Below are 57671 nucleotides of genomic sequence, written 5' to 3'. Positions count from 1 at the left end.
ATATTGGCTTCGGTTTTAAAATCCATGGTCAGATACGGGTGCGACCAGTCGCCCAGCACGCCGAGACGGATAAAGTCTTTGCGCTGACCGTCAACCTGCGTTGCGGCATATTCACGGCATTTGGCACGGAACTCCGCAGCGGTGAATTTCTCACCCGGCTTACCGAACTCCTGCTCCACTTTCAACTCAATGGGCAGACCATGGCAATCCCAACCCGGGACATAGGGAGAGTCATAACCTGCGAGTCCTTTGGACTTCACAATAATGTCTTTCAGAATCTTGTTAACCGAGTGACCAATATGAATGCTGCCATTCGCATATGGAGGGCCATCATGCAGAATGAAGGTTTTTTTGCCTTTTTTCGCTGCACGGATGATGCCGTACAGGTCATCATCAGTCCAACGCGCCAGCATTCCCGGCTCACGCTTGGCGAGATCGCCGCGCATCGGGAACCCTGTTTCCGGCAAATTCAGGGTAGATTTATAGTCACTCATCAGATTCTCGGTTCCGTATTTCGGTTTGATTAATACCACCAGGCCTTAAGCCGGTTTAGATAGCCCAAAAAACTCGCGGGCCGCTACCTCATCGCGGGCGATTTGCGCTTTCAGCTCATCGAGCGAAGCAAATCGCTGTTCATCGCGTAATTTTTTACGCAACACAACATCTATATGACGTCCGTAGAGGTCTATTACAACATCCAAAAGATGTACTTCCAGCTGCTGGCGCACGCCTGCAACCGTCGGGCGAGTGCCGATATTGGCTACGCCCGGGTAAAGCGTATCGCCCAGTCCAGCCACTTCCACCGCATAGACCCCTTTTACCGGGGAGACCTGACGGCGCAGCGGTAAATTCGCCGTCGGGAAACCAATGGTACGCCCCAGTTCATCACCGTGTACTACGCGCCCGGAGATGCTGAACGGATGGCCAAGCAACTGTTCAGCCAACTGAAGGTTGTCGTCAGCCAATGCCTGACGCACAGCCGTGCTGCTCACGCGAACACCGCCATCAAAGAAAGTTTGCGTACTGGTGACGTCAAAGCCATATTTTTGACCAGCCTTCTGTAATAACAAGAAATCCCCTTGGCGACCAGCGCCAAAACGGAAATCGTCACCCACTGCGAGAAATTTCACACCAAGGCGGTCAACCAGCAGTTCACTGACAAAGGTTTGTGCGGTGAATGCCGCAAAACGGCGGTCAAAACGAACGCACAGAACATAATCCACGCCACACGCTGCCAGCCAGCGCAGCTTTTCACGTAGCCGGGTAAGACGCGCAGGGGCTTTCTGCCCGGCGAACAGTTCCAGCGGCTGTGGTTCAAAAATCATCACCACCACCGGCAAACTACGCGCCCGGCCTTCTGCGCCAAGCCCTTGTAAAAGCGCCTGATGGCCACGATGCACGCCATCGAAATTACCAATCGTCAGCACGCACCCGAAGGGTGCCTGGCTGAGGTTATGTATGCCGCGTATCAGCTTCATGTCTGGCTCAAAACAGTGAAAATCGTCGGATTATACCTTGTACAACGGGCAACGTTAACCGACGATTGCTTTCACACAGCAGAAAGGAGAAGGATTTCATCAGGCTGCCCGCCGCTGGCATGAAAATCTGACCTCGTGAGCGATTTTTCTGGTGGAAAAGCTGTATTCGCGACAAGCAAGCTGTTAGAATCTTGCGCCATCACTACGTAACGAGCGTTGTATTTTAACGGCGCTTATTTGCACAAATCCATTGACAAAAGAAGGCTAAAAGGGCATATTCCCCGGCCTTTGAATTGTCCATAAAGATCATATTTGGGAGTTGGACCTTGGCTAATATCAAATCAGCTAAGAAGCGTGCCGTTCAGTCTGAAAAGGCCCGCAAGCACAACGCAAGCCGTCGCTCAATGATGCGTACTTTCATCAAGAAAGTATACGCAGCAATTGAAACTGGCGACAAAGCGGCTGCACAGAAAGCATTTAACGACATGCAACCGATCGTGGATCGTCAGGCCGCTAAAGGTCTGATCCACAAAAACAAAGCAGCGCGCCATAAGGCTAATCTGACCGCGCAGATCAACAAACTGGCTTAATCGCTACGTTTTCTGGCTTTGTGAAAAAACCCGCTTCGGCGGGTTTTTTATTTTTGAGGCAGATCGAAAAGTGCCGAGTAATCCTGATTGCAAATGCGCTGCACAGCAGGATGCTGAATCATCCGTTCTGCAAAAATTGCGTGATACTCCTCCATCACATTATCCACCCGACCGATTTCAACCATGCTTTCATCGGCAAAAAGATCGTGAGCGTAGCGCGTCGGGGCAACAAAAATAGCATTGTGCGCGACACCAAACGCCTTCATCAGCGCAGCATCATCAAACTCCCCAAGAATCTCCACTTGCAAATCTTGCGTATTAAACCAGTTCAGCAGCCTGCGCCCCAGCATTGAACGTCGTCCTGGAATTAATAAGCGCCGCTCCTGCAAACAAAGCGGAAAAGGCGTTTTCGGCAACGGATTACTGCCCCAGAAACTGACGCTGCATTCGCCAATTTTCACCGAAAAAAGCCCCTCTTGCTGGGTGGAATCGATTGGGCAGTCAGAGATAATCATGTCGAGCTTATGCTGGCTTAGCTGCTCCAGCAGGAGTTCATGCGTCGATTCAAAACAACGTAAATGGATTGGTTCTCCCTCACTTATCGCCACGCTGAGGATAGTGCTAACCAGCCGCTTGGAGAGCGCATCCGCCACGCCGACATCAAATAACAGGCTGGACTCTTTGCGATAATTGATAATATCGAGCATCTCCTGACTGAGCGTGAACATCTTATCTGCGTAACGAAACACCAGTTCGCCCAGTTCTGTCGGTTCCAGCCCACGACCCTTACGTTTGAAGAGCTTGCCTTGTAGACGCTCCTCAAGGGATTTTATTTGCCCGGTGATGGTCTGCGGAGTCAGAAAGAGCGACTCCGCTGCTCCAACGACGGAGCCTTCACGGTAGACGTGCCAGAAATAATACAAATGGTTGTAATTGATATACGACATAGCCCTCTACTCACTTCCACTGCTAAGTGCGAACGATACGAGTACGCAGCAAGCAATACCCCGCCACTGCCGAGATAATTGAGCCGGTGAGGATCCCCAGTTTACTCCAGGCAATCATCTCCTCATGGGCATCGCCAAAGGCCAGCGAGGCGATAAAAATTGACATAGTAAAGCCAATGCCGCACAGCAAGCCTACCGACATAATCTGTTTAAATGCAGCGCCCTGTGGTAACTTCGCCAGCTTTAAACGTAACGCCAGCCAGCAGAAGATTGTGATACCCAGCGGCTTACCAAGAACCAGCCCGGCAATAATGCCTAACGGCAGCACATCTCCCAGCCCGGATACAGACATTCCGCTCAGCGATACGCCGGCATTCGCAAAAGCAAATAACGGCAGAATCAGCCATGCAACCCACGGATGAATTGCATCGACCAGTTGACGAGCCGGAGAAACACCGCTCTGCTCGCGCAGCGGAACAAAGAAACCGACAACCACTCCGGCGAGCGTCGCGTGGACGCCGGATTTTAGCACCGCCGTCCACAGCACTATCCCAACCAGCATATAAATACCGATGCGCCGAACATTACAGGCATTCAGTATCGCCAGTACGGCAATGGATGCCGCCGCCACACCCAGCGCAGTGGTTGAGAGATCGCTGGTGTAGAACAAGGCAATAATGATTATCGCACCCAGATCGTCAATGATCGCCAGCGCCATCAGGAACACTTTCAGCGCCACAGGCACGCGATTACCCAGCAAAGCAAGGACACCGAGAGCAAAGGCAATATCCGTCGCGGTTGGAATAGCCCAACCGTGTCGCGCCAGTGGATCGTGGAAATTGAACAGCAGGAAGATTAATGCGGGCGCAACCATACCGCCAAAGGCGGCAATCACCGGGAATACGGCCTGCTGGCGGCTGGCAAGTGCGCCCTGCACCAGTTCATATTTCACTTCCAGGCCGATCATCAAGAAAAATACGGCCATCAACGCATCGTTGATCCATAGCAGCATGTTTTTGTTGATTTCCAGCGAACCGAACTTGAATTCGACGGGCGTCGACAGGAAGTTGTGGTAAAGATCCTGTGTCACTCCAAGATTGGCACACAGCATTGCGAGCGCTGCCGCAATGATAAGTACGATGCCCCCGGCGGCATCGCTGCTAAAGAAACGCTGTAAAAGCTTCATGTTATTCTCTCGGTCACTGTTCCATTGTGCGGACTATCTTACCCCTCACGAATCCTCGGTAAAACCAGATTATAATTGGGCATATATTCTCTTTTTCCGAATAGTGCCATAAACGATAAAAAAGGCCCGGCATAAAGCCGGGCCTGATATAGGCGGTGCGGGAGACTTAGCGCGTCAAATCGTCGAAAAATTTTTTCACGCCGTCGAAGAAGCTCTTGGAACGCGGGCTGTTGTGCTCGCCCGTCGGGCCACCAAAGCTGTCCTGCAGATCTTTAAGCAGTTGCTTCTGCTTTTCGTTCAGACCAACCGGCGTTTCAACAACGACACGGCACAACAGATCGCCCTGCGCGCCGCCACGGACAGACTTCACGCCCTTGCCGCGCATGCGGAACAGTTTGCCGGTCTGGGTTTCAGTGGGTACTTTCAGCTTCACGCGGCCATCCAGCGTCGGCACTTCGATTTCACCACCCAACGCCGCCATAGCAAAGTTGATCGGCACTTCGCAGTACAGGTTATTGCCTTCACGCTCGAAGATAGGGTGCTGTTTCACCTGCACCTGAACGTACAGATCGCCTGCTGGTGCACCATGCTCACCCGCTTCGCCTTCGCCGCTCAGGCGGATGCGATCGCCGGTGTCCACCCCTGCCGGGATTTTCACGGACAGGGTTTTGGATTTCTCCACGCGGCCATGACCGTGACATTTGTTGCACGGATCTTTAATCAGCGTACCTCGCCCCTGACAGTGCGGACAGGTCTGCTGTACTGCGAAGAATCCCTGGCGCATCTGCACCTGGCCGGAACCGTGACAGGTCGGACAGGTTTGCGGCTGAGTGCCAGGTTTAGCGCCGCTGCCGTGGCAAACGTCACACTCTTCCAGCGTTGGAATGCGAATCTCTTTGGTCACGCCGCGTACCGCTTCTTCCAGCGTCAGATCCATGTTGTAGCGCAGGTCAGCACCACGTGCTGCGCGCTGGCGACCACGCCCACCGCCGAAGATATCGCCGAACACGTCGCCGAAAATGTCACTGAAGTCTGCGCCGCCGCCAAAGCCGCCTCCGCCGCCGAATCCACCACCACCCATTCCGCCCTGCTCAAATGCTGCATGTCCGTACTGATCGTAAGCCGCACGTTTCTGGGCATCGGTCAGGACTTCATAGGCTTCTTTTATCTCTTTAAATTTGGCTTCGGCCTCTTTATCGCCCTGGTTGCGGTCCGGGTGATATTTCATGGCCAGGCGTTTATACGCCTTTTTGATTTCACGCTCTTCCGCTGTTTTCGGAACGCCTAAAATCTCGTAATAATCTTGCTTCGCCATCGGTTTATCTGCCCCTTAACATACGAGCACGGGCGTGGAGAAAACTCCGACGCCCGTGCTGGTTATCTACCCTGCATCAGGGCGATTATTTTTTGTCTTTGACTTCTTCGAACTCGGCGTCGACAACATCGTCATCTTTCGCGTTGTTCGCGGAAGCATCAGCGCCCGCTTGCTGCTGCGCATGCTGCTGTTGTGCTATTTCCAACAGTTTCTGGGAAACCTGTGCCAGCGCCTGCATTTTCGCTTCGATTTCGGCTTTGTCTTCGCCTTTCAGCGCAACTTCCAGCTCACTCAGTGCAGACTCGATAGCCGTTTTGTCTTCTGCTGGCAGTTTATCGCCTGCTTCTTGAACCTGCTTACGCGTGCTGTGCAGCAGATGGTCGCCCTGGTTACGGGTTTGCACCAGTTCTTCGAACTTACGGTCAGATTCAGCATTCGCTTCTGCGTCACGAACCATTTTCGCGATTTCATCTTCATTCAGACCAGAAGAAGCCTTGATGGTGATCTTCTGCTCTTTACCACTGTTTTTATCTTTCGCGGAAACGTGCAGAATACCGTCAGCGTCGATATCGAAGGTAACTTCAATCTGCGGCATGCCGCGCGGTGCCGGGTTGATTCCATCCAGGTTGAACTGACCCAGAGATTTGTTATCGGACGCACGTTTACGTTCACCCTGCAGCACATGGATGGTTACTGCGGACTGGTTATCTTCCGCAGTAGAGAATACCTGGCTGTGCTTAGTCGGGATGGTGGTGTTTTTGTTGATCAGCGCAGTCATCACGCCGCCCATGGTTTCGATACCCAGCGACAGCGGGGTAACATCCAGCAGCAGAACGTCTTTAACTTCACCCGTCAGAACACCGCCCTGAACCGCAGCACCAATAGCAACGGCTTCATCCGGGTTAACGTCTTTACGCGGCTCTTTACCGAAGAACTCAGCCACTTTTTTCTGCACCATCGGCATACGAGTCTGACCACCGACCAGGATCACGTCGTTGATGTCGGATACGGACAGGCCAGCATCCTGCAGTGCAACTTTCAGCGGCTCAATAGAACGGTTAACCAGATCTTCCACCAGGCTTTCCAGTTTCGCACGAGTCACTTTAATATTCATGTGTTTCGGACCGGTCGCGTCTGCAGTGATGTACGGCAGGTTCACGTCGGTCTGCTGCGCGGAAGAGAGCTCGATTTTCGCTTTTTCTGCCGCTTCTTTCAGACGCTGCATCGCCAGCGGATCGTTGCGCAGATCGATACCTTGCTCTTTTCTGAACTCTTCCACCAGATAGTTGATCAGGCGGCTGTCGAAGTCTTCACCACCCAGATGGGTGTCCCCGTTGGTAGCCAGTACTTCGAAGGTTTTTTCGCCGTCGACTTCATCGATTTCGATGATTGAGATATCGAACGTACCACCACCCAGGTCGTAAACCGCGATGGTGCGGTTACCGGTTTCTTTATCCAGACCGTAGGCCAGCGCTGCCGCTGTCGGTTCGTTAATGATACGTTTTACTTCCAGACCTGCGATACGGCCAGCGTCTTTAGTTGCCTGACGCTGAGCATCGTTAAAGTAAGCAGGTACGGTGATAACCGCTTCAGTTACCGGCTCACCCAGGTAATCTTCAGCAGTTTTTTTCATTTTTTTCAGCACTTCGGCAGAGATCTGCGGCGGTGCCATTTTGGTGCCTTTTACATCAAGCCATGCATCGCCGTTATCAGCAGCAATGATTTTGTAAGGCATGATAGCTTCGTCACGCTGGACTTCTTCATCCTGGAAGCGGCGGCCGATCAGGCGTTTGATCGCAAACAGGGTGTTTTGCGGGTTCGTCACGGCCTGACGTTTAGCCGGCTGACCTACCAGAGTTTCACCATCCTGTGTGTAAGCAATGATAGAAGGAGTGGTGCGATCGCCTTCAGCATTTTCCAGCACACGAGCCTGAGAGCCATCCATAATGGCTACACAAGAGTTGGTTGTCCCAAGGTCGATACCAATAATTTTACCCATCTAAACGTCTCCACTAAAAATTCGTCATCATGTGGTTGTGAACCTGTAATAAGGGCGAAACGTGCTGTTTCAACCACCCTGTATCGTTTTTTTTCAGGCCCACACACTGCGGTTGACTACAAGATGGGGTCGCTAAGCGGCTCATCAAGGGGCAAACGATAAAAAATTTTTTAATTTACACCAGTTCAGATCATAGACAGGCCCATTAGCGCTAATTATGATGCCGCACCCCGCCAGTTCAACAGGGTGCGGGGGCTTTCATTTCTCCCTTTCCATATTGATTTATTTTGAGGAATTATGGGCAACACTAAGTTGGCTAATCCGGCTCCGCTGGGCTTAATGGGTTTCGGCATGACCACTATTCTGCTTAACCTGCATAATATTGGTTTATTCCCAATGGACGGCATTATTCTGGCGATGGGCATTTTCTATGGTGGTATCGCACAAATTCTCGCGGGCCTGCTTGAATATAAAAAGGGCAACACCTTTGGTTTAACTGCGTTCACCTCTTATGGTTCTTTCTGGTTAACGCTGGTCGCGATTCTGCTGTTTCCGAAAATGGGTCTTGCGGATGCAACAAACGGCCATTTCCTCGGCGTTTATCTGGGGATTTGGGGCGTATTCACCCTGTTTATGTTCTTTGGTACGCTGAAAGGCGCGCGTGCGCTGCAGTTCGTTTTCCTGAGCCTGACCATATTGTTCGCCTTGCTGGCGGTAGGTCATCTGGCTGATAACGAAAGCATCGTACATGTCGCGGGTTGGATCGGTCTGGTTTGTGGCGCGAGCGCCATCTACCTTGCAATGGGCGAAGTGCTGAATGAACAGTTCGAACGCACAATACTGCCAATTGGTGAAAAGCATTAATTCCTGCGCTGAATGCTAAAATGCGAAGCCTGGCTTCGCATTTCTTCTCATATCACTCTTCCTGACATGCTCCCGCCCTCAGCCGTTACAGGCTTTTAGTAACCTGGTGCACATTAATTACCCTCGGCCCACTCAAGATGAAAACGGAGCCTGAGGTTCCGTTTGTTTATGCTTGCTCTACCGGCCGCTCCGCTACGCTATCCTGGTGATGGAGATCCTGACGCAGCCAGATCCCCAGCGCTAAACCAATAAGTGATAACACCAGTACATACCAGGCAGGTGCCATCGGCGAAACCCCCATTAGCAGGGTCACCGCAATCGGAGTCAGGCCGCCGAAAATAGCGTATGAGACGTTATACGAGAAAGAGATACCCGTGAAGCGAACCTCTGCCGGAAACGCCCGCACCATTACGTAAGGAACCGCGCCGACCACGCCAACGCACAGCCCCACCAAACCATACAGGACAAAGAGCTGCTCAGGGTGTGCTCCCACAAGGTGGTAGAAAAACCAACTGGAACAGGCAAGTAGCACGCTGCCAATAATAAAGGTGCGACTGGCGCCAAATTTATCGATCAGCAACCCGGCGGTCAGACAACCAAAGCAAAGCATAATGGTCGCAATGCTATTGGCCTGCAACGTCAGGGCCGGAGCAAAACCATACTGTTTTTGCAGCCAGACCGGTGACATCAGAATCACCACCACAATCCCGGCGGAAAGCAGCCAGGTCAGCAGCATGGAAATCATCACTGCTTTTTTATGTTTCAACACGACTGATTTAACAGGTAATTCCTTCGCCAGCGCTTTACGTTGCTGCATCTCAAGAAAGACGGGTGTTTCTTGTAACCAGCGGCGCAGATACATCGCCACCAGGCCAAATGCGCCGCCCAGCAGGAACGGAATACGCCAGCCGCCATCATGAATAGATTGTTGCGTCATGCTGGTATTAACCAGTGTCGCCACCACCGAACCGAGCAAAATCCCCACGGTCAGGCCCGCTGTTAAGGTACCACAAGCAATACCGATGCGACGCGCCGGAACATGCTCCGCCACAAACACCCACGCGCCAGGCACTTCACCACCGATGGCCGCCCCCTGTAAAACACGCATCGAGAGCAGCAACAGCGGCGCCACAATACCTGTTGAGGCATACGTTGGCAGCAAACCAATCGCCAGCGTCGGTAACGCCATCAGCAGAATACTCAGGGTAAACATCTTCTTGCGCCCGACCAGATCGCCGAAGTGCGCCATGACAATGCCACCAAGCGGACGCGCCAGATAACCGGCGGCAAAAATGCCAAAGGTTTGCACCTGGCGCAGCCATTCCGGAATATCCTCCGGGAAGAAAAGCTTGCCAACCACGGCGGCGAAGAAGACGAAAATGATGAAATCGTAAAACTCCAGCGCACCGCCGAGGGCAGCAAGCGTCAGCGTTTTATAATCCTGTCTGTTCAGAGGACGAGTGGCATTTGACATAGCGAACCATTTGTAAATAGAGAGGGCTTATTTAATTATTACGAATTATGTAAATTAAAAATTACTATACCGTAAATAAATCAACACGCCATGGTTCGCCGTTTTTATTTCAGAAAAGATTAACTTTTAGGATAATATTTCCCGCCTTGCATTTTTAGGCCGGAAAGATGCTACAACTTGCGGATTGGTTTCAACATAAGGTCCGTCAAGCAGCTGTACACAATACGGAACACTGGCAAAAATACCGGGCACTTTCACTTCGCCGTCAGCGCTTTTTAGGCCTTCCAGCGTCTCTTTGATCGATTTGGGCTGGCCGGGCAAATTCAGGATCAATGCCTGTTTGCGGATCACGCCGACCTGGCGAGAGAGGATCGCCGTCGGTACAAAATTGAGGCTGATTTGCCGCATCTGCTCACCAAACCCCGGCATTTCGCGATCGGCGACCGCCAGCGTCGCGTCCGGCGTTACGTCGCGTCGCGCAGGCCCGGTGCCGCCAGTCGTCAGCACCAGATGGCAACTCATTTCGTCCACCAGCTCGCACAGCGTTTGTTCAATGATGCTTTGCTCGTCCGGGATCAATCGGGTCTCAATCTGAAACGGCGTTGTCAGCGCGCTCGCCAGCCACTCCTCAAGCGCAGGAATACCCTTATCCTGGTAAATACCGCTGGATGCGCGATCGGAAACCGAAACTAAACCAATGCGTAATGTGTCCATATTCATTCCGTTCAAAAAACTATTTAACGAAATGATACACGCTGAAGGGAAAGGCAGACAGTAGGGAGAGAAGAAGCGTGACCGGAAAACCGGCCACGCCTGAGGGTTACAGCAGATCGCCGATCATTTTTTCCAGTTTTTCCTGGTCAACGGCAAACTTACGGATACCATCCGCCAGTTTGTCTACTGCCATCGGATCCTGGTTATGCTGCCACAGGAATTCCGCTTCGGTGATACGTTCCGGACGCGCTTTCACTTCACCGGTATACGCCAGTTTGCGCTCGATGGTGCCAGCGCTTTCAGACAGCTCTTTCAGCAGCGCCGGAGCAATGGTCAGACGGTCGCAGCCAGCCAGTTCGATGATTTCACCGGTATTACGGAAGCTGGCGCCCATCACCACGGTTTCATAACCGTGCTGTTTGTAGTACTGGTAAATTTCGGTTACGGAAACCACACCTGGATCTTCTGCAGGTGCGTACTCTTTCTTGTCAGTGTTGGCTTTGTACCAGTCCAGGATACGACCAACAAACGGGGAGATCAGGAATACGCCCGCTTCGGCACATGCACGCGCCTGCGCGAAGGAGAACAGCAGCGTCAGGTTACAGTTGATGCCCTCTTTCTCCAGTTGTTCAGCCGCACGAATACCCTGCCAGGTAGAGGCCAGTTTGATCAGGATACGATCGTTGCTGATACCTGCATCGTTGTACATCTTGATCAGTCGTTTTGCTTTGGCGATCGAGGCTTCGGTGTCGTAAGAGAGACGAGCATCAACCTCAGTTGAGATACGGCCAGGGATCAGTTTGAGGATTTCCAGACCAATGTTCACCGCCAGGCGATCTGTCGCGTCAACAACTTGCTGCGCACGATCGCCGCTCTGAGCACGAGCCCATGTTACGGCGTCGTCGATCAGCTTACGGTATTCCGGGATTTGGGCAGCGCCAAGGATCAGAGAAGGGTTCGTTGTTGCATCCTGCGGCTGGTACAGTTTCATTGCCGCGATATCTCCGGTATCAGCCACGACTGTTGTGTACTGACGCAGGGAGGTCAATTTATCCGTCATGATAATGTTTCTCTTTAAACGATACCCTGAATAATTCATGTTTGGCCCACGACACATTTGCACCCCTGGAGCACAAACGCGGCCAGCGCACCTGAACGTGAAGTATGACGAGTATACTTGTTAGGGGGATGTAACCGGTCTGCCCTGATGATAACACGACGCCCTGCCAGCGCAACCGCAGACAATGCTTTGTCAATAGTATGGTAAACTCTGCTAATTAATTGCCTGCGAAGTGATGTGCCTCCACCGACAGCCTCGCCTCAGGTTATAACCCGGCATCAACAAGAGGAATGTTAATGCCAGAATTTTTCTCATTTATCAGTGAAATACTTTGGGGCTCATTCATGGTGTACTTGCTGGCAGCGGCAGGTATCTGGTTTGCTGTACGCAGTCAGTTTGTCCCCTTTCGTTTTCTGTGCGACTTTGGGAAAAACCTTCAAAGTCGCCGCACACAACAACCCAACACGATCACCGCTTACCAGGCACTCTGTCTGAGCCTGGCAACACGGCTGGGCAGCGGGAATCTGGCGGGCGTGGTTTTTGCCTTAACCGCCGGCGGTCCAGGCGCTATTTTCTGGATGTGGATCGCCGCACTCATCGGCATGATAATCAGCTTTGCCGAATGCTCTCTGGCACAGCTGTATAAAGAGCGCGATACGGAAAATCAGTTTCGCGGTGGACCGGCATGGTATATGGCGCGCGGTTTAGGTATGCGCTGGATGGGGGTGCTTTTCTCAGTGTTCCTGCTGCTCACGTATGGCCTGGTTTTTAATACCGTTCAGTCCAGCGCCGTCGCACGGGCCATGCACTTTGTGTGGGGCGTGCCGGGAATCGCGAGCGGCATGGCACTGGCACTCTGCGTTCTCTTTTTCATCGTTCGGGGATTAAAACCTGCCGCCCGGCTGATGCAGTGGTTGGTGCCAGTGATAGGGCTTGCCTGGATTCTGGTCAGTCTGGGTCTTAGTCTTTGGCATGCCAACTTACTGCCAGGAATTTTTAACACCATCATTAAAAGCGCTTTCGGCTGGCAGGAAGCGGCGACAGGCACGATGGCATACACATTGAGTCAGGCAATGACCAGCGGTTTTCAGCGCAGTATGTTTGCCAACGAAGCCGGGCTGGGATCTTCGCCTAACGCCGCCGCGATGGCTGCCTCGTGGCCACCGCACCCGGTAGCACAGGGAATTGTACAAATGATCGGCGTACTGGTAGATACCTTCCTGGTCTGCACCGCCAGCGCCGTGGTGCTATTGCTGGCGGGTACGATTCCGCTAAGCGATGCATTTGGTGGCATCCAACAATTGCAGCAAGCCATGAACTCATTGACCAGTGGCTGGGGCGCGGGATTTGTCGCCTGTATCGTCCTGTTCTTCGCATTTACCTCGATCGTCACCAATTACATTTATGCGGAAAATAATCTGATCTTTTTACACTGCCACAGTAATCGAAACCTCTGGCTGCTGCGCATCGGTGTTTTATCGATGGTAGTGGCAGGTCCCCTATTCAGCGTACCGCTTATCTGGCACATTGCCGATGTCGTGATGGCGCTGATGGCGATGATCAACCTGACCGCCATTTTGCTACTTTCTCCGGTAGTCAGATTGCTGGCTCGTGACTATCTGCGCCAGCGCAAACTGGGAGTCATGCCGCTTTTCGACCCGCAGCGTTATCCGGAAATAAAGCGCCAACTGGCACCAGGCAGCTGGGATGATATTCCCCGCTCGTAGCGCTAATCGCAACTATCGATCAAGTCTGCCATTTTTTTTGCTAAAGTCAGCGGAAATTTCTCGCACAGCAAGGACTGAGTATGCTGATTCTTATTTCACCTGCCAAAACCCTCGATTACCAGAGCCCGCTGGCGACCACGCGTTTTACCCAGCCGGAACTGTTGGATCACTCACAGCAACTGATTAACAGCGCGCGTAAGCTCTCCGCGCCGCAAATCAAAGCGCTAATGGGGATCAGCGACAAGCTGGCCGATCTGAACGCCACGCGTTTTCACGACTGGCAACCTGATTTCACCCCGGAAAATGCGCGCCAGGCCATCCTGGCATTTAAAGGGGATGTCTATACCGGCTTACAGGCAGAAACCTTTAGCGATGCGGATTTCGATTTCGCGCAGCAACATCTGCGTATGCTTTCCGGTTTATACGGCGTGCTGCGTCCACTGGATCTGATGCAACCGTACCGCCTGGAGATGGGTATTCGCCTGGAAAATGCCAAAGGGAAAGATCTCTACCAATTCTGGGGCGACGTGATCACGCACAAACTCAACGAAGCCATTGCGGCACAAGGCGATGAGATCGTTATCAATCTGGCCTCTGATGAGTATTTCAAATCGGTCAAAATGCAAAAGCTGAACGCCCGGATCATTAAACCGGTGTTTCTTGACGAGAAAAACGGCAAGTTCAAAGTTATCAGCTTCTACGCCAAAAAAGCACGCGGTCTGATGAGTCGTTTTATTATTGAGAATCGCCTGACGAAACCGGAGCAATTAACCGGGTTTAACAGTGAAGGCTATGTCTTTGATCGGGAAGTTTCATCGCAGGAAGAGTGGGTGTTTAAGCGGCACGAACAATAAGAAAAACCCTCTCCTGTTCGAGAGAGGGTTAGAAAGTTATGGATGGCGATGCCAGTCATCATCTGGCCCGCCATGATGATCGTCATGGCGATAATCATGGTGATCGTCAAAGTGGCCGTGCGGCTGCCAGCGGTTCTCACGCCATTCGTAGTGTTTCTGCCACCAACCATGATCGCGCCAGTGGCCGCCATCCCAGTAGTTTCCAGCGCGGTCGCGATCGCCGATTTGCAGTTTCACTGCTGGCACAAGGGTGATTTCTGCGGCCTGCACAGCCAGAGGAGCCACCAACATCATGGAAAGCGCTAACATCATAGGTTTCAACATAGGTTACTCCTTTGCATCATCTTGCCCGTTATGGGCCGATGTCAGGAGATTATGCGACGCCAGAGGATGTTGTTATTGTCCGCAATCCTAATCTTCTAACCCCCGCATTTATTGGGAATTCATCCATTTTCACTGTCATTTCTCTACATAATTTCTCCCTGATTCCCCCGCTTGCAGGCAGGGGAAGCAGAGAAATTACGCGTTACGCATCATCAACTGACGTAATGCAGAAAAATCCGCAGGCAAATGATGGGAAAGTAGCGGCATATCCGCGCGATCCGCCAGCTCTTTCGGCAGCGGCAACGATTCGCCCAAAATCTCCTCCACGCTCTCTTTGAATTTCGCAGGATGGGCCGTACCGAGGAACAGGCCGTACTCACCCGGATTAAGCTGATCGCGCAGGGCGCGATATGCAATCGCGGCATGCGGCTCGGAAACATAGCCTTTATCCTTCAGCTCGCGCATGGCCGCTTTCGTCGTTTCATCGTCCACAGCAGCATAAGCCAGCTCATTCAGACGCCAAATTTTACGGCGGAACAGCTCCTCAACGCGCGGCCAGTTGTTCGGCTGGCTAACATCCATGGCATTTGAGAGCGTCGCTTGTGTCGCTTTTGGCTGCCATTGCCCCTCTTTGAGGAAACGTGGCACGGTATCGTTGGCATTGGTCGCTGCGATAAAGCGTTTGATTGGCAGCCCCAGTGATTTCGCCAGCAAACCGGCGGTCAGATCGCCGAAGTTACCGCTCGGTACGGAAACCACCAGTTGGTTACGCGCTTCCTGCGGCAGCTGCGCGACCGCTTCGAAGTAGTAACAAATCTGTGCCAGCAATCGGCTGATATTGATCGAGTTCGCCGAGTTCAGCCCCAGCGCGGCTTTCAGTTCTTCATCGTCGAAAGCCTGTTTCACCAGCGCCTGGCAGGCATCGAAGTCGGCATCAATCGCCACAGTTTCGATATTACCACCCAGTGTACAGAACAGTTTTTCCTGCAACGGGCTGATTTTACCTTGCGGATAGAGGATAACCACGCGCACATTTTTCATGCCATAGAAGGCATGTGCTACCGCAGCGCCGGTATCACCCGAGGTAGCAGTCAGAATAGTCACCGGTTTGTCGCCGCTGATGGCGCTTAGCATCTGCGCCATAAAACGTCCGCCAAAATCTTTAAACGCCAGCGTTGGCCCATGGAACAGCTCCAGACAGCCGATATCGCTCTCTACTGGTTTAACCGGTGCCGGGAAAGCAAACGCGGCACGTACCCGCGCTTCCAGTTCGTCCTGTCGAATTTCGTCGCCAATAAAAGCAGCAAGAATCTTCGCACTACGGCTGACGAAATCCTGCTCCAACATGGTGTCGATTTCGGTCAGGTCAAATTCCGGCAGCTCGTGCGGAAAAAACAGGCCCTGATTTTTGCCAAGCCCCTGCGTTACGGCCTGCGCAAAGCTGACCTGTTCGTTGTGATCTTTTAAATTGTAGAGTTTCATTGGTTATCCCACTACTCGTGCGCCCGCCGTATCCAGCCGGCAAATATGAACAAAGCCTTCCTGATTTTGCAGATAGTGTTTGCCAAGCCAGTCGGCTACACGCTGGGCGGTGTCCTGCTTATCGCATAGAGCAAACAGCGTTGGCCCGGAACCGGAGATCCCACAGGCCAACGCGCCAATATCGGCCACAGCCTGGCGCGCTTCGCCAAAACCCGGCAACAATTTCATGCGGTACGGCTCGGCAATCACGTCTTTCATCAATTTTGCCGCTAGCGCTGGCTGACGGGTGTAGCAGGCGTGAATAAAGCCCGCCAGATGCCGGCCGTGAGCGATGCAATCCTGACGACGATATTGTGCGGGCAAAATAGCGCGCGCTTCCGCCGTTGAGACTTTAATCCCCGGATAGGCCAGTACCCACAACCATTCATCAAAACCTGGCACCTGCTGGCTGATAATGCCGCTTTCCTCGATCATCAACTGCATACCGCCGAGGAAGCAGGGGGCGACGTTATCGTAATGCACGCTACCTGAAATGCGCCCTTCCAGCTCGCCCATCAACGCCAGCATGCGCGTATCATCCAGTGGTTTACCGCAGTATTCATTCATCGCCACCAGCGCGGCGACAACAGAACAAGCGCTGGAACCGAGCCCAGAGCCAATCGGCATGTTTTTTTCCAGCGTCATTGCCACCGGAATCTGCCTGCCAATCGTCTGGCAGAACAGTTCCCAGCACTGATAAACAATATTTTCCTGCGGTTCAGTCGGTAATTTACTGGCAAAACGGCCAATATTTTTCAGGCTGAAATGTTCTGCGGCTTCCACCGAAACATTATCGCCCAGCAAAGTTCCATCTACCGGCGTCACCGCCGCGCCCAGCACATCAAAGCCAACACTCATATTGGCGCTTGAAGCCGGAGCATACACCTTCACCATGTCAGACTCCTAACTTCCAGGACAGGGTACGCAGCAGGTCTGCGAAGACACCAGCTGCTGTGACATCGTTACCCGCGCCGTAACCGCGTAATACCAACGGCAACGGCTGATAATAGTGGCTGTAGAATGCGAGAGCATTCTCACCATTTTTCACTTTATAGAGTGGATCATTACCGTCAACAGCGGTGATCTTCACGCGACAAGTACCATTTTCTTCAATATTACCGACATAACGCAGCACTTTCCCTTCATCGCGGGCTTGCGCCACGCGAGAGGCGAACTCATCATCCAGCTGCGGCAGGCGCGCCATTAAGCTCTCAACATCGCCGGACGCATCAAACGTTGCGGGTAAGACGGGCTCAATGACAATATCAGAAAGCTCCAGTTCCCGCCCGGTTTCACGGGCCAGAATCAGCAACTTACGTGCGACATCCATCCCGGAGAGATCGTCTCGCGGATCCGGTTCAGTGTAACCCAACTCACGCGCCAACGCCGTGGCTTCCGAGAGGTTCATTCCCTCGTCCAGTTTGCCGAAAATAAACGACAGTGAGCCAGAAAGGATCCCGGAAAAATGTTGTAACTCATCACCAGCGTTGAGCAGGTTTTGCAGGTTTTCAATCACCGGAAGACCTGCACCAACGTTGGTGTCATACAGGAACTTACGGCGAGATTTCTCCGCTGCGCGACGCAATTGGTGATAGTAATCCAGTGACGAGGTGTTGGCTTTCTTATTCGGCGTGACAACGTGGAAACCTTCCCGCAGGAAATCCGCGTACTGATCGGCCATCACCTGGCTGGAAGTACAGTCAACAATCACCGGATTAAGCAGATGATACTCTTTCACCAGACGGATCAAGCGCCCCAGATTGAAAGGCTCTTTCGCCTCCGCCATTTCAGCCTGCCAGTTTTCCAGATTCAGGCCATGTACATTGGTCAGCAATGCTTTTGAGTTTGCTACGCCGCACACACGCAGATCGATATGTTTGTTTTTCAACCAGCCTTGTTGACGCTTCAACTGCTCCAGCAACGCGCCACCAACACCGCCAACACCAATGACAAAAACTTCAATCACCTGGTCGGTGTTAAACAGCATCTGGTGAGTAACGCGCACACCAGTCGTCGCATCATCATTGCTCACTACAACTGAGATAGAACGTTCAGAGGAGCCCTGAGCAATTGCCACAATGTTGATATTGGCGCGTGCCAGAGCGGCAAAGAATTTCGCCGAGATACCGCGCAAAGTACGCATGCCATCGCCGACCACGGAGATAATCGCCAAACGCTCCATCACTGCCAGCGGTTCCAGCAGCCCCTCTTTGAGCTCCAGATAGAACTCCTCATTCATCGCTTTCTGAGCGCGAACACAATCGGACTGCGGAACACAGAAGCTGATGCTGTATTCCGAGGAGGATTGGGTAATCAAGACGACAGAAATCCCTGAGCGAGACATCGCCGCAAATACGCGGGCGGCCATGCCAACCATACCTTTCATGCCCGGGCCTGAAACACTAAACATCGCCATGTTGTTCAGGTTAGAGATCCCTTTCACTGGCAGGTCATCTTCGTCCGACGTTGCGCCAATGAGCGTGCCGGGGGCTTGCGGGTTACCGGTATTTTTAATCAGGCAAGGGATCTGGAACTGAGCAATTGGAGTAATCGTGCGGGGGTGAAGAACTTTGGCGCCGAAGTAGGAGAGCTCCATGGCCTCCTGATACGACATTGACTTCAGCAGCCTGGCGTCCGGTACCTGTCTTGGGTCGCATGTATAGACGCCATCGACATCCGTCCAGATCTCACAACAATCGGCGCGTAAACAGGCGGCCAGCACGGCGGCAGAGTAATCCGAGCCGTTGCGCCCCAGCACGACCAGCTCACCTTTTTCGTTACCGGCAGTGAAACCTGCCATCAGCACCATATGATCCTGCGGGATGCGGCTGGCAGCGATACGGCGAGTTGATTCGGCAATATCGACTGTCGATTCCAGATAGTGACCGACAGCAAGTAATTTTTCCACCGGATCGATAACGCTGACGTTATGACCACGCGCTTCCAGCAGACCGGCCATGATGGCGATGGAGAGTTTCTCGCCACGGCAGATCAGCGCCGCATTGATACTGTCCGGGCACTGCCCCAGCAGACTGATACCATGCAGAACATGTTTGATCTGTGCAAATTCTTGTTCGACGAAGGTTTTTAACTGTGCGAGAGGAAATCCAGGTTGCGCATCAGCCAGTCCTTGCAGCAAGTCGGCGAAAATACGTTCTGCATCGCTAATATTCGGTACTGCATCTTGGCCACTGATGGTCTTTTCGATCATCGCCACCAGATGGTTGGTGATTTTCGCCGGGGCAGAAAGTACGGTCGCTACCTGCCCTTGCCTGGCATTATTTTCCAGAATGTCGGCAACACGCAGAAAACGTTCTGCATTTGCCACTGATGTACCGCCGAACTTCAACACTCGCATGGTTTTACCCCTTGATCTTTGGTCGAAAAAAAAACCCGCACTGTTCAGGTGCGGGCTTTTTTCTGTGTTTCCTGTACGCGTCAGCCCGCACCGTTACCTGTGGTAATGGTGATGGTTGTAATAATGGTAATGGTGCTGATGCGTGTCATAGATGTTGTGTGCTCTGTAATATTATCTGTCTGTGCTGTATGCCTATATTGGTTAAAGTATCTGCCCGATTAAGTCAATTTATTTTTATTTTTTGCATTTTTATTCGCCTTCCCGGCTACGCTGAAACAACAGTTACTTTCAGCGTGACAAGGTCATTACAATAATAGATTTCAGCGGTTTTAACTATAAAACAAACTTATCGCAGTGACTTACTCGGAGAGTTTTTTTTCAATATCGTGCAGCAATCGGTGCAACATTGCAGTATCCCGCTGTTCAAGCAGACCAAGACGCTGATCCAGCCAGTCTGCCATTTTGATATCGTCCGCAACGCAGAGTTTTTCCAGTAATTCACGGGCCCGCAAACGCAATGCATGCAACTGGTTGGCATCAACCGGCGTTACTTGTTGAGGTACCTGTTGCATTAATGACGCTAATTGATAGCAAAAAACCATGACTGCCTGACCCAGATTCAGCGATGGATAATCCGCCGCCATCGGCACGCCGGTTAAGATGTCTGCCAGCGCCAGTTCTTCATTGGTCAAACCAGAATCTTCGCGACCAAAGACCAGCGCGGCGCTGCCAATCCACGCGCGTTTCTCTTGCAATAGCGGCACCAGTTCTGCTGGCGTCGCGTAATAGTGAAACTTCGCCCGGCTACGCGCCGTGGTCGCAATGGTGAACTGAACGTCCACCAGCGCGTCGGCAAGCGTCGCATAAGCTTTAACATTATCAAGGATATCGCCGGAACCGTGGGCAACACGGCGCGCACCGTCCTGCAAATGCGCATCACTATCAACGATGCGCAAGTCATGAAACCCCATGGTTTTCATCGCCCGGGCAGCTGCGCCAACATTCTCGGCCCTCGCGGGGCAAACCAGTACAACAGCCAATTGCATCTTATTTTCCCTTCTTACTGATTCCGCAGGAGAATGTGACATATATCAACATACTACGCAGAGCGAATTTACAATTTTCTAACATAAATCACTGATTTTCAGATTACATAAAATTAAAAAAGCTACACTGTTTATCAGCAATAGTACCTGCTAAGATGTTAACAAAAGGGGCTTATCCCTATGTTTATACATAGTATTTTATTACTGTATTTCTTTCTTGTATTGGATTCATCATATTTATCAATTAATATGCGCAACTAGTTGGTTTATTGATAAATAGTCGCAAGCACTGGCATTTGACTGTGAAGATTTCGCCAGACTGTTAACGTGCTACAATTGAACTTGATATATGTCAACGAAGCGTAGTTTTATTGGGTGTCATTTACGTCTTAGCCTGTTATGTTGCTGTTAAAATGGTTAGGATGGCAGCCGTTTTTGACACTGTCGGGTTCAGAGGGAAAGTGCCCACGACCAAGCTAATGATGTTGTTGACGTTGATGGAAAGTGCATCAAGAACGCAATTACGTACTTTAGTCATGTTATGCCGTCATGTTAATTTTCGACATGCACCAGGCTGGTCAGGGACTTTTGTACTTCCTGTTTCGATTTAGTTGGCAATTTAGGTAGCAAACATGCAGACCCCGCACATTCTTATTGTTGAAGACGAGTTGGTAACACGCAACACGTTAAAAAGCATTTTCGAAGCAGAAGGCTACGATGTCTTTGAAGCGACTGATGGCGCTGAAATGCATCAGATTCTTTCTGAAAATGATATCAACCTGGTGATTATGGATATTAACCTGCCAGGTAAAAACGGCCTTTTGCTGGCGCGCGAACTGCGCGAGCAGGCAGACGTAGCACTGATGTTCCTGACCGGACGTGATAACGAAGTCGATAAGATTTTGGGCCTCGAAATTGGTGCCGACGACTACATCACGAAGCCGTTCAACCCACGAGAACTGACTATCCGCGCTCGCAATCTGCTGTCGCGCACCATGAACCTGGGCACAGTCAGCGAAGAACGCCGCAGCGTTGACAGCTACAAGTTCAACGGCTGGGAGCTGGATATCAACAGTCGCTCGCTGGTTAGCCCAAACGGCGAACAGTATAAGCTGCCGCGCAGTGAATTCCGCGCGATGCTGCACTTCTGCGAAAATCCGGGAAAAATCCAGTCCCGTGCCGAACTGTTGAAAAAAATGACCGGCCGCGAGCTGAAGCCGCACGACCGCACCGTGGACGTGACGATTCGCCGCATTCGCAAACATTTTGAATCCACACCGGACACGCCGGAAATCATCGCCACTATTCATGGTGAAGGTTACCGTTTCTGCGGCGATCTGCAGGAATAAGCGACAATTGATAAAAAAGCGGCGCTCAGGCGCCGCTTTTTTATTTCCGCTATTTGCTCCACGGAATGATAGGAACTGCACTTAACGCATTCTTCGGCGAGCCTTCAACGACTTTGTCGGAGTAGGCTAAATATGCCAAAGTGTTACGTTTTGCGTCATAGAAACGCACTACCTGCAATTTTTTAAATACCAGCGAAGTCCGTTTCTGGAAGACCACATCGCCCTGCGCATTGCCGGTCTTGATTTTATCGCTTAGTTCAACCGGCCCTACCTGCTGGCAAGAAATGGCGGCATCTGAAGTGTCCTCCGCCAGCCCCAGCCCGCCCTTGATACCGCCGGTTTTTGCCCGGCTGATATAACAGGTCACGTTTTTAACGTCCGGGTCGTCAAACGCCTCAACTACAATTTTGTGATCCGGGCCAAACATTTTAAAGACTGTATCCACAGAACCAATCTGTTCCGCATGGGCTGAACTCCATGCCACCAACATCAATGCAGAAATGCATAACTTCGTGTATTTCATATTGTTACCATTTTTGAATATTACCTTTAGCAACTATTCAGTTTTCAAATGAGAAACTGTTTGCAGATCACCGTGTTACAAAATTCATGATGAAAATCAGTCACAATGCGAATTTGTGCATAAAAAAAACACCGAATGCTAAAGCCTTAAAAACCCGCTATTATCCGTTCCCTGGTATCAGGTGTTCATCGCTATATTAAGGAAGAGGATATTGTATGGATCAGGCTGGGATCATTCGCGACCTACTCGCCTGGCTGGAAGGCCATCTGGATCAGCCGCTCTCATTAGATAATGTGGCGGCAAAAGCGGGCTATTCCAAGTGGCATTTGCAACGGATGTTCAAAGACGTCACCGGCCATGCCATTGGTGCTTACATCCGCGCTCGTCGCCTGTCAAAATCCGCAGTCGCATTACGGCTTACCGCCCGTCCTATTCTTGATATTGCACTACAATATCGTTTCGATTCACAGCAAACATTCACCCGGGCTTTCAAAAAACAGTTCACCACCACGCCTGCGCTCTATCGCCGTTCGCCAGACTGGAGCGCCTTTGGTATCCGCCCGCCGCTACGTCTTGGCGAGTTTACTTTGCCCAAACATGAATTTGTAACGCTTCCGCCGATGCACCTGATCGGCACAACGCAGAGCTACACCTGCTCGCTGGAGGAGATCTCTGATTTCCGTAATCAAATGCGCATCCAGTTCTGGCGTGAATTTTTAAGCAATTCGCCAACGCTTCCTCAGGAGTTGTACGGGCTGCACGAACCGCGCCCCAGCCTCGAGAAAGACGATGAACAGGAGGTGTTTTATACTACGGCGCTGACGCCGGAAATGGCGAATGGTTATTTGAGCAATGCACAGCCGGTATTACTGGAGGGTGGCGATTACATGGCCTTCTCTTTTGAAGGCTCCCCCGACGGATTACAGGACTTTATTCTGACCGTTTATGGCACGTGCATGCCGATACTCAACCTTACGCGCCGCAAAGGCCAGGATATTGAGCATTTCTACACGCAGCCTGACGACTCACGCGACCGTGAGCCGCCGTTACACATTCGCTGCGAATATCTGGTACCAATCCGCCGTTAACGCTGTAATTCATCCAGCGCAGGGGCGTCGAGATGCGAAACATCGCCTGCGGTTTCCACCACCCAGCCAGATGCCAGCCACGGGCTGTGCTGGTAATCGATGCGGGAGATGGAGCAGTTGCGCAGACGCAGACGGCGTTCTGCATAAGCCGGAAGCCCGAGAATGGTACTCACCAGGCAACCCAGTGCCATACCGTGACTGATCAGCATCGGCCGGCTTCCTTCCGGTAGCTCCAGACAAGTAGCCAGCGCAGCGTGCATACGATCGCTCAGCTCCTGCATCGACTCACCGTCAGGAATACGGCCATCTGCCGTGCCATTCACGAGCTGTCGGCGCCAGCTCTCTTCCTCTTCCGTTAGGGAATCAATATGACGGCGTTCAAGAACGCCCATATCCAGCTCGCGCAGACGCGGCTCAAGCGTAATTTCGCAACCGCAGGCATCAGCGATGATCTCCGCCGTGCGACGGGTTCGCCCCAGGTCGCTGGCAATAATATGGGTGATGCCCAGCGCTTTCGCGCGTTCAGCCACCTGCCACGCCTGCGTTTCCCCTTTGTCGGTTAACGGACTGTCTGACTGGCCTTGAATACGACGCTCGGCGTTCCACTGCGTTTCACCGTGGCGAACAAGGTATACCTGTAACATGCTTTTTTATCCATTATACTGCGATGAATTTATTATCTGAGGAAGGCCTCTGTCCGGGATAAAGAACGCGTCTCTTTTCGGACAAGCCAATTATAGATTATGCACCATGTTGTCTCTGCTACCACAAATCCCGCGAAAATTCGGGCTATTCTGCACGCTTTTAACGAGATCTTCGGCGAAGGATCCTGCCATATAGAATCTGTCTCCGTCGATAGCGGCGTGCCTGAACAGCCATTAGGCAGTCAGGAAACGCGGGCTGGCGCACGTAATCGCGTCGACAATGCCCGCAAGCTACGGCCTGACGCCGATTTCTGGGTTGCCATTGAAGCAGGGATTGATGAAGGCAGTACGTTTAGCTGGGTCGTCATCAAAACCTCAGAAATGCAGGGCGAAGCGCGCTCAGCCACGCTGCCGCTGCCAGAGACTATTTTGCAGAGAGTGCGCGCTGGTGAAGCGCTCGGACCGGTGATGTCACACTACACCGGTATTGATGAAATTGGCCGTAAAGAGGGTGCTATCGGCGTTTTCACTGCAGGTAAACTGACCCGCGAGAGCGTTTACCATCAGGCGGTAATTCTGGCGCTAAGCCCGTTTCATAACGCAGTTTACCGCTGATCGTTCAGCAGTGTCTGCTCAAGCCACAGTCGCAAATCGGCAGGTGCCGCTTTCAGGCTGTTTGAGCCGCGGGTAATGGTCGCAATACCCGCGCCCAGTTCGCTTTTCAGCTCGCGCTGACTCATCTCGCCGCGCAACAACTCTTCGATAATTCGCACCCGTGTCCCCAACGACTCGCGCTCATCAGGCGTAAGCATCAGATTAAGCAACGGAAGATGCAGATCCTTTTCATATGACTGCCTGACCAACTCGACAAAGCGTCGCCACTCCTGGTCGCGCTGTTCGGCCATTGCTGCTGAATAAGGAGATTGCTGAGTCATAGTTTTCCGCCATTCGTTGGTTTCGGAAGCCTGTTTAGAGGCTTCCGAAAAGAGTGTACTCGTTAAAGAGTACACAGCATAGCATAAACCTTAGAAATCAGTAATGGCGCTGCCATTCGGCGTCAGTAAAGATGACCGGTTTGCCACCATCAAGGAAATAACGGTAGTAAGCATCGTAAGTGAGGACGTTTTTCACGTAACTGCGGGTTTCTGAGAATGGAATACTCTCCACAAACGCCACGGCATCCAGTTTTCCGGCGCTGTTGTTCAACCAGCTACGAACCCTGCCCGGCCCGGCGTTATAGGCCGCCGAGGAGAAAATCCTGTTGTTGCCGAACTGCTGATAAACATATTGCAGGTAGCTGGTGCCAATATTGATGTTGGTTTCTGGATCGAAAAGCTGGCTGGCATTGCGATAATCGGCAATGTTAAACATCTTCACTGTATGGGTGGCGGTGCCGGGCATAATCTGCATTAACCCGCTTGCGCCGACCGGCGAACGCGCCGCTGGATTCCACGCACTCTCCTGACGAGAAATCGCCATCGCATAGCTCTGGCTAATGGCTTTACCATTAGTGTAACGCGCATACAAATCACTGTAGGCCAGCGGGAATCGCTCCTCCAGGTGATCCCACAATTTACCGGCAATGGTGGCTTGCACACTGAGATCCCACCAATGCTGGTTGAATGCATAGCGCGCCAGTTGCGCCTGCTGTTGCGGCGGGCGGCTGGTGACCAGATTAGCCCATTCACTGCGGGCGGTATTATCCAGCCCCCAGTACATCAATTCGCGCACCCGAGCCATTTCCGCGCCCTGAACCAACGCCGGATCGGGATTACCTTGTACTTTATCGATCTGGAGTTGGTAATCCTCCCCTAAACGCTGCGCTGCCGCCATCGGGTAAAAACCGCGCTGCTGCATCAACGCATGCAGGATCGATTTGGCCTCTTCATCGCGGTCGCGCTCCAGCAACAAATCTGCCTGCCAGTAACGCCACTCATCTTTCTCTTTCGCTTCCATTGGCAAACGGGAAAGCCAGGTATTCAGACCGCGACGATCGCCTGCGCCGATCGCCATCCGTACCCGCCGCTCCAGAAGCGATGTGGATTGCGAACGCATCACCGCATCATCTCGCCAACGCGCCTGTTCACTGGTGACGTCATTCCCCATCAAGCGCCAGGCGACAATATCACGTAGCGTCTGAATTTGATCCTCCGTCAGTTGCTGCGCTTGCGCCAGTGAAGGGATCAGCAAACGGGCATTTTCCACATCCTGTCGAGCAACGCTTTCAAACGCTTCTGCCGCCATTTGTCGAGTGAAGTCGGTCGCGCCGGTGGTGGTGGCAAACGTCATGACGCTGTTGGGATTGTTGGCAAGGTTAATGATGGCCTGAGAGATAGTTTGATAATCAGCGGGCATCTGCCCGGCCAGCAGCGTCACCAACTGCGTATTACCGGCTTTCATGGCCAGTCGGATGCGTTCAAGGAATGCCAACGGATCCTGCTTTCCGGAAGCGCGCCATGCACCAAACAACCGGTCACAGGCATTCGGTTGGCTTTTACCGCTCAACCAGAGCTCTTTTGCTCCCGCCCACGCCTCATCTGCCTGCCCGGTATTCCACTTGGCGAAATAGTAGTTACATTGCGCTTCGGTAGTGGCGGGTTTCTCCGGACTGAAAGCCAGCAGCCCGCGCCAGTCTTCACGCCGCGCCAGTTCGTTAACAAAACGGGATTTCAGCGTGCGTGCTGGCGGCAACGTCGGGTTCTGCTGCACGAAGTTAGTCACAGTGATAGCCGGTTGATTCATCAGATCGTCGGTAATCTGGCGATATTGCAAATAGGGATACAGCGGATAATCAGTCAGCGTGGGCAGCAGTTGCTGCACGACATCCATTTGCTTGTTATCCCATGCGCTTTTGATCTGCGCATAACGGTTACGTTGCTCATCCAGTGAATCTGCGCGCGCCATATTGCTGAGGGACAGCAAACAAACGCAGGCCGCCGCAAATCGCCAGGCGGCATGTTTAGCTCTCTGCACAGCTCTTTCCTCTTTCTGTCACATTATTGGCAGCATCATGCCGCATAATGCGTTAATGCTAACCGGGCATGCCGCTACGCGCCATGTTCTGCACACTTTTTTACCTTTTTGTGGTGATTTAACTGTGTGGGCGCTGTTGGCTGGGATTAAGCGTCGAAAACCGCTACACTCCGCTGTTGAATACTACTCTCATGACAAAGAGGCGAAGTCCAACGTGGCTCAATTCGTATATACCATGCATCGTGTCGGCAAAGTTGTCCCGCCGAAACGTCATATTCTGAAAAATATCTCGCTAAGCTTCTTCCCGGGCGCAAAAATCGGCGTGCTGGGTCTTAACGGTGCCGGTAAGTCTACCCTGCTGCGCATTATGGCCGGCATCGATACAGATATCGAAGGTGAAGCACGTCCTCAGCCCGGCATCAAAATTGGTTATCTCCCGCAGGAACCACAACTGAACCCGGAGCATACTGTCCGTGAATCGGTTGAAGAAGCCGTATCCGAAGTAGTTAACGCGCTGAAAGGCCTGGATGAAGTGTACGCGAAGTACGCGGAACCAGATGCGGATTTCGACAAGCTGGCCGCGCAGCAAGGTAAGTTTGAAGAGATTATCCAGGCGCACGACGGCCACAACCTGAACGTGCAACTGGAGCGCGCAGCGGATGCCCTGCGTCTGCCAGACTGGGATGCTAAAGTCGCTAATCTTTCCGGTGGTGAACGCCGCCGCGTCGCGCTGTGCCGCCTGCTGCTCGAAAAGCCGGACATGCTGCTGCTCGACGAACCAACTAACCACCTTGATGCTGAATCCGTTGCATGGCTGGAACGCTTCCTGCACGACTTTGAAGGCACCGTGGTGGCGATCACCCACGACCGTTACTTCCTGGATAACGTTGCAGGCTGGATCCTTGAGCTCGACCGCGGTGAAGGCATTCCGTGGGAAGGCAACTACTCCTCCTGGCTGGAACAAAAAGATCAGCGTCTGGCGCAGGAAGCCTCTCAGGAAGCGGCTCGCCGTAAATCTATTGAGAAAGAGCTGGAGTGGGTTCGTCAGGGTGCGAAAGGTCGTCAGTCAAAGGGCAAAGCCCGTCTGGCGCGCTTTGAAGAACTTAACAACACGGAATACCAGAAACGTAACGAAACCAACGAACTGTTTATTCCGCCTGGAGCACGCCTGGGAGACAAAGTGGTTGAAGTCAGCAACCTCAGCAAATCCTATGGCGATCGCCAGTTGATTGACAATCTGTCCTTCTCCGTACCGAAAGGTGCAATTGTCGGCATCATCGGTCCAAACGGCGCAGGTAAATCGACGCTGTTCCGTATGATGTCCGGTCAGGAGCAGCCGGATAGCGGCACTATCACCCTGGGTGATACCGTGAAACTGGCCTCGGTTGACCAGTTCCGCGACGCGATGGATAACAGCAAAACCGTGTGGGAAGAAGTTTCCGGCGGACTGGATATCATGCGTATCGGCAATACCGAAATGCCGAGCCGTGCTTATGTTGGTCGCTTTAACTTTAAAGGCACAGATCAAGGTAAACGCGTGGGCGAACTCTCAGGCGGTGAGCGCGGTCGTCTGCACCTGGCGAAGCTGCTACAAGTAGGCGGCAACGTGTTGCTGCTTGATGAACCAACCAACGACCTGGATATCGAAACGCTGCGCGCGCTGGAAAACGCCCTGCTCGAATTCCCGGGTTGCGCGATGGTTATCTCGCACGACCGCTGGTTCCTTGACCGTATCGCCACTCACATTCTGGATTACCAGGATGAAGGTAAAGTCGAGTTCTTCGAAGGTAACTTCACCGAATACGAAGAGTATAAAAAACGTACGCTTGGCGCTGAAGCGCTGGAGCCAAAACGTATTAAATACAAACGTATCGCTAAATAAGCATCATCAAAAAAGCGGATGGATTTCCCATCCGCTTTTTCCCTTTACCCAACACTCTTTCCCCGAAACGTACAGAGAACTCACCGGTTACGGCGAAACACCAGGTGGCTATATTCAATGCAGATCATTACGGAAATGCATATTTAAAATGCACTGTACGCACGCTTCGCTTATGCACCCATCAATTTCTTAACTAACTCAACACACTGCAGAAACCGAGAATCATAATCAGCCGATTCGACGCGGACAAAATCAATATGGTTCTCCTGTAACATGGAAACCAACAGATCCTGAAACTCTTTCCGGTCAACCGAACTGCCCAGACTTCTTAAACCATCATTCACCCACGGTGTATTATTTTCCAACAGGATCACTAAATCGAAGCGATATTCATCAATTAACGCCTGTACGAAGGGATGTTCACGCCCCTCATATTTTTTGCAAAATGCCTGCGTGGTGACAAAGTCAGTATCGATAAAAGCCACTTTATTCGCATATTTCACCGCGAAATCGATATATTGCGCATGGCCTAAAGCAATTTTATCGTAATCAGAATATTGCAGCGCAATTTCATCGCCGCCAAGATGAGAAAATACATAGTCCCGGCCATATTCCCACGCGCTGGTCGTATTAAAAATATTGGCGAGTTTATTCACCAGCGTCGATTTACCGCTGGATTCACCGCCCAGAATAGCCACCGTGCGGACAAAGAAAGGTTTTACTTCCGTCGGAATATAATCCCAGTAGCGGAATGGATTTTCGCGAATCTGCGAACCGCTGATATTCATAAACGTACGCTGCGGATCCACCAGAACGGCCTCAATCCCCAAATGTTGCAGATACTGAGGAGCATCAGCCTCTTCCGAAGTGTAGATCCAGTTTGGCGTGATGCCTTTCTCTGTCATAAACGCTTTGATGCCTTTACTCCAGACATCCCAGCCATGCGGATACGGCTCCATGCCCTCTTCATTAAAAGCATGAATACGAATATTTTTCTGATACTTAAAGGTTTGCAGCAGCCAGCGTAGCCGATCGCTGACCGTCGGCTGCTGCGACATCGCGCTGTCTTCAAACAGCTCGCGATCGCGTGTTTCGTCGTAGCCGAGAATAATGTGCAATTCGTCAACCTGACTACAGGCGCGCTGGATCAAATAGATATGGCCGGTATGCAGCGGATAAAACTTACCGAATACCACACCAATATTTTTCTGCCGTCGGGGAAACTCAAGGTCAAGGAAGCGGTGCAACGCCTCCAGCTTTTGCGCGCTCGGGCTTTTAATCTTCGCATTCAGCAGTTGACTTAAATAGCCTTTGGTCATACCGCTCGCATCTGCCACTTGTTGTAACGTGCAGCCCTTCTGCCGAATAGCGGTTTTTAAATAATCAAATGACGACATTGTTGCCTCCTGCAAAAATCTTTAGCCAATTATAAGTCGTCAAAGACGCTTAGCGCATCAGAGAGCTTCTTCACGCCGAAAATCTGCATTCCTTCCGGCACTCTTTTCGGCACATTTGCCGCCGGAACAATCGCGCGGCGGAAACCGTGCTTGGCCGCCTCGGAAATACGCTCCTGACCACTCGGCACTGGACGGATCTCACCGGCCAGCCCCACTTCGCCAAACACCACCAGGTCCTGCGGCAGCGGTCTGTCGCGCAGGCTGGAAACCATCGCCAGCAGTAGTGCCAAATCTGCACTGGTTTCGGTCACTTTTACCCCACCGACAACGTTCACGAACACGTCCTGATCCGCCATCTGCAAGCCGCCGTGGCGATGCAACACCGCCAGCAGAATCGCCAGGCGGTTCTGCTCCAGACCAACCGCCACGCGGCGCGGGTTCGACATCATCGAGTGATCCACCAGCGCCTGGATCTCAACCAGTAGCGGGCGCGTCCCTTCCCATACCACCATCACAGAGCTGCCGGAGGTCACTTCATCTCCGCGGCTAAGAAAAATGGCCGAAGGGTTACTGACTTCACGCAGCCCCTGCTCAGTCATTGCAAACACGCCCAGCTCATTTACGGCACCAAAGCGGTTTTTGTGGCTACGTAAGGTGCGAAAACGGGAATCGGCATCGCCGTCGAGCAGCACTGAGCAATCGATACAGTGCTCCAGCACTTTTGGTCCCGCCAGCGAGCCATCTTTCGTGACATGGCCGACCATAACAATCGCCACTCCGCGGGTTTTTGCGAAACGCGTCAGATAGGCCGCCGTCTCGCGCACCTGCGCAACGCTGCCGGGCGACGACTGAATGTCCGCCATATGCATCACCTGAATCGAGTCGATCACCATCAATTTGGGTTGCTCTTCATCGGCAATCATGCAGATTTGCTCGATGCTGGTTTCCGAAAGCATATTCAGGTTGCCCGTCGGCAGCCCCAGGCGATGGGCGCGCATCGCAACCTGTTGCAACGACTCTTCACCGGTGACATACAGGGTTTTCATCTGTTCAGAGAGCTTACACAGCGTCTGCAACAGCAACGTTGACTTCCCCGCGCCCGGGTTACCACCAATCAGAATGGCGCTTCCCGGCACGACGCCGCCGCCGAGCACGCGGTCAAACTCTTTAAAACCGGTCGAAAAACGCGGCAGCTCTTCCAGGCTGATTTCCGAAAGTTTCTGCACTTTCGGGACGCCCGCGCTCCCGGCATAGCCGGAGAGACGCTCATTACGCGCCACTGTGGGCGAAGCGGCCACACGGATTTCAGTAATGGTGTTCCATGCCTGGCAGGCGCTACACTGCCCCTGCCAGCGCGGATAATCCGCGCCGCATTCATTACAGACAAACGCACGTTTGGGAGCTTTCGCCACAATCACCTCTACTTCTTATTGATACTGCCGGAAAGAATACAAAATACGCCCATCAGGTCGGCGTGACGAATGGAGACTTCCGCTTTCTCATTCACTTTGGGTTTAGCGTGGAAGGCGATACCCAACCCGGCGGCTTTGATCATTGGCAGGTCATTCGCGCCATCGCCAATGGCGACGGTTTGTGTGGCAGGAATCTCGTACTTCTCAGCCAGCGCTTTCAATGTGTTGGCTTTGTAGTGGGCATCGACGATATCGCCCAGCACCTGGCCGGTGAATTTGCCGTCCATGATCTCCAGCTCATTTGCTACTGCCGCCGTGAGGTGCAGCTTGTCGCGCAGGTAATCCGCAAAGAAGGTAAAGCCGCCGGAGGCAATCGCCACTTTCCAGCCCAGCGTCTCCAGCTTCAACACCAGTTGCACCAGACCCGGCATCAGCGGCAACGATTCGCGCACCTGCATCAGGATATTGGCATCCGCCCCTTTCAGCGTTGCCACGCGGCTGCGTAGGCTGGCGGTGAAATCAAGCTCGCCGCGCATCGCACGTTCGGTCACTTCCGCCACCATCTCACCCGTACCGGCAAGCTTCGCAATCTCGTCAATGCACTCAATCTGAATCGCGGTGGAATCCATATCCATCACCAGCAGCCCTGGCGAGCGCAAATGCGGGATTTTACCCAGCGGCGCAACATCCATGCCTTCGTCATGCGCCAGACGCGAAGCGCGCGGCGTTAATGAACCCGCCAGGCGGATCACCTGATAATCCTCGACGCACCAGGCCGCAACAATCACCATTGCCGCGCCCAGTTTGCGCTGGTAGGTCGTCAGGCGCGTTTTATCGAGATGACGACCATACAGGAGCCAGCCGCTTCGGCCAGCATGATAGTCCAGAGGCATAACCTCATCACCACTTAAAGAGAGCGGCAACCCTGGCCACTGAGAAACATCGTCGGGCAGATCGCACCAGGTCAAACTGTTAAGCATTAAAGCTCCTGTAAAAACATTCGCGCCAGAAAGCATCGGAGGGGAAAATAACGCATGAGGCTACCTTGTAACCAGCGCTTCTGGCAACATTAAGCCTCAAATTTTCAACAGGTGGAATATGGCACGCGCAAAACTTAAATTTCGGCTGCATCGCGCCGTAATCGTCCTCATCTGTCTGGCATTGCTGGTCGCTCTGATGCAGGGCGCGTCCTGGTTCAGCCAGAACCATCAACGCCAGCGTAATCCACAGTTTGAAGAGCTGGCCAGAACCCTGGCACGTCAGGTGACGATCAACCTTACGCCACTGATGCGTACCGAAACACCGGACGAAAAACGGATTGGTGTCGTGTTACGCCAGCTTACGGAAGGGAGCCGGATCCTCGATGCCGGCGTGTATGACGCGCAGGGCGATCTTATCGCACGTTCGGGCGAAAGCGTTGACGTTCGCGATCGGCTGGCGCTCGACGGCAAGAAAGCCGGCGGCTATTTCAATCAACAAATTGTCGAACCCATTCAGGGGAAAAGCGGCCCGCTGGGTTATCTGCGCCTGACGCTGGATACCCACACGCTGGCGACAGAAGCCCGTCAGGTGGATAACACCACGAATATTCTGCGTCTGATGCTGCTGCTGTCGCTGGCCATTGGCGTCGTGCTGACGCGTACCCTTTTGCAAGGCAAACGCACTCGCTGGCAACAATCGCCGTTCCTGCTAACGGCTAACAAATCCGTGCCGGAAGAAGAAGAGCACGGAAAGAAAGAGTAGCGGTTGCAGCGAATGGCAACCTATTGAAAAATTAAAGAAAGGAAATCGGCTATGTCGACGCTTCGTCTGCTTATCTCTGAATCTTACGATCCGTGGTTCAATCTGGCCGTGGAGGAGTGTATTTTCCGTCAGATGCCCGCCACCCAACGCGTACTGTTTTTATGGCGTAATGCCGATACAGTGGTTATTGGCCGGGCGCAGAACCCATGGAAAGAGTGCAATACGCGGCGCATGGAAGAAGACAACGTGCGGCTGGCCCGACGCAGCAGCGGTGGCGGCGCGGTTTTCCACGATCTTGGCAACACCTGCTTTACCTTTATGGCCGGGAAACCCGAATACGACAAAACTATCTCTACGGGGATTGTGCTCGCGGCGCTGAATGCGCTCGGCGTAACGGCAGAAGCCTCCGGGCGTAACGACCTGATCGTGAAGACCGCAAAAGGCGACCGCAAAGTGTCTGGCTCAGCCTACCGGGAAACCCGCGATCGCGGCTTCCACCACGGCACGCTGCTGTTAAATGCCGATCTCAGTCGTCTGGCTAACTACCTCAATCCGGACAAGAAAAAACTGCAAGCGAAAGGCATTACCTCCGTGCGCGGACGCGTCGCCAACCTGGTGGAATTACTGCCGGGCATCACTCACGAGAAAATTTGTCTGGCAGTAACGGAGGCCTTCTTTGGCCACTACGGCGAACGCGTTACAGCCGAAATTATCTCGCCGGAAAAAACGCCAGATCTGCCCAATTTCGCCGAAACCTTTGCCCGCCAAAGCAGTTGGGAGTGGAACTTCGGTCAGGCGCCAGCCTTCAGTCATTTACTGGATGAGCGCTTTACCTGGGGAGGCGTGGAGCTACACTTCGACGTTGAGAAAGGCCATATCACCCGCGCGCAGGTATTTACAGACAGCCTTAACCCGGCACCGCTCGAAGCGCTGGCGGCACGGTTACAGGGCTGTCTGTATCGGGGGGATATGCTGGCACAGGAGTGCGATGCATTACGGGGCGATTTTGCGGATCAGGAACAGGAATTGCGCGAACTGTCGGCGTGGATTGTCAAAGCGGTGCGTTAACTACAAACGCCCGACGGCACAGCTTTTATCTGGCCCAGGGAATGCAGGCCGGGTAGGGTATCACCTCCACCCGGCACGACAAAACGTTACGCTTTATCGCCCAGCAGGACAGATTCCAGCGCAATTTTGATCATGTCATTAAACGTTGTCTGACGCTCAGCTGCGGTGGTCTGCTCGTGGGTGCGGATATGATCGGAAACAGTGCAGATAGTCAGCGCTTTCGCACCGAATTCTGCCGCCACGCCATAGATACCCGCCGCTTCCATTTCCACGCCGAGAACACCGTATTTCTCCATCACATCGAACATTTCGCCGTCCGGAGAATAGAACAGATCGGCAGAGAACAGGTTCCCCACGCGCGCGTCAACGCCCAGCATTTTCGCCGCATCTACTGCGTTACGCACCATGTCGAAATCAGCAATCGCCGCAAAGTCATGATCTTTAAAACGCATGCGGTTTACTTTGGAATCTGTGCAGGCACCCATACCAATCACGATATCACGCAGTTTCACATCCATGCGCACCGCACCACAGGAACCGACGCGAATGATTTTCTTCACGCCGAAATCGGTGATCAGCTCTTTGGTATAGATGGAGCAGGACGGAATACCCATACCATGACCCATTACCGAGATTTTGCGGCCTTTGTAAGTACCGGTATAACCCAGCATGCCGCGCACGTTGTTCACTTCGCGGTAATCTTCGAGGAACGTTTCGGCAATATGCTTCGCACGCAGTGGATCGCCCGGCATCAGCACAACATCCGCGAAATCGCCCATTTCTGCATTAATATGTGGGGTAGCCATCGTTAATTCCTTTATGTCGTTAGAACAGAAAGGGCGGGAAGCTCCCGCCCAAAATCATCAGAACATGGCTTTGCCATAGTCCATATCAGAAACGCCAAAGTATTTCGCCAGCGTCTGACCAATGTCCGCAAACGTTTCACGGTGGCCAAGTGAACCGGGTTTCACTTTCGGGCCGTAAACCAGCACCGGAATGTGCTCACGGGTATGATCGGTACCTTTCCAGGTAGGATCGCAGCCGTGATCGGCGGTAAGTATCAGGATATCGTCCTCACCCACCAGCGACATCAGTTCCGGCAGACGACGGTCAAACAGCTCCAGCCCGCCCGCATAACCGGCGACATCGCGGCGATGGCCCCATGATGAGTCAAAATCAACGAAGTTGGTAAAGACAATTGTCTTATCACCAGCTTCTTTCATCTCTTTCACGGTGGCGTCAAACAGCGCATCCAGCCCGGTGGCTTTCACTTTTTTGGTGATACCACAATTGGCATAGATATCGGCGATTTTGCCCACGGAAACCACATGGCCATCTTTCTCTTCCACCAGTTTTTGCAGCACGGTTGCTGACGGCGGCTCGACGGCCAGGTCATGGCGGTTACCGGTGCGCTGGAAGTTCCCCGCTTTATCACCGACAAACGGACGCGCAATGACGCGACCAATGTTGTAATTACCTTCGGTCAACTCTTCGCGCGCGATTTCGCACAGTTCATACAGCTTATCGAGACCAAATGTCTCTTCATGACAAGCAATCTGGAAGACAGAGTCCGCAGAGGTGTAGAAAATCGGCTTACCGGTTTTCATATGCTCTTCGCCCAGTTGATCAAGGATCACCGTCCCGGAAGAGTGGCAGTTGCCGAGATAACCCGGCAGATTTGCGCGTTCTACCAGTTTATCCAGCAGCGCCTGCGGGAAGCTGTTTTCGGTATCGCTAAAGTAGCCCCAATCGAACAGCACCGGTACACCCGCGATTTCCCAGTGGCCTGACGGCGTATCTTTACCGGAAGAGAGCTCATGCGCCCACGCATAGGCGCCGGTGATTTCTGCGTTACCGTCCATCCCGGCAGGGATAAAACCGGTCGCACCCTCATGGGCTTTCGCCAACCCAAGACGGGTCAGATTAGGGAGATGCAACGGCCCTTTACGCCCGGTATCGGCTTTACCTTTCGCGCAGACTTCAGCGATATGGCCGAGCGTGTCGGAACCCACGTCGCCGAAACGCTCCGCGTCTTCAGTCGCGCCGATGCCGAAAGAGTCCAGCACCATAATAAATGCACGTTTCATATGTTCTCCGTACCTTGTGCTTTGTAAAAAAGCGATCAGATCAGTATACCGCTATTCAGTAATGCGTCGATAGACCGTTGGTGTCTCTTTTGCGGCGGTGTCGCCCACAATGAGGGCGGCCTTCACCGCCTGCGCGGCGTCCTGCCAGCTAGCTTCATCCTTCGCGTGAATGACTGCCAACGGGCGCTGCCCATCCACGCGATCGCCCAGACGCACCATATCGGTAAAGCCAACGCTGTAATCGATGCTGTCTGTTGCCTGGCGACGACCGCCTCCCATTGACACTACCGCCATGCCCAGCGCGCGAGTATCCATTGCGGTAATGAAGCCTTCGTCGTCGGCGTAAACGGCTTTGCTCAACGTGGCGGAGGGCAGATATTTGGCATAGTTCTCGACAAAATCCGTCGGCCCTTTCTGCGCCGCGACCATGCGGCCAAAGATCTCTGCCGCTTTTCCGTTATCCAGCACCGCTTGCAATTTCGCCCGGGCCTGCGCGTCATCTTTCGCCAGCTTGCCGGAAATCAGCATCTCCACACACAGCGCCATCGTGACATCAAACAAACGCGGGTTACGGTATTCGCCAGTGAGGAATTGCACCGCTTCACGCACTTCCACCGCATTGCCTGCACTGGAAGCCAGCACCTGATTCATATCGGTCAGCAGTGCGGTCGTACGAACGCCTGCGCCATTCGCCACGCCCACAATCGCCTCCGCCAGTTGTTCAGAGAGTGCATAACTCGGCATAAACGCGCCACTGCCGACTTTCACATCCATCACCAACGCATCAAGACCTTCAGCCAGTTTTTTCGCCAGAATGGAAGCAGTGATCAGCGGAATCGAGTCCACCGTCGCGGTGATATCGCGGGTAGCATAGAAACGTTTATCGGCCGGTGCCAGTGAGTTGGTCTGGCCGATAATCGCCACACCAACATCCTTAATAATGTCGCGGAAGCGGCTATCGTCCGGGAAAATGTCGAAGCCGGGAATGGCTTCCAGTTTATCGAGTGTGCCGCCGGTATGCCCCAGCCCACGCCCGGAAATCATCGGAATATACCCACCGCAGGCAGCAACCATCGGGCCAAGCATCAATGAGGTCACATCCCCGACGCCACCAGTAGAGTGTTTATCAACAATTGGGCCATCGAGATCAAGGTGTTTCCAGTCCAGAACCGAACCAGAATCGCGCATTGCCATGGTCAACGACACGCGTTCTGGCATGGTCATATCATGGAAAAAGATGGTCATGGCAAGCGCGGCGATCTGGCCTTCAGAAACAGTGTTATCGCGAATTCCGTTGATAAAGAAACGGATCTCTTCATCACTCAGTGCGAGACCATCGCGTTTTTTACGAATAATTTCTTGAGCGAGAAACAAGGTAACCCCCTGCGGAATGATACGACCGGGTGACCAAAGTGACCCGGCAAAACATGGTGTCATCAGCCTATACCGCCGGATGGCGGCGATACCTTATCCGGCCTAAAGAGATGCAGGCCCGGAAAATACAGCCATCAGTAGCTGCTTGCACTCTTACCGTCGCCATGTCCCAGTGCTTTCAGCAGGCTTGCCAGTAGGCTGGACGCGCCAAAACGATAGTGACGGGCATCGGCCCAGTCAGCGCCAAACAGTTCATCGGCAATCGCCAAATAGTGCTGTGCATCTTCCGCGCTGCGCACGCCACCCGCCGGTTTAAAACCCACGGTTTTCTCAACGCCCATATCGCGGATCACTTCCAGCATGATGCGCGCGCTTTCCGGCGTAGCATTAACCGGTACTTTCCCGGTTGAAGTCTTGATAAAGTCAGCGCCCGCTTTAATCGCGATTTCTGACGCCTTACGGATCAGTGCTTCTTCTTTCAGTTCGCCAGTTTCAATGATCACTTTCAACAGCACGTTGGCTGCGGCACACGCCTCTTTACAGGCTTTGACCAGATCAAAACCGACGCGCTCATTACCGGCGATCAGCGCGCGGTACGGGAATACCACGTCAACTTCATCCGCACCGTAGGCAATTGCCGCGCGGGTTTCAGCCAGCGCAATATCGATATCATCGTTACCGTGCGGGAAGTTGGTTACCGTCGCGATACGCACGTCCGGTGTTCCCTGTGCGTTCAGCGTCTTACGCGCAATTGGGATGAAACGCGGATAGATACAAACGGCGGCGGTGTTCCCTACCGGGGTTTTGGCCTGATGGCACAGCGCAATGACTTTCTCGTTGGTGTCATCATCGTTCAGGGTGGTCAGATCCATTAATTGCAACGCACGCAGGCTGCTTGCCATTAAATCACTCATATTCTCTCCGACGGCGTAATGCCGATTTTCTGTTCGGGCTTGTTAATATTTTAACATTAACCCACGGTTACACTTCGACACTCATCACAGTTAATGAAAACTTAATTCATGCTTGCAAGACCATAATGAGACATTCATCAAACTTTAAAACACAAAAGCGGTCGTGATTCCCGCTAAGGTGCGTATGGATCAAAAGCATTTATTCGCCGGTGACTTACACTTCTCGCCCTGAACGCATGGGATAAAGAGGAAGATCATGTCGATACCGGTTACGCCAGGATTACAGACACGCTGCCAGCAAATTGTTACCAGCCCAACGCTCACGCCGCAGCAGAAACACCATTTTCTCGCGCTGGAGGCGGAAAATAGCCTCCCCTATCCGGCGCTTCCGCAAACCGCGCGGGAAGGGCTCGATGAGGGGGCAATTTGCGATATGTTTGAAGGGCACGCGCCCTACAAACCGCGCTACGTCCTGCCGGATTACGCCAAATTTCTGGCTAACGGGTCCGCGTGGCTGGAGCTGGAAGGGGCAAAGGATCTGGACGATGCCCTCTCTTTACTGACCATTATTTATCACCACGTTCCCTCTGTTACCGGCATGCCGGTTTACCTTGGGCAACTGGATGCGTTACTACAGCCATATGTTAAAATTCTAACACAAGAAGAAATCGATATTCGAATAAAACGCTTCTGGCGCTATCTCGACAGAACCATACCGGATGCCTTTGTCCACGCCAATATCGGCCCTTATGACACGCCAGTCACCCGCGCTATCTTACGCGCCGACGCCGAATTAAAGCAGGTCGCGCCGAATCTGACGTTTATTTATGACCCACAGATCACACCGGATAATCTGCTGCTGGACGTTGCCCGTAACATCTGTGAGTGCAGCAAGCCGCATATCGCCAACGGACCGCTGCATGATAATATTTTCACAAAAGGGGGTTATGGCATTGTCAGTTGTTATAACTCGCTGCCACTGGGCGGCGGCGGCAGTACTCTGGTAAGGTTGAACCTGAAAGTCATCGCTGAAGGCAGCCGCTCTCTGGAGGAGTTCTTTACCCAGCAGCTGCCACATTATTGCCAGCAACAGCTGGCCATTATTGATGCGCGCTGCGACTTCCTGTATCGACACTCCGGTTTCTTTGAGCATAGCTTCCTTGTGCAGGAGGGGCTGATCGCCGCCGATCGTTTTGCGCCAATGTTCGGCATGTACGGGCTGGCTGAAGCGGTCAATATCCTGTGTGATAAAGCGAACATCGCAGGGCGCTACGGTAAAGATGAGCAGGCTAATGCCCTCGGCTACCGCATCAGCGAGCAACTGGCAGCATTTGTTGAGAATACACCGGTCAAACATGGCTGGAAGCAACGCGCGCTGCTGCATGCGCAATCCGGCATCAGTTCCGATATCGGTACCACGCCAGGTGCGCGTCTGCCTTATGGCGATGAACCCGATCCGATTACCCATTTGCTGGCCGTTGCGCCGCATCACGCCTGGTACACAGCCGGGATTAGCGATATTTTAACCCTCGACGAAACCGTCAAACGCAATCCACAGGCCGTAGTGCAACTCTGCCGCGGCGCATTTAACGCCGGAATGCGCGAATTTACCGTCAACGTCGCGGGTAATGATTTGGTGCGCGTTACCGGTTACATGGTGCGATTGTCGGACCTGGAGAAATTTCGTGCCGAAGGTTCACGTACCAACACCACCTGGCTGGGTGAAGAAGCCGCGCGCAATACGCATATTCTTGAGCGACAACCCCGAGTGGTAAGCCATGAGCAGCAGATGCGCTTTCGTCAGTAACCTGATCCCTTTCTCCTGCGTCGACGGGCCGGGCAGCCGCCTGGCTCTGTTTTTACAGGGTTGTAATCTGCGCTGTAAGAGCTGCCACAATCCGTGGACGATTGGCCGCTGCAATCACTGCGGTGACTGCGTGCCAGCTTGTCCGCATCAGGCGCTGGCGTTTGACGGCGGGCAAGTACAGTGGAACGCTCTCACCTGCCAGCAGTGCGATACCTGCCTACAAATGTGTCCGCAACAGGCAACGCCGATGGCACCGGCGATGTCTGTCGAAGAGGTGGTGGCGAAGATCCGCAAAGCCGCGTTATTCATTGACGGCATCACGGTCAGCGGCGGCGAGGCCACATTACAGCTGCCGTTTCTGCACGCGCTGTTTTCTGCGCTGCGTGCCGATCTGCAACTGTGCCGTCTGACCTGTCTTGTCGACAGTAACGGAATGCTAAGCGAAACCGGCTGGCATAAGTTGCTGCCGGTTTGTGACGGGGCAATGATCGATCTTAAAGCCTGGAGCAGCGAACATCACCGTTTCCTCACCGGGCGGGATAATACGCCGGTAAAAAATAGTCTGCGCCTGCTGGCAGCACAGAATAAGCTGGCCGAACTGCGTTTACTGGTGATACCGCAACATAGCGACTATTTGCTGTATATCGACGCGCTGGCGGCATTTATCTGTGAACTGGGGCGTATCCCGGTGCGGCTCAACGCATTCCATGCGCACGGCGTTTACGGCGAGGCAAAAAGCTGGCGCAGCGCAACGGAAGAAGATATCGAACAACTGGCGGAAGCACTGCAACAGCGCGGCGTCACCACCTTGCTGCGCCCGGCGCTATATCTGTAAAGCGAAAAGCTGCCGCGTATTCTCCAATAATGTCTGGGCGATCACATCCGGGGCTTCAGGGCGCAATTCACACAACGTGGCAAAAACCCGCGCCGCTTGCTCCGGTCGGTTAGGCTGTCCCTGGAAGCCATTTAGCGGCATATCAGGCGCATCCGTCTCCAGCAACAATGCGGATAGCGGCAACTGCGCCATGACATCACGGGTTTTACTGGCACGGGGATAAGTGATCGTTCCGCCGACACCAATGTAATACCCCAGTTCGATAAAACGCTGCGCCTGTTGCAGGCTACCGGAAAAACCGTGAACCACACCGGTACGCGGCAAAGCTTGCTTTTTCAGGTGCAACGCCAGTTTGTCATGCGTACGCCGCGAATGAAGGATCACAGGCAAATCAAAGCGTTTCGCCAGTTTTAGCTGCGCATCCAGCACCTGCTGCTGGCGTTCAAACTGCGGGTTATCGCGATAGAGATCAAGGCCAATCTCGCCAACCGCCACCACCTTTTCAGGCCTGGTGGACAGCGCCTGCTCAAGCTGCTCAAGGCTTTGCGCCGTATGTTCTTCAATCACAATCGGATGCAGACCCAGCGCGGCATACAGCGCAGAATGCTCACGTGCCAGAGAGCAAACGCGATCGAAATAGCGCGCAGCGATGGCGGGTACGATAATGCACCCGACGCCAGTGTCTGCCGCGCGGGCAATACTGGCGACTTCATCACCCGTGAAGGGAGGAAAATCAAAATGACAATGCGTATCGATAAAGCGGAAACTCACGCCGTATCCTCTTTATTAATGGGTAAGTCGTTGGCTTGTAATGCATTAACCAGCGGCGCATCCAGCACATCGTTAGCGACAGCAGCAGGTGGCACCACACGGGTAGCAGGCACGGGCGCGGCAACGACGGCGGGCGGTACAACAAGGGGAGCCGACACCAGAGTATGGCGAAGCAGCGGCGGGGTTTCCGCCAGCAGTTTTCCAACCGTCGCCAGAAAATAACGTCCACACAGACGGCCGATTTTATAATCATCGCGTAGCGCCGGTAACCGGCTGCCTAGCGCCATGCTATGCAAAAGTTTCGGCGGATAGATTTCAAGTATGCGTAGTTTTCCCGGCGGTGTTTCGATAAACCGCTGAATCGCTGAATAACTTTTCTCGTGGTGCTGTACCAGATTAACCAGCGGCTGCAAACTGCTGTCGCCGAGCCAACGTTCCATACGTTTAAACCACTGCGGCGTGTAGTACATCTGAGAAGGCACGGTGCGGATCACCACGATGGTTTTCGCTCCGCGCTTAGCCGCTTCCTGAACCGGAATCGCATCGCTGACACCGCCATCAAGATATTTCACACCATTGAGCGACACCCCGGAACGGTAAAAACCCGGAATTGCGCTGGAGGCGCGGATCTGATCCAGCCACGTCTGATGGGTCGGCGAAAAATATTCCGCAGTGTAATCATCCTGGCGGCAGGCGCACATATAGAACGCTTTACCAGCATCAAAAGAACGCGCAGCAAAATCCATCGCCAGCGGCATCTGGCGGGATGTTGTATCAACCAACCAATCGAGATCGATAAGGTTACCGCCGCGCACAAAGCGCACCGGGTCAAAAAAGTCACGCGTGGTGGTGTAGCGCATGATCACTTTGCGGGCATAGCCGGGCTGGTTGCAAACATAAGCCGAGAGGTTTTGCGCGCCCGCAGATGTACCAAAATAGAGATCGAAGGGGTTAAAGTTCGCCTGCATAAACTCGTCCAGAACCCCGGCGGTGAAAATACCACGCTGGCCTCCACCTTCGCACACCAGCGCGAGACGGCCCGGACGAAACGGTTTTAACGCCAGAGGCGCAATATTGCCCAGCGTTATTGGAATATATTGCCCCACCCTGCTTTCCTTTTGGCTGCGTTGTCTCTGTCAAAGTAACGCAATTTCTGCCGGGCCGAAATAGTAAAGCCAGTCTCGAGGACTGGCTTTAATGTAAGCGAAATTTAAGCACTAGCTACACTATGGACGCCGACGGCCCATAAACAGGCTGACCAGGAACAGAATGATACCGACGATAAAGACAATTTTCGCCGCACCTGCTGCCGTCCCCGCCAGACCACCAAAGCCCAGAGCGGCGGCAATTAACGCGATAACCAGAAATATAATGCCCCAACGAAACATAAGACTCTCCTTTACCATAGTTAATGTCGACCGCTTACGATGAGCGCTCAGGCTGCTCATCTGCGAGATTTTCCCGACATATATTCGTCGCGCCCGTTCACGCGAGCGCTGACGTTTTCAGGAATTGTTACTTAACTTTTAGATCGTTTTTGACGCTTTTAACGCCCTCAACTGCTTTTGCGATACTTTCGGCGCGTTCACTTTGGGCCTGAGAATCAACCGTACCGGACAATTGCACGACGCCGTCGGTGGTTTCAACTTTCACCTTACGAGACGGTACAATGTCATCGGCCAGCAATTTGGCTTTGATTTCACTGGTTGTAGCGGTATCACCCGCATAACCTTTCATTGACTGGTTTTTACCGTCGCGGACATGCAGCTTGTCGCTTACCGAAGCAACGCCTTCCACACCTTTGGCCACAGAGACAGCCTGTTCGGCCTGTGCCTGGCTTTCAACGAAGCCACTCAGCGTTACTACTTTGTTGTCCGTTTTGACGGAAATATCGGTGCTCTTAATATTTTCATGATCCACCAGCGCCGCTTTCACTTTTGCAGTGATGGAGCTGTCATCCATGAATCCACCGACTTTAGTCATCGAGCTGTCGATTTTTTCCCCCGCGCTGGATGCGGCGTTTTGCGCTTTGTCGGTGGTAGTATTTGCCGCAAAAGCGGAACTACTTGCCACTACAGAGCCCAGCACGACGGCCAGCAGAGTTTTAGAAATCTTCAGTTTTGTCATAGTCATCGATGTCGTTCCTGTTGGTTTGCCCACAATTTGGGCCGTTTGCAGCAACTCGGGCTGCTTAACTGCCATGGCGAAAGATCACTCAATCCAGGGTCGAAGAGTTGCAGATACAATGCCGCTCCTTCTCTGACTTAGGCAGTTATTAATCTCATTTAGTGAAAGCACCCGTGAATAAAAAACCATTAAATACTTAATTAACAGGACTTTTACCCACACGAAATGTCATCACTTTGTTAAATATAGAACACTATCGTCAAAAATCCCGGCCGACAGGTTAAAAAAGGAGCAGAAAGGGAAAAAAGAGTGGGTTTTAAGAACATTCCGCAAGGGACTAAAAAGACAGGAAAAGTGCCGGAGCACGGCGAATACCGCGCTCCGTGGGAGATTAATGCTCGCGAGTTTTATGGAAAGTGACTTCCGGATAGCGTTCCTGCGTCAGATTCAGGTTCACCATCGTCGGCGCGATATAGGTCAGGTTATCACCGCCATCCAGCGCCAACTGGATCTCGTTCTTACGCTTAAACTCTTCGAATTTCTTCACGTCAGTGCTTTCAACCCAGCGCGCCGTCGCCACGTTAACGGATTCATACACCGCTTCTACGTTGTATTCACTCTTCAGGCGCGACACGACCACGTCAAACTGCAACACACCCACTGCACCCACGATCAGATCGTTGTTGGCGATGGGGCGGAATACCTGCACCGCACCCTCTTCCGAAAGCTGGACCAGCCCTTTCAGCAACTGTTTCTGCTTCAGTGGATCGCGCAGACGGATACGGCGGAACAGCTCCGGGGCGAAGTTCGGAATACCGGTGAACTTCATCATTTCGCCCTGAGTAAAGGTATCACCAATCTGAATGGTGCCGTGGTTGTGCAGCCCGATAATGTCACCAGGATAAGCTTCTTCAACGTGCGAACGGTCGCCAGCCATAAAGGTCAGCGCGTCAGATATAACCACGTCTTTACCGGTGCGCACCTGACGCACCTTCATCCCTTTTTCGTATTTACCTGACACCACACGCATAAATGCTACACGGTCGCGGTGTTTCGGATCCATGTTTGCCTGAATCTTAAAGACGAAGCCGGTAAATTTGCTGTCGTCTGCTTTCACTTCACGCAGATCCGTTTGACGTGGCATTGGCGCTGGTGCCCACTCAACCAGACCGTCCAGCATATGGTCAACGCCGAAGTTACCCAGCGCGGTACCGAAGAAGACCGGGGTGATTTCACCGCTCAGGAACAGCTCTTTATCGAACTCGTTGGATGCACCCTGTACCAGCTCCAGCTCATCACGCAGTTGCTGCGCCAGATCTTCACCCACCGCTTTATCGAGATCCGGATTGTCCAGCCCTTTAACGATACGAACTTCCTGAATCGTATGGCCTTTCCCGGTCTGATAAAGATAGGTTTCATCTTTATAAAGGTGGTAAACACCTTTGAATAACTTACCGCAGCCAATTGGCCAGGTGATTGGCGCGCAGGCAATCTTCAGCTCGTTTTCCACTTCATCCAGCAATTCCATCGGATCGCGGATGTCACGGTCAAGTTTGTTCATAAAGGTCAGGATCGGCGTATCACGCAGGCGGGTAACTTCCATCAGTTTACGGGTGCGATCTTCAACACCTTTCGCCGCATCGATAACCATCAGGCAGCAGTCCACGGCCGTTAGCGTACGGTAAGTATCTTCGGAGAAGTCTTCGTGCCCCGGGGTATCCAGCAGGTTCACAAGGCATTCGCGATACGGGAACTGCATCACGGAAGTGGTGATGGAGATCCCACGCTGTTTTTCCATCTCCATCCAGTCGGATTTCGCATGCTGGCTGGAACCGCGACCTTTTACCGTACCAGCGGTCTGAATTGCCTGTCCGAACAGCAAGACCTTTTCGGTGATGGTGGTTTTACCCGCATCGGGGTGCGAGATGATGGCGAACGTACGGCGTTTCGCAACCTCTTGTAAATAAGGAGACAACGTCATAATAAAAATCTTCTGTGTAATTACGCGGCCTCAGGCCACGCGATGAGATACGAAAAATGCGGCTATTGTACTCAACAGCGAAGTGCAGACAATCAATGTTTACACAGGCGTTGCTCCAGTTCGTTCAGGGACGTTACGGTCCAGGTCGGGTTAATGCCTTCAGGCAGCGCGCGATTGTGCACATTCAGCCAGCAGGTGGACAACCCGGCGTTGATGCCGCCCAGAATGTCAGATTCTGCCGTATCACCCACCATCATGACGCGCTCGCGATCCGGGTTACCGGCCAGTTGTAACGCGTGATCGAAAATGCGGCGATCGGGCTTGGCGACGCCGACTTCTTCGGAGATCACCAATAAATGAAAATAGTCGCGCAAGCCGGTGCGTTCCAGGCGAGTTTGCTGCAACGCGGTAAAACCGTTGGTAATAATACCCAGCTTCGCCTTGCCTTTCAGGCTGTCGAGCAAAGAAACGGCCCCCGGCAGCGGAGAGCAAATTTCAGCCATCGCATTCAGAAACGCGTCGTTCAACGAACCTGCCGGAACGTTCAGGCGCTCAGACCAGCCCTGAAAACGGCGATGTTGCAGTTGCAACGCGGTGATAGCGCCATTCTGGTAATCAACCCATAGTGGCTTATTAACAGACTGATACTCAAGAAAGTCCTGGTCGGTGAATGTCACGCTATAGTCAAGAAACATCCGTTGTAAGCCGCCAAACGCATCAAAGGTAAACAGCGTTTCGTCAGCATCAAAGAGTATCCAGTCCCATTTCATTACATCACCTTTTTAAATTGACAGAGCCATCACTATCGCGTCTTCGCGCCCGTTGGCGGTGGGATAGTAATTGCGGCGGATTGTCGCCTCGTTAAAACCTACACTTTCATACAGTGCAATCGCGCCCACGTTAGAAGCGCGCACTTCCAGCCACAGGGTTAATACCTCACAGCCTTCCAGCTCGCGGATCAAATGTTCAAGCAACTTGCGGCCAAACCCTTTGCGTTGCCAGGCGGGATCAACTGCGATGTTGAACAATGTGGCTTCATCCAGCACAACTTGCGTAATGGCGAAAGCCGCCATCTCATCGCCCACCATTAACCGGTAGTTGAGATAACGATCCCCTTGATTGCTGGCGAAGGTCTTTTCGCTCCAGGGGAAGGCGTGCGCCCGTGTTTCAATCTGATATGCGCGGGCTAAATCAGCCGTGCTGAGGGAAGAAATCGTGTTCATGTTCGCAGATTTGTTGCCATAACGCGGCGCGTGCCGCAGGGTTAGTGCGTAATTCATCCATGCCGGGCGTTGCGACCTGTGCACCCGCCAGTGATTGAGGTTCATCGACGCCCAGCCACCAACTGTTGCACTGGCTGCCCGGCGGCAGCATCGCGACGCGATCCGGCGTCAACTGTAATACCTGATCCACCGTAATGGTAAGCGCACGCAGTACGTCGCTCACCAGCGGTTCGGCAAGCATCGGCGGTTCGAAAGCGACCATCACCAAACGAATATGGGCAGGCAGCGAAATGGCGATTTCGCCCTGCAACACCGCCGGGCGTCGCAAGCTCCACTGAGTAATGCCCAGTTGCTGTAATTGCCAGTCGCGTCGGGAAGTCATAGCGAAACACTCCTGTGTGTCAGGCGCGCAAATATAGCAAACTCGGCGAAAATGCGCCATCAACGACACTCGCCCCCAACGAAACAGTGTGCAGGATAACGCATCTACACAACATCATTCACACTGCGTCGAGGCAGCAAAGACCGCGCAGCCCCAGGAGCTTACATAAGTCAGTGACTGGGGTGCAAAGGCGAAGCCAACAAAGAGGCAGTTTGAAGGATAACGTGTATAATCGCCGCCTGAGTTAAACGAGGAACCCCCATTCATGTCTGCTTTTACCCCGGCAAGTGAAGTCTTGCTGCGCCACAGTGACGATTTCGAAACCAACCGCATTCTGTTTGCCGGTGATTTGCAGGATGACCTGCCAGCGCGTCTGGAGACGGCTGAAAGCCGTGCCTGGACACAACAGTTTCACCAGTGGCAAACCTTAAACCAGCAGATGGGCGAACGCGCCTGTTACAGCCTGGTCGCTGACAATGATACGATCGGCGAGGTCGATACGCTGATCTATTACTGGCCCAAAAATAAACCCGAAGCGCAGTTTCAACTAATGAATCTGCTGTCGCTGCTGCCTGTTGGCTGCGATATTTTCGTCGTCGGCGAAAACCGTAGCGGCGTGCGAAGCGCCGAGCAGATGCTGGCTGTGTATTGCCCGCTCAACAAAATAGACAGCGCGCGTCGCTGCGGCCTGTATTACGGTCGTCTGGAGAAGAAATCTGACTTTGATGCGAATGGTTTCTGGGGCGAGTATGCACTGGGCGATCTGACGATTAAAACCCTGCCGGGCGTCTTTAGCCGTGATGGATTAGATGTGGGCAGCCAGTTGTTGCTCTCGACCCTGACACCGCACACGAAAGGTAAAGTGCTGGATGTTGGCTGCGGCGCCGGTGTGTTGGCAGCGGTGCTGGCGAGCCATTCGCCGAAAGTACGTTTAACCTTGTGCGACGTTTCCGCTCCAGCGGTAGAAGCCAGCCGCGCGACGCTTGCCGCCAACGGCTTTGAAGGGGAGGTCTTTGCCAGCAATGTCTTCTCTGAAGTCACGGGGCGCTTCGATATGATTATCTCCAATCCACCGTTCCATGATGGCCTGCAAACCAGTCTTGAAGCTGCGCAGACGTTGATACGCGGTGCGGTGCGTCATCTGAACAGCGGCGGCGAGCTGCGCATTGTCGCTAACGCCTTCCTGCCGTACCCGGATGTGTTAGATCAGACCTTCGGTTTCCATGAAGTGCTCGCGCAAACCGGGCGTTTCAAGGTTTACCGCACTGTAATGACGCGCCAGGCACTGAAATAATCGCTCTTTTCCCGGCGAGTGCTGTTCGCCGGGATTCTTCTTTTTATCCATTCATAGCGTCCATTTTTGCAGCAATCAGTGGTGTTCTCAGCAATTATCTATTGACGAAAAGTTGAAAACATCTAGAATGCGCCTCCGTGGTAACGATACTTCAAAAGTATCGATGGTATGCGAAGGTGGCGGAATTGGTAGACGCGCTAGCTTCAGGTGTTAGTGTTCTTACGGACGTGGGGGTTCAAGTCCCCCCCCTCGCACCATAAACCACGTAGATATCGCTCGCACTGTGCGAAGGTGGCGGAATTGGTAGACGCGCTAGCTTCAGGTGTTAGTGTTCTTACGGACGTGGGGGTTCAAGTCCCCCCCCTCGCACCAACGAGGCGATATCTGAATAGTAAGATGACTGTGCGAAGGTGGCGGAATTGGTAGACGCGCTAGCTTCAGGTGTTAGTGTCCTTACGGACGTGGGGGTTCAAGTCCCCCCCCTCGCACCAGATATCTTATACTTCCCCTGTATGACTTCCCTGCTACACCATTGCTTTCAAGTTCAACAACATCATTATCATTCCCCCGACCAGAGCAACGCCCGAAGGCAACAGGATAAAATGCCGTAACCGCTTATGGTAAAGCATCACTGGAGTCAGCAATAAAGCCAGCAAAATTACCATCCGCCATGCGTTGTTCGAAAGATCAGCCAATGCCAGAACGGCAACAATCATGCCCGGCAGGACGATCCCCCAACCACTTCCCAGCACTCGCTGCAACATGTTTTCATCTCTGATACCGATAATGATAACCAATATCATATGGTATTACTTCTCATTTGTCAGCATTCTGCCGCTATCATAATATAGATATCGCTCATCTTCTGATGACAGACATTCCCTAAGGTGATAAATTAAGCGTTGCTTAAATAAAAATCCAAATCACTAATTTTCCGCGATGACTGTTTCTTCGCGTTATTTCTTTCCTTATCGACTCACTACATCGTGTTACATTGCGGATAAATAACGATTTTTAGGTATGAAATTACAAACCTGGCAATCTCTATGTAACAAGAGATATCGATTGTCCCTGCGACTCTTCTTGCTACTCAATGCACTCTCAGCAATGTCCTGCATGGCTCTGCCACTCTATAACCAGCGTGCCTTTACGTTGCCAGCGTGTATCATTTTTGCGTTGAGCGCCGTGTTGCCCGCATGGCACAGATACTGTCCGAAAAAGAAAATCAATATCCCGTTGATTTCTCTTATGTTTGGCAGCCTTTGGGCATGGCATGTAATCATGAAATTTGGTTTATTCCAGCATAACGCCTCATCATATTTGCTGATCGCCCTGCTGAATGTTCTCTTTATTGGCTCGATTGCTTTTTCTAATAACATTGCTGCGTTTCTGTTGCATTCATTGCCGGTATTCGTCGCTTGCCTCTATTTCTCCGGACCGGAGAACGAGCTCCGTTTAATATTTAGTTTTGCTTTGCCGGTATTAGGTATCGCCATACAACATGCGATTCAGAAGCGTAATGATAATTTCGCCCAGGCGTTAATGAACCGTTTAATGCAGGAACGGAAGACCTTAAACGATTTGAGCATGCTAGATCCTCTTACCGGGTTATATAACCGCCGCGGGCTGCAATCAAAAATCGATAACCTACTGGCGCTGGATGATAGTTCACTGTTTGTCCTGCTGCTGGATATCGACCACTTCAAGGCTTATAACGACCACTACGGCCATATGATGGGCGATCAGGCGCTGATTCGCGTCTCTGCGGCATTGCGGGATGCCGTGCGTTCCCGCGATATCGTCGCGCGCTTTGGCGGCGAAGAATTCATGATCCTGATGAATAATACCGATCTGGAACATGCGCGCCTGGCTGCCGAGCGCATTCGCCAGAAAGTGTACGATCTGAAGATCCCGCATATGTTTAATGAAAGTGTCGCCACCAATGTCACCATCAGCATTGGTATTGCCCCCTTGCTGGATAACAATATCGACGCAGCGATTGAGCGGGCAGATAAAGCGTTATATGAAGCTAAGCATCTGGGCCGCAACAATATTCTGGTAAGCGGGGAATTGCACCTCGCCTGAGGCGCCGCAGCGCTAACTTTACGATAAAAAATCTTGCTATCGGTTTTACCTGTAGATAGGATTGTTAATCATTATCATCTGCATTCCTCATCCAACGAGTAGTATGACTTACCGTACCGCATCGATCACTGAACATGTTATCCGGAGAAGCCATCTCGTTGATGAACGCGATTCGATGGCTAATGCGATGCGGGAAACGATCGCCAACACGCGCGCCCATCTGCTCGATGTTATCCGCTTTAATGAACCCGTACCATGGCAAGCACAGACACTGGCAGAATGGTCACGGCCAGCCGCGCTACAATCGCTGATTGCGACTTATTCCGATCATATTTATCGTCACCAAATGGCGCTACCGCGCGAAAACAAACCGCTGCTGTCACTATGGGCACAATGGTATCTGGGATTAATGGTGCCTCCCTTACTACTGGCGCTGTTAACGCAAAAAAGCGCTATTAGCCTCGCACCTGAACATTTTCACGTTGAATTTCATGAAACAGGACGCGCGGCCTGTTTCTGGATTGATATACAGCGGGACCATCAGCTAACCGCACAAAATGATGCGCAGCGGATTACCGCACTGGTTTCGCAGGCAATGCTGCCGGTAGTTCAGGCACTGGAAGCCACGGGAGATATCAATGGCAAACTTATCTGGAGCAACAGCGGCTATCTGATCAACTGGTGCCTGGGTGAGATGATCCCGCTGCTGGGTGAAGCACACATCACGACATTACGCCAGAGCTGTTTCTTCGAAAAACAGCTTTCCGACGGCAGCGACAATCCACTGTGGCGCACTGTTGTACTGCGCGATGGTGCGCTGGTACGTCGTACCTGCTGCCAGCGTTACCGGCTGCCAGATGTACAACAGTGCGGTGATTGCACGCTGAAATAATCCGGGAGGCATTACGCCTCCCTTGATGGTATTCCCGGGCCCGACTGTTTTAAGCGATCTGTTTTTCATCCTCTGTACGCTGTGCCTCTTCCGCCTCCTGTTCCAGGAGCTGTTTCTCATACACTTTAAAGAAAGGGAAATAGATAACGGCAGAAATACAGGCAAGCAGTATGACAAGAATCGCGGCACGGAAATCCCAGCCAAGCGCCCATGCTCCGCCAATCGGTGCGGGTGCCGTCCACGGTACAACAGAAATCACTCTGCCAATCAGATCCAGCTTCATGGCGGCCCACGCAACAATAGCATTGACTGTCGGTGCCAGCAGGAAAGGAATAAAGAACACTGGATTCATGACAATTGGGGTGCCGAAAATCACCGGTTCATTGATATTGAAGATACTGGGCACTACGCTCAGCCGACCAATCGAGCGCAGATGAACCGAGCGACTGCGTAAATAGCAGAACACCAGCCCCATTGTCGCGCCGGAGCCACCTATCACAATAAAGAAAGTCCAGAACGCTTCCATAAAGATGTGTGGCAACGGCGCGCTCTGCGCCAGCGCGCTCTGGTTGATCCCCAGATTGGTTAACCAGAACATTTGCAGCATGCCCGAAACAATAGCCGCACCGTGAATACCGGCAAACCACAACAGATGAGCAATAATCACCGCCAGCAGGATCGCCGGCAGAGAATCCGCCGCCGCTACCAGCGGTTTGAACAGCGCCATAATCGCCTGTGGGATGAACATAGTGAACTGCGACTGGATCAACAGGCTTAACGGGTAGAGTGTCAGCACGACGACAAGCACCGGGATCAGCAGATCAAACGAATTTTTGATCATCGGCGGCACCTGATCCGGCAGACGAATGCCAATATTGTGCGCCTTCAGGAAACGCATCATTTCGACACAGTAAATCGCCACCAGTATTGCGGTGAAAATACCGGTTCCACCCAGGCTGTCTACCGGAAGCGTACCGTTGGTTTTCGGGGCCGCAACCAGTAAAAACGCCATCAGCGACAGCATCGCGCACATGAAAGGATCGAGCTGATGCGACTTCACGTAATGCTTACCGAGGTTATAAGCAATCGCTGCACAGATATAAATGGACATAATGCCCATCGTCATATCGAAAGGCGTAAGGATCCGCCCTTCATACTGTTTCGCCAGATCCAGCCAGGCGCGCGCAAATCCCCAGGTGGTATCCGGTGAAAAAGGCGGATAGGCAAAGACCAGTAAGAATGAGCCAACAATCATAAACGGCATCGCAGAAATAAAGCCGTCACGGATGGCCATAACATGACGTTGAGAAGAGATCCGCCCGGCGATCGGGCTAACATAGTTTTCTATAAACCGGAAAATAAGATTAAACGCAGCATGGTTAGCAGACATATCAGCTCTCCTGTCAGACTAAAAAAATAAGCGCACCAGCGGATGTTTTGCCGTGCAGCGATCCATTTTTAGGTTTGAAACCATGCGGGTTTTTAAACCAGCATTACGACAAAGCAGTGTAGGTTTCATAGACGGCTCTTTTTTGATTTTAGGTACAGAAGGAAGGACAAAATGAGTATTAACCCGCGATGAGGACACTGCAACCGGTTACTGTAACCGGTTTCTGCGATTGTGAAGGCGATCGAGAAACTTTGTAGAAAGGTTTGTTACATCGGGATATTTACATGGATAACAGGCTTATGACAGATTAATAGCGATCCCAGTCAGGAGAACATCATGAGTTTGCAGTCCGTGCGGCAATTCTTTGCCGACAATGCCCCCGATATCGATATTATTGAGCTGAACCAAAGTACCGCGACTGTTGCACTGGCCGCCGCCGCGCACCATGTTGAACCAGGGCAAATCGCCAAGACGCTGTCATTAAAAGTAAAAAATGAAGTTATTCTCGTCGTAGCTAAAGGCGACGCTCGCCTGGATAACAAAAAACTGAAAAGCACCTTTGGCGCGAAAGCTCGCATGCTGAGCAGCGATGAGGTCGTTGTGATTACCGGGCATCCGGTGGGCGGAGTCTGTCCGTTTGGGTTAGAAAACCCGTTGGCAATATATTGTGATATCTCACTAAAACAGTATCCGGAAGTCCTGCCCGCTGCGGGAGCCATCCACAGCGCAGTCCGCATTTCACCTGAGCGAATGGCTGAACTCACCCGCGCAAAATGGATTGACGTTTGCCTGTAACGTCACAGTGCCAGATACAGCAAACCTGGCGCTAAAACCGCTCTGAACTACATCAGCTCCGACGTTGAAGGGGGAGCTGGTGGGTTCCAGGTCAGAATGTCTGCAGCGTCCAATAATCCGACGTCAGACGTAATACCCAACTTCGTCATCGCGTTGAATTTATGCGCGCGGATAGTTTTCACATTCCGATCCAACAACGAAGCTATCTCGACCAGCGAAGAACCGCGCCCCAGGTAATTCAGGAGCTCCCATTCTGTCGGGCTGAGCGTCCGACACTGTCTCACGTACCAATTATTGATCATGTTTTCATTAATATGCCGTGTTTCTCCCAGTAGCATCCCCAGTTGCTCCAGTAACACAATCAGCGGGGACGATTTGCTCAAAATACCATGTAGCCTCAAGGGAGAGAGATGTCCCACCAGTTGGGCTTCTCGATCGTCCCCCGCCAGAACAACATGCTGAACATCGGGGTAAGAAAGCGAAAGCCAGTGCAAACACGTCAGGCACTCCCGCCGCTCTTTCCTGTGTCCCAAAAGTGAATAGATAACGGAAAAAAAAGGCGTGTACTTAAATGCCTGGTGTAACACCGAGTACTCTTTAAAAAAATGAAATGAATACTGATTAATAGACGATTCACTAAATAAATGTCGTAATCCCTCCCGACTCATTGCGCACTTTTCAATAATGGCGACATTTCCCTTTGCGTGGCTATTTTCCATTCATTTCGGTCTCCATCTATCACGCCTGATTTCAACTCTGCAATTCCCTGGCTGCTATTAATCCATAGATATAAATCCGCATTACTCCGTAATGATCACCGCCTCATTGCACTACTTTTCTGCGCACTCACTGTTTTATTACTTTTTTTGAGCAGTACTGCAATTTGTTTTATTCCCCAACCTTTTCCAAGAAGACGTAACACGTTGCGTTCAGATAGCGTCAGTATTTTACTTTGAGGAGTATCAACGGCACTCCTGCCCATTCCCTCAGGTATAAGTACCCGGCTAATTCTTCCCTCACTCCCATATCCGTGACGAATAGCATTAATCACCCCTTCAACGGGCTCCTGGCTGGAGAGTAACGTGATACGTGGGCGAAATAAAAACTCCATTGCCACAGGCAGCATTGTACGTGGAGTGAAAAAGATCCAGAGTGAGCTATCGCTTTGAGAAAAAAGAGAATAATAACTCTGACAGCGTTTTCTCCCATAGAAAGGCTCGTCAGAGATGTCAACAATAACCAAGCGAGCGCTCTTTAATTGCAGAAGTTCTATCTCTTCTACACAGGAATAATAATTGAGGGTGTATTCAGGAAAATGACGTTCAAGTATAGCGCCAATCCCGGCCATGAGAACCGGAGTCTGGCTAATAACAATCCCACGAGTGTTGTCTGCTGATAACATAAAATCTCCACATCCATTTGCGAGTTCTATTAATCCGCATGATGACTTTTCCAATAGTAACCACAGATAATGAAATTATCTGGATAAACGCCGCCGAAATAATTGACGAAATTTATGAGTTGGGGTCAAACATAAAGAGCCGGAATTATTGCATTAACAATTTACATCTTACTATAACATATCACCAGGCAGATTATCTCGCATGTTATTAAAAATAAGGAGGCAATTTAAATCAATCAAAGGCAATCTATTTAAGATAAAACAACAATGTTAACAAATGATTAAGAAATATCTTACAAAAAAATCAAGTTACTAGCTAAAAATAACAATTCCATTTTTCTTTTCATCTAATTTTTTATAAAGAATTTTAAATGAATCGTTAACCAGATAATTAAGAAGATCTCAGCGTATACTTCAGCGTGACTTACTGCACAAATCTTGATCTACCTGAGCGCTATTCTGCCTGTCACTTATGCTAAAACTATCTTTTATGCTCCATCCTTCGCGAGCGTTGTGTTAACAGATACCAGGGTAATCATGCAAACAGACCAGTCATCACAGCGCGCCATTACGCGGTTGTGTATTCAGTGTGGCCTTTTTTTGTTGCAGCATGGTGCAGAGAGCGCATTGGTGGAGGAGCTATCAACACGCCTGGGCATCGCGCTGGGTATGGACAGCGTTGAAAGTCTCATCTCCTCTAACGCCATTGTTCTGACAACCATCAAAGACGGACAATGCCTGACCTCAACACGTAAAAACAGCGATCACGGAATCAATATGCATGTAGTAACGGAAATACAGCATATCGTGATCATGACCGAACATAAGCTGCTGGATGCCAAGGACGTTGGCAAGCGATTTGCCCTGGTTAAACCGCTGCGTTACCCGCGCTGGCTGGTCACGCTTATGGTTGGCCTCTCCTGCGCCTGTTTCTGCAAACTCAATAACGGCGGCTGGGACGGTGCATTTATTACGCTCTGTGCGAGCAGTGTGGCGATGTATGTGCGGTTGCTACTGGCGAATCGCCACATGCACCCACAGATTAATTTCTGCATTACTGCCTTTGTGGCAACGACCGTTTCCGGCTTGATGCTGACATTACCTGCCTTTGTTCATTCATCAACTGTCTCCATGGCCGCCAGCGTGCTGTTGCTGGTACCCGGTTTTCCGCTGATAAACGCGGTTGCCGATATGTTCAAAGGTCATATCAACACTGGTCTTGCGCGCTGGGCCATTGCCAGCTTATTAACCCTCGCCACCTGTATCGGCGTGGTGATGGCAATGACACTGTGGGGGCTACGCGGATGGATGTGATCGCCTTTGTTCTGGCACTTTTACAAGATATGTTGCTGGCCGCAATCCCTGCCATTGGATTTGCCATGGTTTTCAACGTTCCTCATCGTGCCCTGTCCTGGTGTGCGCTTCTTGGCGCACTAGGCCACGGTTCCCGCTTTGCGCTAATGTACTGGGGTTTTAATATCGAATGGTCAACCTTTGTTGCCGCCATGCTGGTGGGCTCAATAGGCATTCGCTGGTCGCGATGGTACCTTGCGCATCCTAAAGTGTTTACTGTGGCAGCAGTAATTCCAATGTTTCCGGGCATCCCGGCCTACACAGCGATGATTTCTGCTGTGAAAATTGGCCACTTTGGCTACAGCGAAGAGTTAATGATCCTGTTACTGACGAATTTCCTGAAAGCCTCATCGATCGTTGGCGCGCTTTCTATTGGCCTGTCGATTCCCGGGCTGTGGATATACCGCAAACGCCCGCGCGTTT

At 52.2% G+C, this 57671-nt stretch carries 57 protein-coding genes, 3 tRNA genes and 1 other annotated feature (2 of these 61 running past the window's edge); of the genes, 21 read left to right on the top strand and 39 right to left on the bottom strand.

The features are described 5' to 3' along the window. On the bottom strand, positions 1 to 494 hold the 5' end (the start) of the coding sequence (gene ileS, locus BM427_RS14200) for an isoleucine--tRNA ligase (RefSeq protein WP_090122480.1). The gene continues 2323 nt to the left of window position 1, outside the view; 494 of the gene's 2817 nt are visible here — the first part of the coding sequence; it begins with the start codon at positions 492 to 494; its stop codon lies off the left edge, out of view. A gap of 45 nt (positions 495 to 539) precedes the next feature. After that, the gene (gene ribF / locus BM427_RS14195) at positions 540 to 1478 is read right to left on the bottom strand and encodes a bifunctional riboflavin kinase/FAD synthetase (RefSeq protein WP_090122478.1); all 939 of its coding nucleotides are present in this window, start codon (positions 1476 to 1478) and stop codon (positions 540 to 542) included. A gap of 326 nt (positions 1479 to 1804) precedes the next feature. On the opposite strand from ribF, the gene rpsT reads away from it, so the two are divergent. Further along, the gene (gene rpsT, locus BM427_RS14190; RefSeq protein ID WP_090122477.1) at positions 1805 to 2068 is read left to right on the top strand and encodes a 30S ribosomal protein S20; all 264 of its coding nucleotides are present in this window, start codon (positions 1805 to 1807) and stop codon (positions 2066 to 2068) included. Positions 2069 to 2115: 47 nt separating this feature from the next. Here the strand turns inward: rpsT and nhaR are convergent, their stop codons facing one another. From nhaR to dnaK, 4 genes are all read right to left on the bottom strand, one after another. Continuing rightward, positions 2116 to 3015, bottom strand: coding sequence for a transcriptional activator NhaR (gene nhaR / locus BM427_RS14185; RefSeq protein ID WP_090122463.1), 900 nt, complete (start codon positions 3013 to 3015; stop codon positions 2116 to 2118). A gap of 22 nt (positions 3016 to 3037) precedes the next feature. Further along, positions 3038 to 4201, bottom strand: coding sequence for a Na+/H+ antiporter NhaA (gene nhaA / locus BM427_RS14180; RefSeq protein WP_090122461.1), 1164 nt, complete (start codon positions 4199 to 4201; stop codon positions 3038 to 3040). Between the two features lie 166 nt (positions 4202 to 4367). Continuing rightward, positions 4368 to 5516: a molecular chaperone DnaJ gene (gene dnaJ / locus BM427_RS14175; protein WP_090122460.1), complete on the bottom strand. Its 1149-nt coding sequence runs from the start codon at positions 5514 to 5516 to the stop codon at positions 4368 to 4370. A gap of 85 nt (positions 5517 to 5601) precedes the next feature. Then, a complete protein-coding gene (dnaK, locus tag BM427_RS14170; RefSeq protein ID WP_090122458.1) occupies positions 5602 to 7515 on the bottom strand; it encodes a molecular chaperone DnaK in 1914 nt (637 codons plus the stop codon). Between the two features lie 297 nt (positions 7516 to 7812). Between dnaK and satP the strand changes: the two genes are divergently transcribed. Then, entirely contained in the window at positions 7813 to 8379 is a 567-nt protein-coding gene (gene satP, locus BM427_RS14165; RefSeq protein WP_090122457.1) for an acetate uptake transporter, read from the top strand. Between the two features lie 166 nt (positions 8380 to 8545). Here satP and BM427_RS14160 read toward each other — a convergent pair whose 3' ends face one another. The 3 genes from BM427_RS14160 to tal form a co-directional block, all read right to left on the bottom strand. Beyond that, the gene (locus BM427_RS14160) at positions 8546 to 9853 is read right to left on the bottom strand and encodes an MFS transporter (RefSeq protein WP_090122455.1); all 1308 of its coding nucleotides are present in this window, start codon (positions 9851 to 9853) and stop codon (positions 8546 to 8548) included. 126 nt (positions 9854 to 9979) lie between these two features. Continuing rightward, complete coding sequence (gene mog, locus BM427_RS14155) at positions 9980 to 10567, bottom strand: molybdopterin adenylyltransferase (protein ID WP_090122453.1); 588 nt, start codon at positions 10565 to 10567, stop codon at positions 9980 to 9982. A gap of 106 nt (positions 10568 to 10673) precedes the next feature. Next, positions 10674 to 11627, bottom strand: a complete 954-nt coding sequence (gene tal / locus BM427_RS14150; protein ID WP_090122451.1) for a transaldolase — start codon at positions 11625 to 11627, stop codon at positions 10674 to 10676. A 296-nt stretch (positions 11628 to 11923) separates the two neighbouring features. Between tal and BM427_RS14145 the strand changes: the two genes are divergently transcribed. Both BM427_RS14145 and yaaA read left to right on the top strand, forming a co-directional pair. After that, complete coding sequence (locus BM427_RS14145; protein ID WP_090122449.1) at positions 11924 to 13354, top strand: alanine/glycine:cation symporter family protein; 1431 nt, start codon at positions 11924 to 11926, stop codon at positions 13352 to 13354. An 80-nt stretch (positions 13355 to 13434) separates the two neighbouring features. Continuing rightward, on the top strand, positions 13435 to 14208 hold the full coding sequence (gene yaaA / locus BM427_RS14140) for a peroxide stress protein YaaA (protein WP_090122448.1): 774 nt from the start codon (positions 13435 to 13437) through the stop codon (positions 14206 to 14208). Positions 14209 to 14244: 36 nt separating this feature from the next. Here the strand turns inward: yaaA and BM427_RS14135 are convergent, their stop codons facing one another. The 7 genes from BM427_RS14135 to yjjY form a co-directional block, all read right to left on the bottom strand. Beyond that, entirely contained in the window at positions 14245 to 14532 is a 288-nt protein-coding gene (locus BM427_RS14135) for a DUF2502 domain-containing protein (RefSeq protein WP_090122447.1), read from the bottom strand. A gap of 195 nt (positions 14533 to 14727) precedes the next feature. Beyond that, the gene (gene thrC, locus BM427_RS14130; RefSeq protein WP_090122445.1) at positions 14728 to 16014 is read right to left on the bottom strand and encodes a threonine synthase; all 1287 of its coding nucleotides are present in this window, start codon (positions 16012 to 16014) and stop codon (positions 14728 to 14730) included. A gap of 3 nt (positions 16015 to 16017) precedes the next feature. Beyond that, positions 16018 to 16947, bottom strand: coding sequence for a homoserine kinase (gene thrB / locus BM427_RS14125; RefSeq protein WP_090122444.1), 930 nt, complete (start codon positions 16945 to 16947; stop codon positions 16018 to 16020). Position 16948: 1 nt separating this feature from the next. Next, complete coding sequence (thrA, locus tag BM427_RS14120; protein ID WP_090122443.1) at positions 16949 to 19411, bottom strand: bifunctional aspartate kinase/homoserine dehydrogenase I; 2463 nt, start codon at positions 19409 to 19411, stop codon at positions 16949 to 16951. A 24-nt stretch (positions 19412 to 19435) separates the two neighbouring features. Then, positions 19436 to 19553: a sequence feature (Thr leader region), on the bottom strand. Then, positions 19492 to 19560 (bottom strand): thr operon leader peptide, encoded by a 69-nt coding sequence (gene thrL, locus BM427_RS25385; protein ID WP_071532065.1) that lies wholly within the window; start codon positions 19558 to 19560, stop codon positions 19492 to 19494. It overlaps the preceding feature by 62 nt. 210 nt (positions 19561 to 19770) lie before the next feature. Then, the gene (locus tag BM427_RS14110; protein ID WP_090122441.1) at positions 19771 to 20457 is read right to left on the bottom strand and encodes a tRNA/rRNA methyltransferase; all 687 of its coding nucleotides are present in this window, start codon (positions 20455 to 20457) and stop codon (positions 19771 to 19773) included. A 397-nt stretch (positions 20458 to 20854) separates the two neighbouring features. After that, positions 20855 to 20995 (bottom strand): YjjY family protein, encoded by a 141-nt coding sequence (yjjY, locus tag BM427_RS14105; RefSeq protein ID WP_090122440.1) that lies wholly within the window; start codon positions 20993 to 20995, stop codon positions 20855 to 20857. 94 nt (positions 20996 to 21089) lie between these two features. On the opposite strand from yjjY, the gene arcA reads away from it, so the two are divergent. Continuing rightward, the gene (gene arcA / locus BM427_RS14100; protein ID WP_090122438.1) at positions 21090 to 21806 is read left to right on the top strand and encodes a two-component system response regulator ArcA; all 717 of its coding nucleotides are present in this window, start codon (positions 21090 to 21092) and stop codon (positions 21804 to 21806) included. Between the two features lie 49 nt (positions 21807 to 21855). On the opposite strand, the gene creA is transcribed toward arcA, so the two are convergent. Then, a complete protein-coding gene (gene creA, locus BM427_RS14095; RefSeq protein ID WP_090122436.1) occupies positions 21856 to 22329 on the bottom strand; it encodes a protein CreA in 474 nt (157 codons plus the stop codon). A 215-nt stretch (positions 22330 to 22544) separates the two neighbouring features. On the opposite strand from creA, the gene robA reads away from it, so the two are divergent. Continuing rightward, on the top strand, positions 22545 to 23417 hold the full coding sequence (robA, locus tag BM427_RS14090; RefSeq protein ID WP_090122434.1) for an MDR efflux pump AcrAB transcriptional activator RobA: 873 nt from the start codon (positions 22545 to 22547) through the stop codon (positions 23415 to 23417). On the opposite strand, the gene gpmB is transcribed toward robA, so the two are convergent. After that, on the bottom strand, positions 23414 to 24061 hold the full coding sequence (gene gpmB / locus BM427_RS14085) for a 2,3-diphosphoglycerate-dependent phosphoglycerate mutase GpmB (RefSeq protein WP_090122431.1): 648 nt from the start codon (positions 24059 to 24061) through the stop codon (positions 23414 to 23416). The genes robA and gpmB overlap by 4 nt on opposite strands. A 99-nt stretch (positions 24062 to 24160) precedes the next feature. On the opposite strand from gpmB, the gene yjjX reads away from it, so the two are divergent. Further along, on the top strand, positions 24161 to 24676 hold the full coding sequence (gene yjjX, locus BM427_RS14080; RefSeq protein ID WP_090122428.1) for an inosine/xanthosine triphosphatase: 516 nt from the start codon (positions 24161 to 24163) through the stop codon (positions 24674 to 24676). Here yjjX and trpR read toward each other — a convergent pair. Together trpR and sltY are read right to left on the bottom strand one after the other, a co-directional pair. After that, positions 24667 to 24996, bottom strand: coding sequence for a trp operon repressor (gene trpR, locus BM427_RS14075; RefSeq protein WP_007373056.1), 330 nt, complete (start codon positions 24994 to 24996; stop codon positions 24667 to 24669). The two genes, yjjX and trpR, sit on opposite strands and share 10 nt — an antisense overlap. A gap of 97 nt (positions 24997 to 25093) precedes the next feature. Then, entirely contained in the window at positions 25094 to 27034 is a 1941-nt protein-coding gene (sltY, locus tag BM427_RS14070) for a murein transglycosylase (protein WP_090122425.1), read from the bottom strand. Between the two features lie 214 nt (positions 27035 to 27248). Here sltY and ettA point away from each other — a divergent pair, with 214 nt between their 5' ends. After that, complete coding sequence (ettA, locus tag BM427_RS14060; RefSeq protein ID WP_090122423.1) at positions 27249 to 28916, top strand: energy-dependent translational throttle protein EttA; 1668 nt, start codon at positions 27249 to 27251, stop codon at positions 28914 to 28916. A 170-nt stretch (positions 28917 to 29086) separates the two neighbouring features. On the opposite strand, the gene nadR is transcribed toward ettA, so the two are convergent. From nadR to serB, 3 genes are read right to left on the bottom strand one after another with little or no spacing between them, the layout of a single operon-like run. After that, the gene (gene nadR / locus BM427_RS14055; RefSeq protein ID WP_090122422.1) at positions 29087 to 30313 is read right to left on the bottom strand and encodes a multifunctional transcriptional regulator/nicotinamide-nucleotide adenylyltransferase/ribosylnicotinamide kinase NadR; all 1227 of its coding nucleotides are present in this window, start codon (positions 30311 to 30313) and stop codon (positions 29087 to 29089) included. A gap of 29 nt (positions 30314 to 30342) precedes the next feature. Next, positions 30343 to 31725 carry a DNA repair protein RadA gene (radA, locus tag BM427_RS14050; protein WP_090122775.1) on the bottom strand — a complete coding sequence of 461 codons (1383 nt, stop codon included), beginning with the start codon at positions 31723 to 31725 and terminating at the stop codon, positions 30343 to 30345. 8 nt (positions 31726 to 31733) lie between these two features. Continuing rightward, positions 31734 to 32705, bottom strand: a complete 972-nt coding sequence (gene serB, locus BM427_RS14045; protein ID WP_090122421.1) for a phosphoserine phosphatase — start codon at positions 32703 to 32705, stop codon at positions 31734 to 31736. A 118-nt stretch (positions 32706 to 32823) separates the two neighbouring features. Here serB and BM427_RS25380 point away from each other — a divergent pair, with 118 nt between their 5' ends. Both BM427_RS25380 and lplA read left to right on the top strand, forming a co-directional pair. Beyond that, positions 32824 to 33468, top strand: coding sequence for a YtjB family periplasmic protein (locus BM427_RS25380; RefSeq protein ID WP_139234414.1), 645 nt, complete (start codon positions 32824 to 32826; stop codon positions 33466 to 33468). A gap of 51 nt (positions 33469 to 33519) precedes the next feature. After that, positions 33520 to 34536 carry a lipoate--protein ligase gene (lplA, locus tag BM427_RS25375; protein ID WP_139234413.1) on the top strand — a complete coding sequence of 339 codons (1017 nt, stop codon included), beginning with the start codon at positions 33520 to 33522 and terminating at the stop codon, positions 34534 to 34536. A gap of 86 nt (positions 34537 to 34622) precedes the next feature. Here the strand turns inward: lplA and deoD are convergent, their stop codons facing one another. From deoD to deoC, 4 genes are all read right to left on the bottom strand, one after another. After that, entirely contained in the window at positions 34623 to 35342 is a 720-nt protein-coding gene (deoD, locus tag BM427_RS14035) for a purine-nucleoside phosphorylase (protein ID WP_090122419.1), read from the bottom strand. A 57-nt stretch (positions 35343 to 35399) separates the two neighbouring features. Further along, positions 35400 to 36623 carry a phosphopentomutase gene (gene deoB, locus BM427_RS14030; RefSeq protein ID WP_090122418.1) on the bottom strand — a complete coding sequence of 408 codons (1224 nt, stop codon included), beginning with the start codon at positions 36621 to 36623 and terminating at the stop codon, positions 35400 to 35402. A 51-nt stretch (positions 36624 to 36674) separates the two neighbouring features. Continuing rightward, positions 36675 to 37997, bottom strand: coding sequence for a thymidine phosphorylase (gene deoA / locus BM427_RS14025; RefSeq protein WP_090122417.1), 1323 nt, complete (start codon positions 37995 to 37997; stop codon positions 36675 to 36677). Positions 37998 to 38131: 134 nt separating this feature from the next. Then, positions 38132 to 38911, bottom strand: a complete 780-nt coding sequence (gene deoC / locus BM427_RS14020; protein ID WP_090122415.1) for a deoxyribose-phosphate aldolase — start codon at positions 38909 to 38911, stop codon at positions 38132 to 38134. A 256-nt stretch (positions 38912 to 39167) separates the two neighbouring features. Between deoC and BM427_RS14015 the strand changes: the two genes are divergently transcribed. After that, a complete protein-coding gene (locus BM427_RS14015) occupies positions 39168 to 40718 on the top strand; it encodes a YjjI family glycine radical enzyme (RefSeq protein WP_090122413.1) in 1551 nt (516 codons plus the stop codon). After that, on the top strand, positions 40690 to 41553 hold the full coding sequence (locus BM427_RS14010; protein WP_090122411.1) for a YjjW family glycine radical enzyme activase: 864 nt from the start codon (positions 40690 to 40692) through the stop codon (positions 41551 to 41553). The genes BM427_RS14015 and BM427_RS14010 overlap by 29 nt, the downstream gene beginning before the upstream one ends. Here the strand turns inward: BM427_RS14010 and BM427_RS14005 are convergent. The 8 genes from BM427_RS14005 to BM427_RS13970 form a co-directional block, all read right to left on the bottom strand. Further along, complete coding sequence (locus BM427_RS14005) at positions 41542 to 42324, bottom strand: TatD family hydrolase (RefSeq protein WP_090122410.1); 783 nt, start codon at positions 42322 to 42324, stop codon at positions 41542 to 41544. The genes BM427_RS14010 and BM427_RS14005 overlap by 12 nt on opposite strands. Next, positions 42321 to 43430 carry a patatin-like phospholipase family protein gene (locus tag BM427_RS14000; protein WP_090122408.1) on the bottom strand — a complete coding sequence of 370 codons (1110 nt, stop codon included), beginning with the start codon at positions 43428 to 43430 and terminating at the stop codon, positions 42321 to 42323. The genes BM427_RS14005 and BM427_RS14000 overlap by 4 nt, the downstream gene beginning before the upstream one ends. Before the next feature lie 120 nt (positions 43431 to 43550). Beyond that, positions 43551 to 43712 carry a DUF1328 domain-containing protein gene (locus BM427_RS13995; RefSeq protein WP_007373037.1) on the bottom strand — a complete coding sequence of 54 codons (162 nt, stop codon included), beginning with the start codon at positions 43710 to 43712 and terminating at the stop codon, positions 43551 to 43553. A 127-nt stretch (positions 43713 to 43839) separates the two neighbouring features. Further along, complete coding sequence (gene osmY, locus BM427_RS13990) at positions 43840 to 44457, bottom strand: molecular chaperone OsmY (protein WP_090122407.1); 618 nt, start codon at positions 44455 to 44457, stop codon at positions 43840 to 43842. 385 nt (positions 44458 to 44842) lie between these two features. Then, positions 44843 to 46432, bottom strand: coding sequence for a peptide chain release factor 3 (gene prfC, locus BM427_RS13985; protein ID WP_090122405.1), 1590 nt, complete (start codon positions 46430 to 46432; stop codon positions 44843 to 44845). Positions 46433 to 46524: 92 nt separating this feature from the next. Beyond that, positions 46525 to 47202: a pyrimidine 5'-nucleotidase gene (gene yjjG, locus BM427_RS13980; protein ID WP_090122403.1), complete on the bottom strand. Its 678-nt coding sequence runs from the start codon at positions 47200 to 47202 to the stop codon at positions 46525 to 46527. A gap of 12 nt (positions 47203 to 47214) precedes the next feature. Continuing rightward, positions 47215 to 47655, bottom strand: coding sequence for a ribosomal protein S18-alanine N-acetyltransferase (gene rimI / locus BM427_RS13975; protein WP_090122401.1), 441 nt, complete (start codon positions 47653 to 47655; stop codon positions 47215 to 47217). After that, positions 47624 to 48037: a DNA polymerase III subunit psi gene (locus BM427_RS13970; protein WP_090122400.1), complete on the bottom strand. Its 414-nt coding sequence runs from the start codon at positions 48035 to 48037 to the stop codon at positions 47624 to 47626. Before BM427_RS13970 ends, rimI begins: the two co-directional genes overlap by 32 nt. A gap of 265 nt (positions 48038 to 48302) precedes the next feature. Here BM427_RS13970 and rsmC point away from each other — a divergent pair, with 265 nt between their 5' ends. The 4 genes from rsmC (at position 48303) to BM427_RS13950 (ending at position 49822) form a co-directional block, all read left to right on the top strand. Continuing rightward, entirely contained in the window at positions 48303 to 49331 is a 1029-nt protein-coding gene (rsmC, locus tag BM427_RS13965) for a 16S rRNA (guanine(1207)-N(2))-methyltransferase RsmC (RefSeq protein WP_090122398.1), read from the top strand. Positions 49332 to 49501: 170 nt separating this feature from the next. Then, a tRNA-Leu gene (locus tag BM427_RS13960) sits at positions 49502 to 49588 on the top strand. Between the two features lie 28 nt (positions 49589 to 49616). Further along, positions 49617 to 49703: transfer RNA gene (locus BM427_RS13955), tRNA-Leu, on the top strand. Positions 49704 to 49735: 32 nt separating this feature from the next. Beyond that, a tRNA-Leu gene (locus tag BM427_RS13950) sits at positions 49736 to 49822 on the top strand. Between the two features lie 33 nt (positions 49823 to 49855). Here the strand turns inward: BM427_RS13950 and BM427_RS13945 are convergent. Next, positions 49856 to 50134, bottom strand: a complete 279-nt coding sequence (locus tag BM427_RS13945; RefSeq protein WP_090122396.1) for a DUF1435 domain-containing protein — start codon at positions 50132 to 50134, stop codon at positions 49856 to 49858. 217 nt (positions 50135 to 50351) lie between these two features. On the opposite strand from BM427_RS13945, the gene BM427_RS13940 reads away from it, so the two are divergent. After that, on the top strand, positions 50352 to 51416 hold the full coding sequence (locus BM427_RS13940) for a GGDEF domain-containing protein (RefSeq protein ID WP_090122394.1): 1065 nt from the start codon (positions 50352 to 50354) through the stop codon (positions 51414 to 51416). A 103-nt stretch (positions 51417 to 51519) separates the two neighbouring features. Then, positions 51520 to 52308 (top strand): siderophore-iron reductase FhuF, encoded by a 789-nt coding sequence (gene fhuF, locus BM427_RS13935; RefSeq protein WP_090122392.1) that lies wholly within the window; start codon positions 51520 to 51522, stop codon positions 52306 to 52308. Positions 52309 to 52357: 49 nt separating this feature from the next. Here fhuF and BM427_RS13930 read toward each other — a convergent pair whose 3' ends face one another. Next, entirely contained in the window at positions 52358 to 53698 is a 1341-nt protein-coding gene (locus BM427_RS13930; protein ID WP_090122390.1) for a PTS sugar transporter subunit IIC, read from the bottom strand. A 336-nt stretch (positions 53699 to 54034) separates the two neighbouring features. On the opposite strand from BM427_RS13930, the gene BM427_RS13925 reads away from it, so the two are divergent. After that, entirely contained in the window at positions 54035 to 54493 is a 459-nt protein-coding gene (locus tag BM427_RS13925) for a YbaK/EbsC family protein (protein WP_090122389.1), read from the top strand. A 47-nt stretch (positions 54494 to 54540) separates the two neighbouring features. Here BM427_RS13925 and bglJ read toward each other — a convergent pair whose 3' ends face one another. Continuing rightward, positions 54541 to 55161 (bottom strand): DNA-binding transcriptional activator BglJ, encoded by a 621-nt coding sequence (bglJ, locus tag BM427_RS13920; protein WP_090122387.1) that lies wholly within the window; start codon positions 55159 to 55161, stop codon positions 54541 to 54543. A 146-nt stretch (positions 55162 to 55307) separates the two neighbouring features. Then, positions 55308 to 55895, bottom strand: a complete 588-nt coding sequence (locus BM427_RS13915; protein WP_341874204.1) for a helix-turn-helix domain-containing protein — start codon at positions 55893 to 55895, stop codon at positions 55308 to 55310. Between the two features lie 537 nt (positions 55896 to 56432). Here BM427_RS13915 and BM427_RS13910 point away from each other — a divergent pair. Together BM427_RS13910 and BM427_RS13905 are read left to right on the top strand one after the other, a co-directional pair. Continuing rightward, positions 56433 to 57209 carry a threonine/serine exporter family protein gene (locus BM427_RS13910; RefSeq protein ID WP_090122386.1) on the top strand — a complete coding sequence of 259 codons (777 nt, stop codon included), beginning with the start codon at positions 56433 to 56435 and terminating at the stop codon, positions 57207 to 57209. Next, positions 57200 to 57671, top strand: partial view of a threonine/serine exporter gene (locus BM427_RS13905; RefSeq protein WP_090122384.1) — the 5' portion only. 2 nt of this gene lie beyond the right edge of the window; only the first 472 of its 474 coding nucleotides appear in the window; its start codon is at positions 57200 to 57202; its stop codon straddles the right edge of the window (only 1 of its three bases is visible, at position 57671). Before BM427_RS13910 ends, BM427_RS13905 begins: the two co-directional genes overlap by 10 nt.

The organism is Kosakonia arachidis (assembly GCF_900116535.1).
Lineage (GTDB): Bacteria > Pseudomonadota > Gammaproteobacteria > Enterobacterales > Enterobacteriaceae > Kosakonia > Kosakonia arachidis.
This window is presented reverse-complemented; position numbering and strand designations above follow the sequence as displayed.

Bases quoted from the DNA above. Each gene is read 5' to 3' on its own strand.
- ribF (WP_090122478.1), bottom strand. From the start codon at position 1,478: ATGAAGCTGATACGCGGCATACATAACCTCAGCCAGGCACCCTTCGGG.
- nhaR (WP_090122463.1), bottom strand. From the start codon at position 3,015: ATGTCGTATATCAATTACAACCATTTGTATTATTTCTGGCACGTCTAC.
- nhaA (WP_090122461.1), bottom strand. From the start codon at position 4,201: ATGAAGCTTTTACAGCGTTTCTTTAGCAGCGATGCCGCCGGGGGCATC.
- dnaJ (WP_090122460.1), bottom strand. From the start codon at position 5,516: ATGGCGAAGCAAGATTATTACGAGATTTTAGGCGTTCCGAAAACAGCG.
- dnaK (WP_090122458.1), bottom strand. From the start codon at position 7,515: ATGGGTAAAATTATTGGTATCGACCTTGGGACAACCAACTCTTGTGTA.
- satP (WP_090122457.1), top strand. From the start codon at position 7,813: ATGGGCAACACTAAGTTGGCTAATCCGGCTCCGCTGGGCTTAATGGGT.
- BM427_RS14160 (WP_090122455.1), bottom strand. From the start codon at position 9,853: ATGTCAAATGCCACTCGTCCTCTGAACAGACAGGATTATAAAACGCTG.
- mog (WP_090122453.1), bottom strand. From the start codon at position 10,567: ATGGACACATTACGCATTGGTTTAGTTTCGGTTTCCGATCGCGCATCC.
- tal (WP_090122451.1), bottom strand. From the start codon at position 11,627: ATGACGGATAAATTGACCTCCCTGCGTCAGTACACAACAGTCGTGGCT.
- BM427_RS14145 (WP_090122449.1), top strand. From the start codon at position 11,924: ATGCCAGAATTTTTCTCATTTATCAGTGAAATACTTTGGGGCTCATTC.
- yaaA (WP_090122448.1), top strand. From the start codon at position 13,435: ATGCTGATTCTTATTTCACCTGCCAAAACCCTCGATTACCAGAGCCCG.
- BM427_RS14135 (WP_090122447.1), bottom strand. From the start codon at position 14,532: ATGTTGAAACCTATGATGTTAGCGCTTTCCATGATGTTGGTGGCTCCT.
- thrC (WP_090122445.1), bottom strand. From the start codon at position 16,014: ATGAAACTCTACAATTTAAAAGATCACAACGAACAGGTCAGCTTTGCG.
- thrB (WP_090122444.1), bottom strand. From the start codon at position 16,947: ATGGTGAAGGTGTATGCTCCGGCTTCAAGCGCCAATATGAGTGTTGGC.
- thrA (WP_090122443.1), bottom strand. From the start codon at position 19,411: ATGCGAGTGTTGAAGTTCGGCGGTACATCAGTGGCAAATGCAGAACGT.
- BM427_RS14110 (WP_090122441.1), bottom strand. From the start codon at position 20,457: ATGCAATTGGCTGTTGTACTGGTTTGCCCCGCGAGGGCCGAGAATGTT.
- yjjY (WP_090122440.1), bottom strand. From the start codon at position 20,995: ATGACTAAAGTACGTAATTGCGTTCTTGATGCACTTTCCATCAACGTC.
- arcA (WP_090122438.1), top strand. From the start codon at position 21,090: ATGCAGACCCCGCACATTCTTATTGTTGAAGACGAGTTGGTAACACGC.
- creA (WP_090122436.1), bottom strand. From the start codon at position 22,329: ATGAAATACACGAAGTTATGCATTTCTGCATTGATGTTGGTGGCATGG.
- robA (WP_090122434.1), top strand. From the start codon at position 22,545: ATGGATCAGGCTGGGATCATTCGCGACCTACTCGCCTGGCTGGAAGGC.
- gpmB (WP_090122431.1), bottom strand. From the start codon at position 24,061: ATGTTACAGGTATACCTTGTTCGCCACGGTGAAACGCAGTGGAACGCC.
- yjjX (WP_090122428.1), top strand. From the start codon at position 24,161: ATGCACCATGTTGTCTCTGCTACCACAAATCCCGCGAAAATTCGGGCT.
- trpR (WP_007373056.1), bottom strand. From the start codon at position 24,996: ATGACTCAGCAATCTCCTTATTCAGCAGCAATGGCCGAACAGCGCGAC.
- nadR (WP_090122422.1), bottom strand. From the start codon at position 30,313: ATGTCGTCATTTGATTATTTAAAAACCGCTATTCGGCAGAAGGGCTGC.
- serB (WP_090122421.1), bottom strand. From the start codon at position 32,705: ATGCTTAACAGTTTGACCTGGTGCGATCTGCCCGACGATGTTTCTCAG.
- BM427_RS25380 (WP_139234414.1), top strand. From the start codon at position 32,824: ATGGCACGCGCAAAACTTAAATTTCGGCTGCATCGCGCCGTAATCGTC.
- lplA (WP_139234413.1), top strand. From the start codon at position 33,520: ATGTCGACGCTTCGTCTGCTTATCTCTGAATCTTACGATCCGTGGTTC.
- deoD (WP_090122419.1), bottom strand. From the start codon at position 35,342: ATGGCTACCCCACATATTAATGCAGAAATGGGCGATTTCGCGGATGTT.
- deoB (WP_090122418.1), bottom strand. From the start codon at position 36,623: ATGAAACGTGCATTTATTATGGTGCTGGACTCTTTCGGCATCGGCGCG.
- deoC (WP_090122415.1), bottom strand. From the start codon at position 38,911: ATGAGTGATTTAATGGCAAGCAGCCTGCGTGCGTTGCAATTAATGGAT.
- BM427_RS14015 (WP_090122413.1), top strand. From the start codon at position 39,168: ATGTCGATACCGGTTACGCCAGGATTACAGACACGCTGCCAGCAAATT.
- BM427_RS14010 (WP_090122411.1), top strand. From the start codon at position 40,690: ATGAGCAGCAGATGCGCTTTCGTCAGTAACCTGATCCCTTTCTCCTGC.
- BM427_RS13995 (WP_007373037.1), bottom strand. From the start codon at position 43,712: ATGTTTCGTTGGGGCATTATATTTCTGGTTATCGCGTTAATTGCCGCC.
- osmY (WP_090122407.1), bottom strand. From the start codon at position 44,457: ATGACTATGACAAAACTGAAGATTTCTAAAACTCTGCTGGCCGTCGTG.
- prfC (WP_090122405.1), bottom strand. From the start codon at position 46,432: ATGACGTTGTCTCCTTATTTACAAGAGGTTGCGAAACGCCGTACGTTC.
- yjjG (WP_090122403.1), bottom strand. From the start codon at position 47,202: ATGAAATGGGACTGGATACTCTTTGATGCTGACGAAACGCTGTTTACC.
- rimI (WP_090122401.1), bottom strand. From the start codon at position 47,655: ATGAACACGATTTCTTCCCTCAGCACGGCTGATTTAGCCCGCGCATAT.
- BM427_RS13970 (WP_090122400.1), bottom strand. From the start codon at position 48,037: ATGACTTCCCGACGCGACTGGCAATTACAGCAACTGGGCATTACTCAG.
- rsmC (WP_090122398.1), top strand. From the start codon at position 48,303: ATGTCTGCTTTTACCCCGGCAAGTGAAGTCTTGCTGCGCCACAGTGAC.
- BM427_RS13945 (WP_090122396.1), bottom strand. From the start codon at position 50,134: ATGATATTGGTTATCATTATCGGTATCAGAGATGAAAACATGTTGCAG.
- BM427_RS13940 (WP_090122394.1), top strand. From the start codon at position 50,352: ATGAAATTACAAACCTGGCAATCTCTATGTAACAAGAGATATCGATTG.
- fhuF (WP_090122392.1), top strand. From the start codon at position 51,520: ATGACTTACCGTACCGCATCGATCACTGAACATGTTATCCGGAGAAGC.
- BM427_RS13930 (WP_090122390.1), bottom strand. From the start codon at position 53,698: ATGTCTGCTAACCATGCTGCGTTTAATCTTATTTTCCGGTTTATAGAA.
- BM427_RS13925 (WP_090122389.1), top strand. From the start codon at position 54,035: ATGAGTTTGCAGTCCGTGCGGCAATTCTTTGCCGACAATGCCCCCGAT.
- bglJ (WP_090122387.1), bottom strand. From the start codon at position 55,161: ATGAGTCGGGAGGGATTACGACATTTATTTAGTGAATCGTCTATTAAT.
- BM427_RS13915 (WP_341874204.1), bottom strand. From the start codon at position 55,895: ATGTTATCAGCAGACAACACTCGTGGGATTGTTATTAGCCAGACTCCG.
- BM427_RS13910 (WP_090122386.1), top strand. From the start codon at position 56,433: ATGCAAACAGACCAGTCATCACAGCGCGCCATTACGCGGTTGTGTATT.